The 57,671-nt window shown below is 69.5% G+C and carries 49 protein-coding genes (1 of these 49 cut by a window edge); 12 read left to right on the top strand and 37 right to left on the bottom strand.

Annotated elements, in window-relative coordinates; translation table 11 throughout:
* Nucleotides 1-442 carry the start of a bifunctional aminoglycoside phosphotransferase/ATP-binding protein gene (locus tag ACT53U_RS10215; RefSeq protein ID WP_476154718.1) on the bottom strand. 1,178 nt of this gene lie to the left of the window's left edge, so the window shows 442 of its 1,620 coding nt (coding positions 1-442); it begins with the start codon at nt 440-442; the stop codon falls past the left edge of the window.
* 137 nt (nt 443-579) lie between these two features.
* Here ACT53U_RS10215 and ACT53U_RS10210 point away from each other — a divergent pair, with 137 nt between their 5' ends.
* The 3 genes from ACT53U_RS10210 (at nt 580) to ACT53U_RS10200 (ending at nt 4,398) form a co-directional block, all read left to right on the top strand.
* Nucleotides 580-951, top strand: a complete 372-nt coding sequence (locus ACT53U_RS10210) for a hypothetical protein (protein ID WP_476154716.1) — start codon at nt 580-582, stop codon at nt 949-951.
* A 99-nt stretch (nt 952-1,050) separates the two neighbouring features.
* Nucleotides 1,051-2,727, top strand: a complete 1,677-nt coding sequence (locus tag ACT53U_RS10205; protein WP_476154714.1) for a thiamine pyrophosphate-binding protein — start codon at nt 1,051-1,053, stop codon at nt 2,725-2,727.
* A gap of 132 nt (nt 2,728-2,859) precedes the next feature.
* On the top strand, nt 2,860-4,398 hold the full coding sequence (locus tag ACT53U_RS10200; RefSeq protein WP_476154712.1) for an MDR family MFS transporter: 1,539 nt from the start codon (nt 2,860-2,862) through the stop codon (nt 4,396-4,398).
* Nucleotides 4,399-4,596: 198 nt separating this feature from the next.
* Here the strand turns inward: ACT53U_RS10200 and ACT53U_RS10195 are convergent, their stop codons facing one another.
* The 16 genes from ACT53U_RS10195 to ACT53U_RS10120 all read right to left on the bottom strand — a co-directional run bounded on the left by ACT53U_RS10195 (nt 4,597) and on the right by ACT53U_RS10120 (nt 23,468).
* Entirely contained in the window at nt 4,597-5,829 is a 1,233-nt protein-coding gene (locus ACT53U_RS10195; RefSeq protein ID WP_476154710.1) for a M20/M25/M40 family metallo-hydrolase, read from the bottom strand.
* Nucleotides 5,830-5,856: 27 nt separating this feature from the next.
* Complete coding sequence (gene guaD / locus ACT53U_RS10190) at nt 5,857-7,158, bottom strand: guanine deaminase (RefSeq protein ID WP_476154708.1); 1,302 nt, start codon at nt 7,156-7,158, stop codon at nt 5,857-5,859.
* Nucleotides 7,155-8,420, bottom strand: coding sequence for an allantoate amidohydrolase (locus ACT53U_RS10185; RefSeq protein ID WP_476154706.1), 1,266 nt, complete (start codon nt 8,418-8,420; stop codon nt 7,155-7,157). Before ACT53U_RS10185 ends, guaD begins: the two co-directional genes overlap by 4 nt.
* Complete coding sequence (uraD, locus tag ACT53U_RS10180; protein WP_476154704.1) at nt 8,417-8,929, bottom strand: 2-oxo-4-hydroxy-4-carboxy-5-ureidoimidazoline decarboxylase; 513 nt, start codon at nt 8,927-8,929, stop codon at nt 8,417-8,419. Before uraD ends, ACT53U_RS10185 begins: the two co-directional genes overlap by 4 nt.
* Before the next feature lie 9 nt (nt 8,930-8,938).
* On the bottom strand, nt 8,939-10,117 hold the full coding sequence (locus ACT53U_RS10175; RefSeq protein WP_476154702.1) for a urate hydroxylase PuuD: 1,179 nt from the start codon (nt 10,115-10,117) through the stop codon (nt 8,939-8,941).
* A 254-nt stretch (nt 10,118-10,371) separates the two neighbouring features.
* Nucleotides 10,372-11,424: a BMP family ABC transporter substrate-binding protein gene (locus ACT53U_RS10170; protein ID WP_476155055.1), complete on the bottom strand. Its 1,053-nt coding sequence runs from the start codon at nt 11,422-11,424 to the stop codon at nt 10,372-10,374.
* Between the two features lie 118 nt (nt 11,425-11,542).
* Nucleotides 11,543-12,469 carry an ABC transporter permease gene (locus ACT53U_RS10165; RefSeq protein WP_476154700.1) on the bottom strand — a complete coding sequence of 309 codons (927 nt, stop codon included), beginning with the start codon at nt 12,467-12,469 and terminating at the stop codon, nt 11,543-11,545.
* The gene (locus ACT53U_RS10160; protein WP_476154698.1) at nt 12,466-13,545 is read right to left on the bottom strand and encodes an ABC transporter permease; all 1,080 of its coding nucleotides are present in this window, start codon (nt 13,543-13,545) and stop codon (nt 12,466-12,468) included. The genes ACT53U_RS10165 and ACT53U_RS10160 overlap by 4 nt, the downstream gene beginning before the upstream one ends.
* Nucleotides 13,535-15,148 (bottom strand): ABC transporter ATP-binding protein, encoded by a 1,614-nt coding sequence (locus tag ACT53U_RS10155; RefSeq protein ID WP_476154696.1) that lies wholly within the window; start codon nt 15,146-15,148, stop codon nt 13,535-13,537. Before ACT53U_RS10155 ends, ACT53U_RS10160 begins: the two co-directional genes overlap by 11 nt.
* Nucleotides 15,145-16,137: a xanthine dehydrogenase accessory protein XdhC gene (xdhC, locus tag ACT53U_RS10150; protein WP_476154694.1), complete on the bottom strand. Its 993-nt coding sequence runs from the start codon at nt 16,135-16,137 to the stop codon at nt 15,145-15,147. Before xdhC ends, ACT53U_RS10155 begins: the two co-directional genes overlap by 4 nt.
* Entirely contained in the window at nt 16,134-18,473 is a 2,340-nt protein-coding gene (xdhB, locus tag ACT53U_RS10145; protein WP_476154692.1) for a xanthine dehydrogenase molybdopterin binding subunit, read from the bottom strand. The genes xdhC and xdhB overlap by 4 nt, the downstream gene beginning before the upstream one ends.
* Nucleotides 18,466-19,950 (bottom strand): xanthine dehydrogenase small subunit, encoded by a 1,485-nt coding sequence (gene xdhA / locus ACT53U_RS10140; protein ID WP_476154690.1) that lies wholly within the window; start codon nt 19,948-19,950, stop codon nt 18,466-18,468. The genes xdhB and xdhA overlap by 8 nt, the downstream gene beginning before the upstream one ends.
* A gap of 5 nt (nt 19,951-19,955) precedes the next feature.
* Nucleotides 19,956-20,312 (bottom strand): hydroxyisourate hydrolase, encoded by a 357-nt coding sequence (gene uraH, locus ACT53U_RS10135; RefSeq protein ID WP_476154688.1) that lies wholly within the window; start codon nt 20,310-20,312, stop codon nt 19,956-19,958.
* A gap of 171 nt (nt 20,313-20,483) precedes the next feature.
* Complete coding sequence (locus ACT53U_RS10130; protein WP_476154686.1) at nt 20,484-21,413, bottom strand: LysR family transcriptional regulator; 930 nt, start codon at nt 21,411-21,413, stop codon at nt 20,484-20,486.
* A gap of 100 nt (nt 21,414-21,513) precedes the next feature.
* Nucleotides 21,514-22,890, bottom strand: coding sequence for a murein biosynthesis integral membrane protein MurJ (gene murJ, locus ACT53U_RS10125; protein ID WP_476154684.1), 1,377 nt, complete (start codon nt 22,888-22,890; stop codon nt 21,514-21,516).
* Between the two features lie 80 nt (nt 22,891-22,970).
* Nucleotides 22,971-23,468 (bottom strand): response regulator, encoded by a 498-nt coding sequence (locus ACT53U_RS10120; RefSeq protein ID WP_476154682.1) that lies wholly within the window; start codon nt 23,466-23,468, stop codon nt 22,971-22,973.
* 318 nt (nt 23,469-23,786) lie between these two features.
* On the opposite strand from ACT53U_RS10120, the gene hemA reads away from it, so the two are divergent.
* Nucleotides 23,787-25,073, top strand: a complete 1,287-nt coding sequence (gene hemA / locus ACT53U_RS10115) for a 5-aminolevulinate synthase (protein WP_476154680.1) — start codon at nt 23,787-23,789, stop codon at nt 25,071-25,073.
* Nucleotides 25,074-25,205: 132 nt separating this feature from the next.
* Here hemA and ccoS read toward each other — a convergent pair whose 3' ends face one another.
* The 8 genes from ccoS to ccoN all read right to left on the bottom strand — a co-directional run bounded on the left by ccoS (nt 25,206) and on the right by ccoN (nt 33,370).
* A complete protein-coding gene (ccoS, locus tag ACT53U_RS10110) occupies nt 25,206-25,385 on the bottom strand; it encodes a cbb3-type cytochrome oxidase assembly protein CcoS (protein WP_476154678.1) in 180 nt (59 codons plus the stop codon).
* Nucleotides 25,386-25,405: 20 nt separating this feature from the next.
* A complete protein-coding gene (locus ACT53U_RS10105) occupies nt 25,406-27,628 on the bottom strand; it encodes a heavy metal translocating P-type ATPase (RefSeq protein ID WP_476154676.1) in 2,223 nt (740 codons plus the stop codon).
* A 52-nt stretch (nt 27,629-27,680) separates the two neighbouring features.
* Complete coding sequence (locus ACT53U_RS10100; protein WP_476154674.1) at nt 27,681-28,208, bottom strand: FixH family protein; 528 nt, start codon at nt 28,206-28,208, stop codon at nt 27,681-27,683.
* Between the two features lie 54 nt (nt 28,209-28,262).
* Nucleotides 28,263-29,705, bottom strand: a complete 1,443-nt coding sequence (ccoG, locus tag ACT53U_RS10095) for a cytochrome c oxidase accessory protein CcoG (protein ID WP_476154672.1) — start codon at nt 29,703-29,705, stop codon at nt 28,263-28,265.
* Nucleotides 29,706-29,944: 239 nt separating this feature from the next.
* Nucleotides 29,945-30,805, bottom strand: a complete 861-nt coding sequence (gene ccoP, locus ACT53U_RS10090) for a cytochrome-c oxidase, cbb3-type subunit III (protein ID WP_476154669.1) — start codon at nt 30,803-30,805, stop codon at nt 29,945-29,947.
* A gap of 3 nt (nt 30,806-30,808) precedes the next feature.
* A complete protein-coding gene (locus ACT53U_RS10085) occupies nt 30,809-30,958 on the bottom strand; it encodes a cbb3-type cytochrome c oxidase subunit 3 (RefSeq protein WP_476134973.1) in 150 nt (49 codons plus the stop codon).
* A gap of 16 nt (nt 30,959-30,974) precedes the next feature.
* Nucleotides 30,975-31,703 carry a cytochrome-c oxidase, cbb3-type subunit II gene (gene ccoO / locus ACT53U_RS10080; RefSeq protein ID WP_476154667.1) on the bottom strand — a complete coding sequence of 243 codons (729 nt, stop codon included), beginning with the start codon at nt 31,701-31,703 and terminating at the stop codon, nt 30,975-30,977.
* Between the two features lie 11 nt (nt 31,704-31,714).
* Nucleotides 31,715-33,370, bottom strand: a complete 1,656-nt coding sequence (gene ccoN, locus ACT53U_RS10075; RefSeq protein WP_476154665.1) for a cytochrome-c oxidase, cbb3-type subunit I — start codon at nt 33,368-33,370, stop codon at nt 31,715-31,717.
* A 767-nt stretch (nt 33,371-34,137) separates the two neighbouring features.
* Between ccoN and hemN the strand changes: the two genes are divergently transcribed.
* Complete coding sequence (hemN, locus tag ACT53U_RS10070) at nt 34,138-35,490, top strand: oxygen-independent coproporphyrinogen III oxidase (protein ID WP_476154663.1); 1,353 nt, start codon at nt 34,138-34,140, stop codon at nt 35,488-35,490.
* A 261-nt stretch (nt 35,491-35,751) separates the two neighbouring features.
* Here hemN and ybaK read toward each other — a convergent pair whose 3' ends face one another.
* From ybaK to mscL, 7 genes are all read right to left on the bottom strand, one after another.
* Nucleotides 35,752-36,228, bottom strand: a complete 477-nt coding sequence (gene ybaK / locus ACT53U_RS10065; protein ID WP_476154661.1) for a Cys-tRNA(Pro) deacylase — start codon at nt 36,226-36,228, stop codon at nt 35,752-35,754.
* A gap of 127 nt (nt 36,229-36,355) precedes the next feature.
* Nucleotides 36,356-37,060, bottom strand: a complete 705-nt coding sequence (locus tag ACT53U_RS10060) for a Crp/Fnr family transcriptional regulator (protein ID WP_476154659.1) — start codon at nt 37,058-37,060, stop codon at nt 36,356-36,358.
* Nucleotides 37,061-37,480: 420 nt separating this feature from the next.
* Nucleotides 37,481-37,858: a response regulator gene (locus ACT53U_RS10055; protein ID WP_476154657.1), complete on the bottom strand. Its 378-nt coding sequence runs from the start codon at nt 37,856-37,858 to the stop codon at nt 37,481-37,483.
* A 192-nt stretch (nt 37,859-38,050) separates the two neighbouring features.
* Nucleotides 38,051-38,674, bottom strand: coding sequence for a response regulator transcription factor (locus ACT53U_RS10050; RefSeq protein WP_476134962.1), 624 nt, complete (start codon nt 38,672-38,674; stop codon nt 38,051-38,053).
* Between the two features lie 63 nt (nt 38,675-38,737).
* Nucleotides 38,738-39,880 carry a two-component system sensor histidine kinase NtrB gene (locus tag ACT53U_RS10045; RefSeq protein WP_476154655.1) on the bottom strand — a complete coding sequence of 381 codons (1,143 nt, stop codon included), beginning with the start codon at nt 39,878-39,880 and terminating at the stop codon, nt 38,738-38,740.
* A 106-nt stretch (nt 39,881-39,986) separates the two neighbouring features.
* Nucleotides 39,987-41,180, bottom strand: a complete 1,194-nt coding sequence (locus tag ACT53U_RS10040) for a pyridoxal phosphate-dependent aminotransferase (protein WP_476154653.1) — start codon at nt 41,178-41,180, stop codon at nt 39,987-39,989.
* A gap of 123 nt (nt 41,181-41,303) precedes the next feature.
* Nucleotides 41,304-41,729 (bottom strand): large conductance mechanosensitive channel protein MscL, encoded by a 426-nt coding sequence (mscL, locus tag ACT53U_RS10035; protein WP_476154651.1) that lies wholly within the window; start codon nt 41,727-41,729, stop codon nt 41,304-41,306.
* 242 nt (nt 41,730-41,971) lie between these two features.
* On the opposite strand from mscL, the gene ACT53U_RS10030 reads away from it, so the two are divergent.
* Together ACT53U_RS10030 and ACT53U_RS10025 are read left to right on the top strand one after the other, a co-directional pair.
* Nucleotides 41,972-45,499, top strand: coding sequence for a hybrid sensor histidine kinase/response regulator (locus ACT53U_RS10030; protein WP_476154649.1), 3,528 nt, complete (start codon nt 41,972-41,974; stop codon nt 45,497-45,499).
* A 34-nt stretch (nt 45,500-45,533) separates the two neighbouring features.
* The gene (locus ACT53U_RS10025; protein ID WP_476154647.1) at nt 45,534-46,298 is read left to right on the top strand and encodes an SDR family oxidoreductase; all 765 of its coding nucleotides are present in this window, start codon (nt 45,534-45,536) and stop codon (nt 46,296-46,298) included.
* A 65-nt stretch (nt 46,299-46,363) separates the two neighbouring features.
* Here ACT53U_RS10025 and ACT53U_RS10020 read toward each other — a convergent pair whose 3' ends face one another.
* The gene (locus tag ACT53U_RS10020) at nt 46,364-47,032 is read right to left on the bottom strand and encodes a response regulator transcription factor (RefSeq protein WP_476134951.1); all 669 of its coding nucleotides are present in this window, start codon (nt 47,030-47,032) and stop codon (nt 46,364-46,366) included.
* 354 nt (nt 47,033-47,386) lie between these two features.
* Here ACT53U_RS10020 and pip point away from each other — a divergent pair, with 354 nt between their 5' ends.
* Nucleotides 47,387-48,355 (top strand): prolyl aminopeptidase, encoded by a 969-nt coding sequence (gene pip, locus ACT53U_RS10015; protein WP_476155053.1) that lies wholly within the window; start codon nt 47,387-47,389, stop codon nt 48,353-48,355.
* Here pip and ACT53U_RS10010 read toward each other — a convergent pair.
* Nucleotides 48,336-48,818, bottom strand: a complete 483-nt coding sequence (locus ACT53U_RS10010; RefSeq protein WP_476154645.1) for a secondary thiamine-phosphate synthase enzyme YjbQ — start codon at nt 48,816-48,818, stop codon at nt 48,336-48,338. The genes pip and ACT53U_RS10010 overlap by 20 nt on opposite strands.
* Before the next feature lie 189 nt (nt 48,819-49,007).
* Here ACT53U_RS10010 and ACT53U_RS10005 point away from each other — a divergent pair, with 189 nt between their 5' ends.
* Nucleotides 49,008-49,667: an invasion associated locus B family protein gene (locus ACT53U_RS10005; protein ID WP_476154643.1), complete on the top strand. Its 660-nt coding sequence runs from the start codon at nt 49,008-49,010 to the stop codon at nt 49,665-49,667.
* Nucleotides 49,668-49,721: 54 nt separating this feature from the next.
* On the opposite strand, the gene ACT53U_RS10000 is transcribed toward ACT53U_RS10005, so the two are convergent.
* Entirely contained in the window at nt 49,722-50,159 is a 438-nt protein-coding gene (locus ACT53U_RS10000) for a MerR family transcriptional regulator (protein WP_476154641.1), read from the bottom strand.
* 412 nt (nt 50,160-50,571) lie between these two features.
* Here ACT53U_RS10000 and ACT53U_RS09995 point away from each other — a divergent pair, with 412 nt between their 5' ends.
* A complete protein-coding gene (locus tag ACT53U_RS09995) occupies nt 50,572-54,360 on the top strand; it encodes a peptidoglycan-binding protein (RefSeq protein WP_476154639.1) in 3,789 nt (1,262 codons plus the stop codon).
* Here ACT53U_RS09995 and ACT53U_RS09990 read toward each other — a convergent pair.
* Together ACT53U_RS09990 and ACT53U_RS09985 are read right to left on the bottom strand one after the other, a co-directional pair.
* Nucleotides 54,332-55,690, bottom strand: a complete 1,359-nt coding sequence (locus tag ACT53U_RS09990) for an MATE family efflux transporter (protein ID WP_476154637.1) — start codon at nt 55,688-55,690, stop codon at nt 54,332-54,334. The genes ACT53U_RS09995 and ACT53U_RS09990 overlap by 29 nt on opposite strands.
* Nucleotides 55,687-55,965, bottom strand: a complete 279-nt coding sequence (locus tag ACT53U_RS09985) for a DUF6460 domain-containing protein (RefSeq protein ID WP_476154635.1) — start codon at nt 55,963-55,965, stop codon at nt 55,687-55,689. The genes ACT53U_RS09990 and ACT53U_RS09985 overlap by 4 nt, the downstream gene beginning before the upstream one ends.
* A 139-nt stretch (nt 55,966-56,104) precedes the next feature.
* Here ACT53U_RS09985 and ACT53U_RS09980 point away from each other — a divergent pair, with 139 nt between their 5' ends.
* Entirely contained in the window at nt 56,105-57,043 is a 939-nt protein-coding gene (locus tag ACT53U_RS09980; protein WP_476154633.1) for a methyltransferase domain-containing protein, read from the top strand.
* 138 nt (nt 57,044-57,181) lie between these two features.
* Nucleotides 57,182-57,628 (top strand): hypothetical protein, encoded by a 447-nt coding sequence (locus tag ACT53U_RS09975; RefSeq protein WP_476154631.1) that lies wholly within the window; start codon nt 57,182-57,184, stop codon nt 57,626-57,628.
* The last annotated feature ends 43 nt before the right edge of the window (nt 57,629-57,671 follow it).

Here is a 57,671-nt window from a genome sequence, read left to right as displayed (position 1 = left end):
CCTCGGCGATCTCGGCGGCGAGCGCCTCGACGAAGTCGCGTGAGAGCGGTTCGCGGCCGACGATGCGGTCGAGCGTCGCGGTCTCGTCGAAGCGGTTCATCTCGACCGCCCATTCGATCGGCTCGCCCGATCCGCCGATGGCGAGCGATCCGTCGGCCTCCCGCGTGATCGGCACGACGCGGCGGTAGATCGTCGGGGCGATCGGCCGATCGACGTCGATCTCGCGGCGGCAGGCGCGTTGCCTCAGCGCCAGGGTCGAGAAGTCGAGGAAGGGGAAGCGCGCCGGGCGCTTGATCTTGTAGGCGAGAGGGCCGGCGAGGAAGACCACCGCGGCATGGGTGTCGATGCGGGTGACCGCGTCGTCGCGCCCGTGCGTCGCGGGATCGGCGAGGAAGGCGGCGACCTTCTCCCAGGTCTCGAGCTCGGTATCGGTCGGCGCCATCGCGGTCGGTCCTTCACGGGCTCCGTCCCCGCCCTTGTCTCCCACCGACAGGGTGGCCGCGTCGTTGATGGAGGTCAATGTCGTTCGAGGGAAAGCCGAGATAGATTTCAACACGTTGCCGGGGAGGACCGCAGACGATGCCCGCGCTCAAGAAGATCCGCCTGAATCTCGCCCGCACCAAGGCCCATCCGGCTGGATCGGCACGGCACGGCTACGAGTTCGTCGCCCCCCTCGACGAGACCGGCCACATCGACGCCGAGGCCTGGAAGAAGGTGCGCGACAAGTGCCGCGTCCGCCGTTTCTGGGGCGACGAGACCGAGGATCTCGGCCATCTCGTCCATCGCCCCGGCGGCAGCTGGGCCTTCCGTTGGGACATCACCGGCGACGACGACGACGAGGCCGGCTATCGCTTCGGCGTCCATGCCTTCGGCGTCGGCGAGTACGTCTCGATCCGCGACGAGGACGGCGAGCTCAACACCTTCACCGTCGTCACCGTCCAACCGGTGTGACGCCTCCCGCACCGGCCGCATGGCGGCTCGGCGCATCCCCCCTTCAAAGGCGGGCGCGGGCGTGAGATGACCGTTTCCGAGAACAATCGGGAGCGGAACATGACGATCGAGAAGAGCGGAGCGCGGTTGCTGGTCGACACCCTCGAGGCCAACGGCGTCGAACGGGTCTTCCTCGTGCCCGGCGAGAGCTATCTCGCCGTCATCGACGCGCTGTCCGAGAGCCCGATCGTCACCGTCACCGCGCGGCAGGAATCGGGCGCCGCCTTCATGGCCGAGGCGACGGGCAAGCTCACCGGCCGCCCCGGTATCGCCATGGTGACGCGCGCGCCGGGCGCCACCAACGCCTTCGCCGGCCTCCACGTCGCCGAGCACGACTCGACGCCGATGATCCTCTTCGTCGGCCAGATCGAACGCTCCTTCCGCGAACGCGGCGCCTTCCAGGAGATGGACTTCCGCAAGGTCTTCGGCTCGGTCGCCAAGTGGGTCGCCGAGATCGACAGCGCCGATCGCATGGTCGAGATGGTCAACCGCGCCTTCGCCGTGGCGACCAACGGGCGGCCGGGGCCGGTCGTGCTCGTCCTGCCCGAGGACATGCTGGTCGAGACCGCCGCCGCGCCGGCCGAGATCCGCCCCGCCCCGATCGTCGAGACCCATCCGGGTGCGGCGCAGATGTGGGACCTGCAGAAGCGGCTGTGGGCGGCGAAGAAGCCGCTCGCCATTCTCGGCGGCTCGCGCTGGAGCGAGAAGGCGGTCCGCCAGTTCGCCCGCTTCGCCGAGAAGTTCGATCTGCCGGTCGCCTGTTCCTTCCGCCGCCAGATGCTGTTCGACCACGCCGATCCGCACTACGTCGGCGACGTCGGCTTCGGCATCAATCCGGCGCTCGACGCCCGCATCCGCGAGGCCGATCTGATCGTGATGGTCGGCGGCCGTTTCCAGGAAGTGCCGAGCCAGAGCTACGCGCTGCTCGACGTGCCCTTCCCGAAGCAGAGCCTCGTCCATGTCCATGCCAGCGCCGAGGAGCTCGGCCGGGTCTATCGGCCGGATCTGGCGATCCATGCCTCGAGCGCGGCCTTCGCCGCCGCCGCGGAAGGCCTCGAGCCGCCGCCGGCCGGCGTCGCCTGGGCCGACTGGCGCACGGCTGCACGGGCCGACTGGGAGGCCTGGACCGGCACGATCGCGCCCAATCCGGGCGCGGTGCAGCTCGCGACGGTGTGGGAGCACATGCGCGCCGTCCTGCCGGACGATGCGATCTTCACCAACGGCGCCGGCAACTACGCGATCTGGCTGCACCGCTTCTGGCGCTTCCGCAAGTTCGGCGCTCAGGCCGCGCCCTGTTCCGGCTCGATGGGCTACGGGCTTCCCGGCGGCATCGGCGCCAAGCTCGTCCACCCCGACCGGCCGGTGATCGTCTGCGCCGGCGACGGCGATTTCCAGATGACCTCTCAGGAGTTCGCCACCGCCTGCCAGTTCGGCGTCGCGGTCGTGGTGATCGTCTTCGACAACGGCATCTGGGGCACGATCCGCATGCACCAGGAGCGCGAGTTCCCCGCCCGCGTCCATGCGACCAAGCTGGTGAACCCCGACTTCGCGGCGATCGCCGAGGCGCATGGTGCCTATGGCGCGACGGTGACGACGTCGGAGGACTTCGGCCCGGCCTTCGACGCGGCACTCGCCTGTGGCGGGCCGGCGCTGATCCACGTCCATCTCGATCCGGAAGCCATCACCCCGCGCACCACGCTCGCCAAGATCCGCGCGGCGGCGCAGAAGCAGGGCTGAGGCGGCGCGCGGTCACTTGCGAGTGATCCCGGCGGGATCGATCTCGACATCGGCCGTGCGTGCCCGCAGGTTCGCCTCCGCAATGCGAAGCGTGGGCCCCACGCGCAGGCGCGCGATGCAGGAGACGTGCGGTTGGCAGACGGGACGGCGACGAACGAGCGAGACGCGGCGGACGAGACCCCGACGACGGCGACCACGCCGCGGCTGGCCTTGGTGCTGTCGGGCGCGCTCCTGACGATGATCCTGGCGGCGCTCGACCAGAACATCGTCAACACCGCCCTGCCGCGCATCGTCGGCGATCTCGGCGGCATGGCGCACCTGTCGTGGGTCGTCACCGCCTTCATGCTGACCTCGACCGCCACGACGACGCTCTACGGCAAGCTCTCCGACCTGTTCGGCCGGCGCCTGTTGATCTTCGTCGCCGTCGGGCTCTTCCTCGTGGGCTCGCTCGCCTGCGGCTCGGCGCGCTCGATGGGCGCGCTGATCGCCTTCCGGGCGCTTCAGGGGCTCGGCGCCGGTGGCCTCCTGGTGCTGGCCCAGTCGGTGATCGGCGACGTCATCTCGCCGCGCGAGCGACCGCGCTATCAGGGCCTCTTCACCGGCACCTTCGCGCTCGCCTCGGTCGCCGGGCCGGTGCTCGGCGGCGCCATCACCCAGATGTTCTCGTGGCGCTGGGTCTTCTACATCAACCTGCCGATCGGCCTCCTGGCCCTCGTCATGATCGCCGTGGCGCTGCCGCGCTCGCCGCGACGCGAGACGATGCCGATCGACTGGATCGGCGCGGGCCTGCTCACGGGGGCGACGGCGAGCTTCCTGCTGCTGCTCGCCTGGGGCGGCAACGAATTCCCTTGGGCCTCGATCGAGGCCGCGGGCCTCCTCGGCCTGACGGTGCTGCTCGCCGGCGGCTTCCTGGCGCAGGAGCGCCGTGCCGACGATCCGCTGATCCGCCTGACGCTCTTTGCCAACGTCGTCTTCCGTCGCGGCGTGACGGTCGGCGGCATGATGGTCTTCGCCATGATGGGCTCGACCGTCTTCCTGCCGCTCTATTTCCAGCTGGTGCTCGGCATGGCGCCGGCGACCGCCGGAGCGATGCTGCTGCCGCAGGTGGTCGGCATGGTCACGACCTCCTTCGTCGGCGGCACGCTGGTGTCGAAGAGCGGGCGCAATCGGCCGTTCCTGCTGACCGGCATCGGGCTCGAGGCGGTGGCGCTGGCGAGCCTCGCGGTCTTCGCCTGGATGGGGGCGCCGCCGATGGTGTTCCTGGTGTCGATGGCGCTGCTCGGCCTCGGCATGGGCATGGGCATGCCCAACATCACCGTGGCAGTGCAGAACGCCGTCGCCCACCGCGAGCTGGGGGCGGCGACCGGCGCCATGACCTTCGCCCGTTCGCTCGGCGGTGCGCTCGGGGTCGCGACCTCCGGCACGATCATGACGCAGAGCCTTTCCGGCGCCTTCGGCCACATCGGCGGCATCGACGTCGCCGATCTCACCGCCCACGGCGTCGAGGCGCTGGCGCGCTTCACCCCGGTGCAGCAGGCGATGGTGTCGGACGTCTATCGCGGCGCACTGACCGGCTGTTTCCTGCTCTCCGGCGTGGTCATGACCATCGCCTTCGTGCTGGTGTGGGGCTTGCCCGACACGCTGCTGCGCGACGCGATCTCGGAAGAGTGAGCACCGCTCGTCCGCCTCGTGCACAGCGGCAGAGAGCGGAGGTCCTTCATCCTGAGGTGCGAGCGAAGCGAGCCTCGAAGGGCGAAGGACCGATGGGCACCGCCCGTCGACGACTTCGTGTTTCGAGGCCCGGCTGCGCCGGGCACCTCAACATGAAGCCGAACAAGGGGCATGGAGCCCGCCCTATCCAATTCCCGATCACCCCAGCAGATCGGCGAGCGCCAGCGCCACCACCTTGGTCGCCTTCCTGAGATCCTCGAGCGGCAGGCGCTCGTCGGCGCGGTGGGCGTTGGCCTCGGTGATGGTGCGCGGGCCGGCGCCGTAGAGGACGATCGGCACGCCGGCATCGGAATAGTGGCGGGCGTCGGTGTAGAGCGGCACGCCCTTCACCCCGATCTCCTCGCCGAAGATCGCGGTCGCGTGCTTCGTCAGCGCCGCCGAGAGCGTCTCGGAGCCGGCGAGCGGGGTCAGCGGGCGGGCGAGCAGGATGCGGTTGACGGTCACGCGGGCGCCGGGCACCGCCGTCACGGCTTCCGCGATCAGCGCGCGCAGGCCCGCCTCGACGGTCTCGGCATTCTCTTCCGGGATCATGCGGCGATCGAGGCGGAGCTTGACCTTGTCGGGGACGACGTTGGTGTTGATGCCGCCCTCGATCAGGCCGACCGTCAGCTGCGGGCTGCCGATGCCGGGCGTCGCCGAGACGGTCTCGGCCAGCGTCTCGCGGTGGGCGTAGAGCCCGACCAGCACGCCGGTCGCGGCCTCCAGCGCATCGACGCCGGTGAAGGGCATCGCCGCATGGGCGGACTTGCCCTCGACCACGACCTCGAGATGGAGACAGCCGTTGTGGGCGTCGACGACGGCATAGGAGAAGCCGGCGGCGATCGCGTGGGTCGGTTTGGAGAGGCCCTCGTCGAGCAGCCACTTCGGGCCGATCTCGCCGCCGGCCTCCTCGTCCCAGGTGCCGTGGATCTCGAGCGTGCCGTTGAGCGCGACGCCGGCCTTCTCCAGCGCCAGAAGCGCGAAGGCATAGGTGGCGAAGTCGCACTTCGACACGGCGACGCCGCGGCCGTACATCCAGCCGTCGCGGATCTCGGCGCCGTAGGGGTCGGCGGTCCAGCCTTCGCCAGGCGGCACGACGTCGCCGTGGGCGTTGAGGGCGATCACCGGGCCGCCCTTGCCGAAGGACTTGGCGGCGATGATGTTGGTCGCCGAGATCATGCCGTTGGCCTTGACCAGCGCCTCGGGCACCGGGTGACGCGAAACCGCGAAGCCGCGGGCCTCGAGTTCCTTCGCCGTCACCTCGGCATGGGCGGCGCAGTCGCCGGGCGGGTTGTCGGAGGGGCACTTCACCAGCGCCGCCACCATGGCGACCTCGTCGTCGAAGGCCTCGTCGACGAGGGCGGAGATGCGAGCGGCAAGATCGGCGGTCATGGGTCTGTCCGGTGTTCTGGCGGGTGATCAGGGCTTGGAATGGAGCTTGCGGCCAGCGACGCGGGTCTCGCGCACGCAGCGGTCGTCGGCGAGGATGGCGAGGGCGAAGAGCCGGTCCTCGAGCGTCTCGGAAAGGTCGTCGCGGACGGCGAGGAGGTCGGTGGCGCGCGGGTCGAGCACGACGAAGTCGGCGAAGCGGCCAGGCTCGAGCGAGCCGATCTCGGCCTCGAGGCCGAGGGCGCGGGCATTGCCGAGCGTCGCCCAGTAGAAGCCTTCGGTCGCCGTCATGTCGGAGCCGCGCAGCCGCGCGATCTCGATCGCCCGGCCGATGGTCGCCGGCATCGAGAAGGACGTGCCGCCGCCGATGTCGGTGGCGAGCGCCAGACGCACCGGGCGGTCGGGGTTCGACAGCCCTGCGCGATCGAAGAGGCCGGAGCCGAGGAAGAGGTTCGAGGTCGGGCAATGGACCGCGACCGAACCGCTCTCCGACAGCCGTCGCCGCTCCGCCTCGTCGAGGTGGATGGCGTGGCCGAAGAGCGAGCGGGGGCCGAGAAGGCCGAAACGGTCGTAGACGTCGGTGTAGCTCGCGGCCTTGGGGAAGAGCGCACGGACGGTCTCGATCTCGCGCGGGCTCTCGGAGAGATGCGTCTGCATCAAGACCGTCGGGTTGGCACGGACGAGCTCGCCGGAAAGCCGCAGTTGCGTCTCCGTCGAGGTGATGGCGAAACGCGGCGTGACGACGTAGCGGGCGCGGCCACGGTCGTGCCACTTGGCGATCAGCGCGGCGCTCTCGGAAAAGCCCCGCTCGGGATCGTCGCGGACGGCTTCCGGGCAGGCGCGGTCCATCAGCGTCTTGCCGGTGGCGATCCCCATGCCGCGCGCCTCGGCCGCCGCGAAGAGCGCATCGGCGGCGACCGCATGCGACGAGGAATAGGCGACGGCGAAGGTCGTGCCGTGGGCGACGAGGCGATCGAGGAAGGCTTCGGCCGAGGCTTCCGCATGCATGCGGTCGGCATATCGCGCCTCTTCCACGAAGGTGAAGCGCTCGAGCCATTCGAGCAGATCGCGCCCCGGCGCGGCGAGCATCCGCCACTGCGGGAAATGCACGTGGGTGTCGATGAAGCCCGGCATCAGGATCGCCGCGCCGTGGTCGACGCGGGTCGAGCCCGCATGGCCGCCGGGGAGATCCGCCGCCTCGCCGATCCAGGCGATGCGGCCGTCGTCGCCGACGATCACTGCACCGCGCTCGTGGTAGCGCACGGCGGCGGGGCCGGCGACCGCCGGATCGTCGACGAAGGAGAGGACGCGGGCGAGATGGATCTCGGTCATGCCGCGCGCTCCTTCTCGGCCAGATCGAGGATGGTGCGCGTCAGCGCCTCGATGCCGAGGCCGATGTCCTCGGGGTCGGACCATTCCAGCGGATTGTGGCTGATGCCGGCCTTCGAACGGATGAAGAGCATGGCCGAGGGGATGGTGCGCGCCATCGCCATGGCGTCGTGGCCGGCGCCCGAGGGCAGACGGCGGACGTCGAGGCCGAGCGAGCCGACGGCGCGGGCGAAGGCGGCCTGCAGGTCCTCGTCCATCGGGCAGGTCGGCACGTCGACGTGACGTTCGAGCGTGAAGCCGAGGCCGCGGCGGGTGGCGATGCGCTCGGCCTCGTGGCGAATGCGATCGAGGGCGACGAGGCGCGACGTGTCGACGCCGGCGCGGACGTCGAGGCTCGCCTCGACCCGGCCGGGGACGACGTTGCCGGCGCCGGGGTGGACGTTCACCCGGCCGATGGTGGCGACGAGATCGTTGGTGCCCTGACGGCCGACGCGTTCGACCGTCAGCGCGATCTCGGCGAGGCCGGCGAAGGCGTCGCGGCGCAGGTCCATCGGCACGGTGCCGGCGTGGCCGGCCATACCTTCGAGCCGCATCACCATGCGGGTCTGGCCGGCGATCGAGGTGACGACGCCGAGCGGCAGGCCCCAGTGCTCGAGACGCGGGCCCTGTTCGATGTGGATCTCGAGGAAGCCGACGACGTCTGCCGGATCGATCCGCGCCGCCTCGATCGCGTTGGTGTCGCAGCCGAAGGCGGCGAGCGCCTCGGCGAGGCTGACGCCGTCGCGGTCCTTCACCGCGAGCCACTCGCGGCGATAGGTGCCGGTCGCCGCCGAGGACGACGACAGCGGCGAGGGAAAGCGCACGCCCTCCTCGTCGCCGAAGGCGAGGATCTCGACGTCGAAGGGAAGCGAGAGACCGCGGCGGGCGATCTCTTCCAGCGCCAGGATGCCGCCGACGACGCCGAGGCAGCCGTCGAGCTTGCCGGCGTCGACCACGGTGTCGATGTGGGAGCCGATCAGCAGCGTCCGCCCGCGTCCGGGCGCATCGGCGGTACGACGGCCGCGCAGGGTGGCGACGGCGTCGACCGAGGTCGCGAGGCCCCGCGCGCGCATCCAGCCGCCGACGAGGTCGATCGAACGGGCGTGCGACGGCGACAGATAGGTACGGGTGACGCGACCCGGCTCCTCGGTGACGAGGGCGAGCTCGTCGAGGAGGGCTTGCGCGAGGTGGCCGAGTTCGGCGGGCGAGCGGGGGACTTCGGTCACGGTTCGACGCGATCCTCGAGGCGGAAACGAACGATGCGGGCTATCTGGCGGATCGCCTCGGCGGTTTCGACGGCCGGCTCGTTCGGCAGACGGGCCTCGAAGGCATCGAGGATCGTCGCCTTGGTGGCACCCTTCACCGCGAGGATGAAGGGGAAGCCGAACTTGGCGCGCCAGGTGTCGTTGAGCCGGGTAAATCGTTCGAACTCGACCTCCGTCAAGGTGTCGAGCCCGGCGCCGGCCTGCTCGCGCTTCGATTCGTCGGCCATGGTGCCGGCGCGGGCCGCGCGCCCCGCGAGGTCGGGATGGGCGCGGATCAGCGCCAGCTGCGCGTCGAGCGAGGCCGCCGAGATCGCCGTGACGAAGGCCGAGATCATCGCCTCGCGGCTCGCATAGGGCCGCACCGCCGCGGCGGTCTCGGCGACCCACGGCGAATGCTCGGCGACGTCGCCGAAGAGGGCGACGAAGTCGGCCGGGCCGAGGGCGTTCACCGTGGCGAGCGTCGTTGCCATGGGCATTCCTCAGTGGGCGGCGAGCCAGGCGCCGAGCCGGGCGCGATCTTCGGGCGTGAAGCCGGTCTCGTTGCCGAGCGGCATGGCGTCGGTATCGACGGCCTGCGTCTTCACCAGAGGCGCGAAACGCAGGATCTCCTCGACCGAACGCAGGGTGACACCCTTCGGCGGTTCCGAGAAGGCCTCGTGGGTGGGCTTCGGCGAATGACACATGGTGCAGTGCTTCGTCGTCAGCGCGACGATCTCGGCATCGGTCACGGAGCCGCCGACGACGGTCGCGGCCTTGGGCGCGGTCAGGATCAGCGCCGCGACGAGGCCGACGGCGGCGACGCCCGGCGCCCACAGGATCTTCGCCAGCGGATCGCCCGCCTCGTGACGGACGATGAAGTGGCGGATCGGACCGCCGACCACCAGGATCAGCGCGGCAAGCAGCCAGGACTGCGGGTGGTTCGACAGGATCGGATAGTGGTTCGACACCATCATCAGCAGCACCGGCAGCGTCAGATAGGTGTTGTGGACCGAGCGCTGCTTGGCGATCGCGCCGAGGCGACCGTCGGGCGTCTCGCCGGCCATCAGCTGGCCGACCATCTTCCTCTGGTTCGGGATGATCACGCGGAAGACGTTGGCCGCCATGATCGTGCCGACGAAGGCACCGACGTGGAGGAAGGCACCGCGGCCGGAAAAGACGTGGGTGAAGACGAAGGCGGCGCCGACGATCAGGGCGAAGACCACCGCGGCGAGCGGCAGCGTGGTGCGGCCGAGGGCCGAACGGCAGATCGCGTCATAGGTGAACCAGCCGGCGGTGAGCATGCCGATCGACAGGGCGATCGCCTGCCACGGCTCCAGCGGCAGCACCTTCGGGTCGATCATGTAGGCGCGGGCGTTCAGCCAATACTGCACCGCCATCAGGACGATGCCCGAGACGAAGGTCAGGTAGGCGTCCCACTTGTACCACTTGAGATCTTCGGGCAGCCGCTCGGGCGCCACGACGTATTTGTCGACGTGGTAGAAGCCGCCGCCGTGGACCAGCCAGGCGGTGCCGTAGACGTCGGAGGGTGTCTTCGGATCCTTGCGGAACGACACGTCGAGAGCGATGAAGAAGAACGACGTTCCGATCCAGCCGATACCGACGATCAGGTGGAACCAGCGCGTCAGGATGTTCATCCAGTCGGCGGCGTAGGCGAGCATCGCATGTCCCTCGTTGGCTCGAGAACCGATCGGCGACGCCCCATCGCCGGTCCGGACACGTTAGCGCGGCGCGATATTGTATACAATCACCGGCGTGCGACTCCGGTCGCCGAAAATGCACGAATGAAAGGCACGCCTCTTCGTGAGGCGGCGCGGGCCGGCGGCGGAAGCGGCCGCCCGAGCGCCGTGCCGCCCGCAGGCGACACGGCGAAGGAGAGCCGCGCCCCGGCGACCCGGGACGCGGCGGTCGGGGATCAGCCCGGCAGCTTGTCGTCGATGCCCTTGACGTACCAGTTCATCGACAGGATGGCGCCGTCGTCGAGGTTCTCGACCACCGTGCCGTCCTGCTTGGTGATCTTGCCGCCGAAGGGCTTGATCGAGCCGTCCTTGATGCCGGCCATGGTCTTCTCGGCCATCGCCTTGACGTCGTCGGGGACGTTCATGATCGGCGGCAGGACGACCATGCCCTTGGCCATGCCGTCCCAGGTGTCGGTCGACTTCCAGGTCCCGGCGAGCACCTGCTTGACCTGGTCGACGTAGTAGCCGTCCCAGTCGTCGGTGATGGCGGTGATCTGCGCCTTGGGGGCGAACTTGGCCATGTCGGAGGACTGACCGAAGCCGAGGATGCCCTTTTCCTGCGCGACCTGGAGCGGCGCGGTGGAATCGGTGTGCTGGGTCAGGATGTCGGCGCCCTGGCCGATCAGCACCTTGGCGGCGTCGGCTTCCTTGCCCGGATCGTACCAGGAGTTCACCCACACGATCTTGACCTTGACGTTCGGGTTCACCGACTGGGCGCCGAGCATGAAGGCGTTGATGCCGGAAACCACTTCCGGAATCGGGAAGGAGACGATGTAGCCGATGGTGTTCGACTTGGTCATCTTGCCGGCGATCTGGCCGATGACGTAGCGGCCTTCGTAGAAGCGAGCCGAGAAGGTCGAGACGTTCTCGGCGCGTTTGTAGCCGGTGGCGTGGACGAACTTGATCTTCGGGAACTTCTTGGCGACCTTGATGGTCGGGTCCATGAAGCCGAACGACGTCGTGAAGATGATCTGGTTGCCGTCGCGGGCGAGGCGCTCGATGGCGCGCTCGGCGTCCGGGCCTTCCGGCACGTTCTCGACGTAGGAGGTCACGACCTTGTCGCCGAGCGCCTTCTCGACCGCCTTGCGGCCCTGGTCGTGCTGATAGGAGTAGCCGAAGTCGCCGACGGGGCCGACGTAGACCCAGGCGGCCTTCAGCTTGTCGGCGGCGCGGGCGTCGCCGGCCTTGCCGGCCACCACGGCCACCGAGCCGAGAAGGGCGGCCTTCATCGCGTCACGACGAGTGAGCGCGGACCAGTTGTTCATGGGATTTCCTCCAATCGAGGCGCGGTCGAGCGAGGTGCCGCGACGGGCTCGACCGCGAACGGGCCCGTCACGAAAGCGAGAATCAGCGGTCGGGTACGAAGGATCGCCCGAGACAGGCCGGCGCGTCACCACCACGCCGACGACGGCGCGAGATGATCACCAGCGCCGCGACCGTGACGAGATAGGGCAGCGACGACAGGAACTGCGCCGGCAGGCCGATGCCGGCCCCCTGGGCGTAGAAGCCGAGGATGGTCACCGCACCGAAGAGATAGGCGCCGATCACCAGCCTTCCCGGGAACCAGGACGAGAACACCACCAGCGCCAGCGCGATCCAGCCGCGCCCCGCCGTCATGTTCTCCACCCACTGCGGCGTATAGGCGAGCGACAGATAGCCACCGCCGAGCCCGGCGAGGGCGCCGCCGAAGAGCACCGCCCCCCAACGCACGCCGATCACCGAATAGCCGAGCGCATGAGCCGAGGCATGGTTGTCGCCGACCGCGCGCAGCACGAGGCCGAGGCGGGTGCGGAAGATCACCCAGGAGACGACGACGGCCAGCGCGATCGACAGATAGACCAGCGCGTCCTGGCCGAAGAACAGCGGGCCGACGAAGGGAATGTCGGAGAGGCCCGGTACGTGGATCTTGGTGAGGCGGACGCCCGGCTGGCCGACGAAGGCCTCGCCGATCAGGCCGGAGAGGCCGAGGCCGAGCAGCGTCAGCGCGAGGCCGGTCGCCACCTGATTGGTGACGAGGTTCAGCGTCAGGAAGCCGAAGGGCACGGCCAGCGCCGCGCCGGCCAAGGCGGCGGCGACGATGCCGAGATAGGGCGAACCGGTCGTCAGCGCGACGCCGAAGCCGGCGACGGCGCCCATCACCATCATGCCCTCGACACCGAGGTTGAGCACGCCGGCGCGTTCGGTGACGAGTTCGCCCAGCGCCGCGAGCAGCAGCGGCGTCGAGGCGGTGACGATGGTGAGGACGACGGCCTCGAGGGCGCTCGCATCGATCATCGGGCGGCCTCCGCGGTCGGGCCACGCACGAGGCGGGGCCGGTAGAGAATGAGCGTGTCGCAGGCGAGGACCCAGAACAGCAGGATGCCCTGGAAGACGCGTGCCGCCTTGTCGGAGATGCCGAGCGCCACCTGCGCCGCCTCGCCGCCGAGATAGCTCGCCGCCAGCATCAGCGCCGCGAGAATCACGCCGATCGGATCGAGACGGCCGAGGAAGGCGACGATGATGGCGGTGAAGCCGTAGCCGGGTGAGATGTTGGGCTGGAGCTGGCCGACGGTGGAAGCGACCTCGATCACCCCGGCGAGGCCGGCGAGACCGCCCGACAGCAGGAAGGCGAAGAGCACCATGCGATCGTGCGAGAAGCCGGCGAAACGGCCGGCGCGCGGCGCCTCGCCGAGGACGCGGACCTCATAGCCCTTGATCGTGCGGCGCATCAGTACGGCGAGGGCCACCGCGGCGGCGACCGCCAGAACCACGCCGAGATTGAGACGACCGTCGCCGATGGTCGGGATGGTCTGCCAGCCCTCGAAGCCGACGGACTTGGGGAAGTTGAAGCCGTGCGGATCGCGCCAGGGGCCGCGCACCAGCCAGTCGAGCAGCAGTTGCGCGACATAGACCAGCATCAGCGACACCAGGATCTCGTTGACCCCGGCCTTGATCTTCAGAAGCGCCGGTATCAGGCCCCAGATCATGCCGCCGATGGTGCCGAGCACCAGCATGGCGAGGAGCGTCGCCGGGGTGTTCCAGCCGTTCGCCAGCACCGGAACCGCGCCGCCGAGCAGGGCGCCGAAGGTCAGCTGCCCCTCCGCACCGATGTTCCAGACGTTGGCGCGATAGGCGACCGACAGGCCGACGCCGATCAGGATCAGCGGCGTCGCCTTGACCACCAGTTCCTCCAGCGACCAGAGGCTGGCGAAGGGTTCGAAGAAGAAGATCCACAGCGCCTTGAACGGCGGCTTGCCGATCAGCGCGAAGACCAGACCGCCGGTGATCATGGTGGCGACGATCGCGACGATCGGCGAGGCCCAGGCCATGACCTTCGAGCGCTCGGCGCGCTTTTCGAGTTCAATACGCATGGCCGTCGCCTTCCCTGAGCTGCCGCGCCTCGTCTATGGCGTCCGAACCGCCGTGTGCCCCGCCCATCAGCAGACCGATCTTCTCGAGGGTGAGGACATGGGCGTCGTAGCTCGGCGACAGGTGGCCGCGCGAGATCACGGCGATGCGGTCGGCGATCTCGAAGATCTCGTCGAGATCCTGACTGATCACCAGCACACCGGCACCGTCGGCGGCGAGATCGACCAACGCCTGACGGATCAGCGCCGCCGCACCGGCGTCGACGCCCCAGGTCGGCTGATTGACGACGAGCAGGGTCGGCTTGCGGTCGAGCTCGCGGCCGACGACGAACTTCTGCAGGTTGCCGCCCGACAGCGAGCGCGCCTCCGGATCGGGCCGGCCCTTGCGCACGTCGTAGGCCTGCGACACGCGCGAGGCGGTCGAGCCGGCGTTGTCGAAGTCGACGAAGCCGGCGAAGCGGCGCAGCGCGTCGGGGAAGACCGTGTCGCGGGTGAGGATGACGTTCTCGGAGAGCGAGAAGGCCGGCACGGCTCCGTGGCCGAGACGTTCTTCGGGCACGAAAGCGGCGCCGAGAGCGCGGCGGGCGGCGATGCCGAGCTGGCCGGCGATGGTGCCGTCGACCACCACCGCGCCGGGGCGGGCGTTGCGCCGCTCGCCGGAGACGGCGTCGAAGAGCTCGGACTGGCCGTTGCCGGCGACACCGGCGATGGCGAGGATCTCGCCGGCGCGGACCTCCAGCGACACGGCTTCCAGCGCCACCGCGAAGGGACCGTCGGCGGCCTGATCGAGGGCGTCGAGATAGAGCCGGGTGGCGCCGCCGGAGCGCGCCTTCTTAGGCCGGATGGCGTGGACGTCGGCGCCGACCATCAGGCGGGCGAGGCTCGCCGCCGTCTCCTTGCGCGGGTCGACGCGGTCGACGACCTTGCCGTGGCGCAGGATGGTGGCGGCGTGGCAGAGGCGCTTCACCTCCTCGAGGCGATGCGAGATGTAGAGGACGGCGCAGCCTTCGGACGCCAGCCGCTCCAGCGTCAGGAAGAGCTGGTCGGCCTCCTGCGGCGTCAGGACGGCGGTCGGCTCGTCCATGATCAGGAGCTTGGGCTCCTGGATCAGGCAGCGGACGATCTCGATGCGCTGGCGCTCGCCGACCGAGAGATCGACGACGGTGGCGCGCGGCTCGAGCGGCAGGCCGTAGTCGCGGGAGAGATCGCGGATGCGCTTCGACAGGGCGTCGAGATCGAATCGGCCGGGCAGCGCCAGGGCGATGTTCTCGGCGACCGTCAGCGCCTCGAACAGCGAGAAGTGCTGGAACACCATGCCGATGCCGAGATGGCGGGCGGCGGCGGGGTCGGTGACGACGATCGGTTCGCCCTTCCAGCGGAAGTGGCCCTCGGTCGGCTGCAGCGAGCCGTAGATCATCTTGACCAGGGTCGACTTGCCGGCGCCGTTCTCGCCGAGCAGCGCATGGATCTCGCCGGGACGGATCGCGAGGTCGACGTGATCGTTGGCGGTGAAGGTTCCGAACCGTTTGACGATGCCGCAGGCTTCGACGAGATACTCGCCGCCTGCCGCCGTCGCACCATTCGCCGCCGCGGCGCTGTCGTTCATGCCCCCACTCCACTCGACCAGGACGACACGGTGGATGCAAGACCCGCGCCGTTCCGTACTTGCTCGTCGGCGACCAGCAGTTCCACCGCGACCGAGGCCGCGATCGCCGCGGGATGCCTGGACTTGGGCCCCCCGGCCCCGACCGGCATGACCATACGACGGATCGTGTCGTCCGCGCGTCCCATTTCGCGAAGTTTGCCCAAGAATCGAGCACGCTTGGTCGCCGACCCGATGACCCCGAGCCAGGGCAGGTCGGGCCGATCGAGCGTCGCGGCGGCGATCGCCAGGTCCTGCGCGTGGTCGTGCGTCATGGCGAGAACGAAGGCCCCGGCCGGCGCGGCGACGACCGCGGCGGTCGGATCGGCGAGGCGGCGACAGGTGGTGTTGGCCGGCGTCGCGGCGGGGAAGGCGTCGGCGCGGGTGTCGATCCAGTCGACGCGGAAGGGCAGCGGGGCCAGCGCCAGAACCAGCGCGCGACCGACGTGACCGGCGCCGAAGAGGAGGAGCGGCCGGCGATCGTCGCCGAATCGCTCGACGAGGCGACCGTCGCGGGCGAGGCCGAGCCGGCCCGCCCCGTCCGGAACGATCGACCGGGCGAGGCGCCCCTCGCCGGTCTGCGCCTCGGTCGTGAAGGCACCGCGCCGTTCCGCCTCGGCGAGGGCGCGGACGGCGGGGAGATCGTCGCGATCGAAGGCCTCGATGCCGAGGGTGACGCGGCCGCCGCAGCACTGGCCGAGTTCCGGGCCGAGGGCGACGTCGCGGGTCGAGAAGCCGGCTCGGTCGTCGCAGAGCGCGGCGTCGGCGAGCTTCAGTCCGTGCCATTCGAGCGCGCCGCCGCCGATCGAACCGCGGAAGCCGAGATCACGGCGCACCACCATCGCGGCACCGACCTCGCGCGGGGCGGAGCCGCGGACGCCTGCGACGAAGACCCGAGCGACCCGGCCCTCGATCTCCAACGCTTCGAGGATGCGGGCCCAGTGATCGATCACGCCTGCCCCCCGTTCGCCGGATGGCGCAGAGCACGGGCGGCACGGGCGACGGCTTCCGGCGTCGCCGGCAGGTCGAGCGGCGGCAGGCGGCCGGGCGCGAGGCTCTCGAGCGCCCTGAGGATCGCCGAATGGACCGACAGCGCCAGCATGAAGGGCGGTTCGCCGACCGCCTTGGAGCGGTGGATGGTGTCGGTGTCGCCGGCGCTCTCCCACAGGCGGACGCGGAAGTCGGCCGGCACGTCGAAGGCGGTCGGGATCTTGTAGGTCGAGGGCGCGTGGGTGCGCAGGCGGCCCTGGGCGTCGTGCACCAGCTCTTCCGCCGTGACCCAGCCCATGCCCTGCACGAAGGCGCCCTCGATCTGGCCGATGTCGAGCGCCGGATTGAGCGAACGGCCGACGTCGTGGAGGATGTCGACGCGGGCGACGCGGGTCTCGCCGGTCAGCGTGTCGACCACCACCTCCGAACAGGCGGCCCCCTGCGCGAAGTAGAAGAACGGCCGTCCGTGGGCCGCGGCGCGGTCCCAGACGAGGTTCGGCGTGGCGTAGAAGCCGGTCGCCGAGAGCTGGACGCGGGCGAGATGGGCAGCCTTGGCGATCTCGGCGAAGCTCTTCGACGCCTCGCCGCCGGCGTGCACCCGACCGCCCTCGAAGCGCACCGCCTCGGGCACGGCACCGAGGAGGACGGCGGCGACCGGCAGCAGTCGATCGCGGATCGTCTCGGCGGCGGCGCGCGCCGCCATGCCGTTGAGGTCGGAGCCGGACGAGGCCGCGGTCGGCGCGGTGTTCGGCACCTTGGCGGTCGAGGTCGCGGCGATGCGGACGCGGCCGAGCGGCAGGCCGAAGGTGGTCGCCACCACCTGCAGGATCTTGGTGTGGAGCCCCTGCCCCATCTCGGTGCCGCCGTGGTTCACCGCCACCGAGCCGTCGGCATAGACGTGGACCAGCGCGCCGGCCTGATTGAGGTGGGTCAGCGTGAAGGAGATGCCGAACTTGACCGGCGTCAGGGCGATGCCGCGGCGCAGGAACGGGCTTCCCATGTTGAAGGCGGCGATCTCGGCGACGCGGGCGCGATAGTCCGAGGTGCGTTCCAGCTCGCCGACCAGCGACTGGAGGATGCCGCCGTCGACCTCCTGGCCATAGGGCGTCACGCCATGAGCGGGGGACGCCGCGTCGGGGTAGAGATTGGCGAGCCGGACGTCGAGCGGGTCGATGCCGAGGCGGAAGGCGACGGCATCCATCATCCGCTCGGCGAAGGCGACGCCCTTCGGCCCGCCGAAGCCGCGGAAAGCGGTGTTGGAGACCGTGTCGGTCAGCAGCCGTCGCGAGCGGATCGCCGCGGCCGGGTAGTCGTAGGCGTTGTCGGCATGGAACATCGTGCGGTCGACGACGCCCTGCGACAGGTCGGCGGAATGGCCGCAGCGGGCCATGAAGTCGACGTCGACCGCCAGCACCCGGCCGCCGGCGTCGAAGCCGGCCCGCCAGTCGACGCGCATGTCGTGGCGCTTGCCGGTCATGATCATGTCGTCGTCGCGGTCGAGCCGGAGCTTGGCGGTACGGCCGGTGACGCGGGCGGCCAGCGCGGCGATCACCGCCCATTGCGTCGCCTGAGATTCCTTGCCGCCGAAACCGCCGCCCATGCGGCGGCAGCGGCATTCGATCATCGCTTCCGGCAGGCCCAGCACGCGGGCGGCGACATGGGCGATCTCGGTCGGATGCTGGGTCGAGGCGTGGATCAGGATCTCGCCGCCCTCGAGCGGTTCGGCCATGGCCGTCTGTGTCTCGAGGTAGAAATGCTCCTGGCCACCGACGAAGAAACTGTCGGAGACCGCGTGCGGCGCCTCGTCGAGCAGAGCGTCCGGGTCGCCCTTGTGGAAGGCGTAGGCGGGCAGCACGTCGGTGTCGCGGGATAGCGCATCGGCGACGGTGACGGCGGGCTTCTCGGTCTCGACGGTGAAACGGACGAGCCGGGCGGCGGCGCGCGCCGCGGCGCGGGTCTCGGCGACGACGGCAAAGACGACCTGACCGTGGAACTTGATCTCGCCGGTGGCGAAGACCGGATCGCCGCCGATCGAGGGCGAGCAGTCGTTGACCGCCGGCACGTCGGCGGCGGTCAGGACCGTCACCACGCCGGGGTAGGCGGCGACGGCGGCGAGATCGACGCCGACCAACCGCCCCTTGGCCGCCTCGCGGCACCAGCCGGGAGCGATGTGCAGCGTGCCCTTGGGCTCGGGCAGATCGTCGATGTAGGGCGCGGTTCCGGTGACGTGGCGGACGGCGGCTTCGTGCGGCAGGGCGCGGCCGACGGCGGCGGTCGGGCGGGGCGTAGCGTCAACCATGGGCGGCCTCCTCGCGACGGGCGAAGACGCGGGTCTTGGTGGTCGCCGTGCCGGCGATCTCGGCCAGCGCCTTGCCGAGCAGTGCCACCGCCGTCTCGGTGCGATAGTCGGCGCTCGCCCGCATGTCGGAGAGCGGGGTGAAGTCCTCGCGCAGCGCGTCGAGGGCGGGGCGCCAGCTCGCGGCCTCGGCGAGCGAGGCGCCGACCAGCGCCGCCTCGGCGCCGCTCGCCCGGCGCGGCGTTCCCGCCATGCCGCCGAAGGCGATGCGCGCCTCCACGACCTGCCCGCCGGCGACGGTCAGACGGAGTGCCGCGAGCAGCGCCGAGATGTCCTGATCGTGGCGCTTGGAGATCTTGAAGGCGCGGAAATGCTGACCGGCCCCGAGGCGCGGCACGTGGATGCTGGTCAGGATCTCGCCGGCCGCGCGGTCCTGGCGGCCGTAGTCGATGAAGAAGTCCTCGAGCTCGATCGTCCGGGTGGCGTCGCCCCTGGCGAGCGTGATGGTGGCGCCGAGCGCGATCAGCATCGGCGGCGTGTCGCCGATCGGCGAGCCGTTGGCGATGTTGCCGCCGATCGTGCCCGAGGCCCGCACCTGGGCCCCGGCGATGCGAGAAAAGACCGCGGCTACGTCCGGATCGATGCGGCCGAGCACCTTGCCGGCACGCTCCAGCGAAACGGCGGCGCCGAGCGTCACCGACCCCGCCTCCTCGACGACGGCGTCGAGCCCCTCGATGCGGGAGAGATGGATGATGCGCGGCAGATCGCGGCCGGCCTTGGTCACCCAGAGGCCGACGTCGGTCGCGCCGGCGAGGAACGTCGCGTCGGGGAAGGCCTCGGCCAACGTCAGCGCGGTGTCGAGCCGACGCGGCGCGGCGAAGAAGCGGGTCTCGTCGCCGAGGAAGAGGTCGGTGCCGTCGTCGAGGGCGGCGAGCGCCTCGGCGGTCGAGGCCATGCGGTCGACGAAGGCGATCGGCGGGCGGGCATCCGCGCGGGCGTCGCAGGCCTCGAGCGCGGCGTCGACGATCGGGCGATAGCCGGTGCAGCGGCAGAGGTTGCCGGCGAGCCGGTCGAGCACCGCGGCGCGGTCGACCTCGCCCTCGGACGCCCACAGGGTGAAGAGGCTCATGACGATGCCGGGGGTGCAGAAGCCGCACTGCGAACCGTGGTGGCGCACCAGCGCCTCCTGGATCGGGTGCAGGCGGCCGTCGGCGGCGAGGTCTTCGACGGTGACGATCTCGCAGCCGTCGACGCTCGCGGTCGGGCGGATGCAGGCACAGATCGGCTCGTAGACCAGACGGCCGCCTTCGAGACGGCCGATCGCCACGGTGCAGGCACCGCAGTCACCCTCGCCGCAGCCTTCCTTGGTGCCGGTCAGACCGCGGGTGAGGCGGAGATGATCGAGCAGCATGTCGGTGGGGGCGACGTCGGCGACTTCGACCACCCGTCCGCGGGAGAGATACTTCACCGTCCCGCGCATGCCGATCAACTCCCTCGATAGGTCGAATATCCGAAGGGCGAGACGAGCAGCGGCACGTGGATGTGGCCGCTCGCGTCGCCGACCCCGAAGCGAAGCGGGATCTCGTCCAAGAATGCCGGATCGGTGAGGTCCAGGCCAAGCCCCCAGAAATAGGCACCGACGTGAAAAATGATCTCGTAGATGCCGACACGGAAGGCCTCGCCCTCGAGGAGCCCGCCGTCGACCCGCCCGTCGGCGTTGGTGCGAACCTCGCGCAGGAGCTCACGGCTGCCGTCGGGTTCGAGCCACCACAGGGCGATCGACAGATCGGCGGCCGGAAGGCCCGTCGAAGTGTCGAGAACATGCGTCGTCAATCGGCCCATCGGTCCTCTCCGTACGGCGCCCCGCCCGGCGCCGGCGACGATCGTTGCGGTTGTCGTTTGTGTGACAATGCGCGAACCGCGTTATAGGAAACAGCGCAGAATTTCGAGCACTCCGTTCGCATTTGGGCATCAATTCGAAACCGCGACCGCGCGTTGTGCAGGTTTCCGGCGCTATTGCCCGGTTTTCGGGCCGTCCGAACCCCAGGCCTCCTCGACCAGATCGACGAAGGCGGCGACCGCGAGGCTCGGAACGGCACCCGCCCGTGCCACGACCATCAGTCGATCGAGCGCCAGATCGCCGTCGGCGAGGGGGATCCAGACCAGTTCACCCGACCGCAACTCGCCTTCGATGCCGACGCGGGTCAGGAAGGCGACCGAATCGGAACGGCGGACGAGCGCCGACATCAGCCGCAGCGAGTTGAGTTCGGCGCGCACCTTGAGCATCCGCCGGCGCGGTGCGATCAGCGGTTCCAGCGCCGCCCGCAGCGACAGGCCGCGGGCCGGCAGGACGAGGTTCTCCTCGACCAGATCGTCGAAACGCAGCGTCTCGCGGCCGGCGAGGCGATGGTCCGCGGCCATCAGCGCGCCGATCGGGTGGGGCTCCTCGTGGAGCAGGCGGAAACCGTCGAGGTCGTGGGTGGAGAAGGCGAAGCCGACGTCGGCCTGCCCTTCGTCGACCAGCCGCGTCACGGTGTGGGCGCCGGCGACGGTGAGGACCACCTCGATGCCGGAGTGCCGCCGCCAGAATTCGGCGAGCAGGTCCGGCAGGCGTTCGATCGAGATGCTCTCGACCGTGACGATGCGGATGCGGCCGCGGCGCAGGCCGCGCAGCGTGTCGAGCTCGGTGACGACGTCGTCGTAGCGATCGAGCGTCTCGCGCACCTGCCGAACCAGGATCTGCCCCGCCTCAGACAGGCGCAGACCGCGACCGACGCGGTCGAACAGGCGGATGCCCATGCCCTCCTCGAGCAGGAGGATCTGCCGGTTGACGGCGGAGGAGACGATGTTGAGTTCGCGCGCGGCCGCCCGGATCGAGCCGGCGTCGGCGACCGCCATGAAGTAACGGAAGGCGGTCGAGAGAATCGCCGTTTCGTTGCGCAAGCCCTGTCCCCCGTCGCGTCGCCTCCCCGGAGCGACGGGGACGACTGTCACCCCCCGCGGGGTCGACGGCAATGGGACCTAAGGCGCACCGGTCCTGCGATCACCGCGGATCGGCGGGAGGGGCGGGCGGCGCGAGGGCGCGGCGACGGTCGACGACGACGAGGGCGAGAAGGTTCACCCAGGCACCGACCGAGGTGGCGAAGGCGAGACCGGCGACGTCGAACCGGTCGGAGAGCACGAACTTCAGCGCCACGTTGACGCCGATGCCGAGGAAGGCGATCCACATCGGCGTGCGGGTGTCGCCGCGGGCATGGAAGCCCGGCACCACCGAGCGCAACAGCACGATCGCCAGAAGGCCGACGCCGTAGGCGCGCAGCGTCGCCGCCGAGCGCAGCGCCGCCGCCTCGTCGAAGGCGCCGCGGGCGAAGACCAGTTTCACCAGGATCTCGGGAAAGGCGACGAAGGCGACGACGAAGGGCGCCGTCAGCACCGTCGACCAGAAGATCGCTCGCTTCTGGGCACGCCGGGCGCCCGGCTCGTCGTCGGCGGCGAGGCGCCGCGACAGCTCGGGCAGCAGCACCGTGCCGATGGCGATGGCGATGACGCCGATCGGCAACTGGTAGAGGCGATCGGCATAGTACATCGCCGAGACCGCACCGAGCGGCAGGGCGGCGGCGAGGATCGTGTCGACGAACATGGCGATCTGCGCCGCGCCCGAACCGATCGTCGCCGGACCCAGTCGCTTGAGGAAGGTGACGACCTCGGCATCGAGCACCGGCCGCGCCGGTGCGAGCGAGAGACCGGCGGGCCGCATCGCCCAGAGGAGCAGCGCCAGTTCGGCGAAGCCGGCGACCGCGACGCCGATCGCCGCACCGTGGACCGGGCCGTTCGGCCAGGTGGCGGTGAAGGGGGCGAGGCCGAGCACGCCGACGACGATCGCGATGTTGAAGAGGATCGGCGCGCCCGCCGCCGCCGCATAGCGGTGATGAGCGTTGAGGACGGCGCCGTAGACCGTCACCAGCGTGACGCAGGCGAGATAGGGAAAGGTGATGCGGGTGAGCCGCAGGGTGAGTTCGCCGAGCGCGCTCGCGCCGGCGAAGCCGGGGGTGAGCAGGCGCAGCAGCGGCTCGGTCCAGATCTCGGCGGCGGCGAGCAGCACCAGTTGCACGACGAGCAGCGCCCCGAGCACCCGGGCGGCGAAGACCAGCGCCCGCTCGGCGCCGTCGCGTTCGAGGCAGCCGGCATAGGTCGGCACGAAGGCGGCGTTGAAGGCGCCCTCGGCGAAGAGGGCGCGGAAATGGTTGGGGATGCGCAGCGCGATGAAGAAGGCGTCGGCGATCGGGCCGGCGCCGATCAACCAGGCGAGCACCACGTCGCGGACGAAGCCGGTGAGGCGCGAGGCCATGGTGAAGCCGGAGACGGTGCCCACGCGGGCGAGGAACTTTCCGGCGGGGCCGGACAGGGCGAAGCGCGGCATCTCTTCCTCGGTGGGATCGGCGACGGCACTGCCTTATGCGGGAACCGCGGCCACGACAAGCTCGACCGCCGCGCGGCCGCTCACGCCGCTTCGTTGGGCGCGCCGGGGCGGGTCTGCCAGATCTTCTGGCGATTGCGCACGGCGCGCGGCGCCGGACCGAAATAGGTCGGCGTCTTCACGAATTCGCGCGGATGCAGGATCACCGAGGCGATGCGCTGATAGAGCGCCTTGGCGGAGATGGGCTTGCACAACAATTCGTGAATGCCGAGCTTGCGCGCCTCCAGGATGCGCGAGCGCTCGGTGTGGGCGGTGACCATGATCACCGGCACGTAGGCGAAGGGGTTCTGCGGGTTGCGGATCATCCGCACCATGTCGGCGCCGTCGAGGATCGGCATCACCCAGTCGAGGATCAGGATGTCCGGATTGGCGCGATCCATCGCCTCGAGGCCGGAAGCACCGTCTTCCGCCTCGACGATACGACGCGCGCCGAACCCCTGCAGCATGGTGCGCAGGATGGTCCGCATGTAGGCGCTGTCCTCGACGACGAGGAAGGTCAACGACGAAAGGTCGAGGTTCACGAGGCTCTCCTTGGAGCCTCAGAATCTCCCAGAAAGGTGAACGAGCGGTTTCTCGCCCCCCACTGCGACGACGGACCACGCTCCGTAAATCCCCTCAGGGTCAAATGTCACGCGGTTGATCGTGGTCAAAGTGCTTCGAATTCCTGTAAGTCTATATGCGGTGGACGAGAGCTCGCGACGGTCGCCGTCCGTCTCGACCGATCGTCGGTGAAAAAATCGCGCGCCCCGTGTCGCGGAGGGGACGCCGCCGAGCCCTTGGGGCCGGCGACGGTCGGATGCGGGACGCCTCGGTGAACGAGTCACAGTTCGAGGACGGACATGAACTATCAGTCGCTTTTCGAGGGCGCGATCGACCAGCTGAAGGCCGAGAAGCGCTACCGGGTCTTTGCCGACCTCGAACGCATCGTCGGTCGCTTCCCGCATGCGATCTGGCGCAAGGGCGATCAGACCCGTGAGGTCGTGATCTGGTGCTCCAACGACTATCTCGGCATGGGCCAGCACCAGTCGGTGCTCGGCGCCATGGTCGACACCGCGCTCGGCATGGGCACCGGCGCCGGCGGTACCCGCAACATCTCGGGCAACAACCATCCCCTCGTCGAGCTCGAGGCCGAACTCGCCGACCTGCACGGCAAGGAGGCGGGGCTCGTCTTCACCTCCGGCTTCGTGTCGAACGAGGCGGCGATCTCGACCATCGCGCGCCTCCTGCCCGACTGCCTGATCCTCTCCGACGAGCTGAACCATGCCTCGATGATCGAGGGCATCCGTCGCTCGGGCTGCGAGAAGAAGCTGTGGCGTCACAACGACGTCGAACATCTCGAGGAGCTGCTCGCCGCCGCCGAGCCCGGCCGCGCCAAGCTGATCGTCTTCGAGAGCGTCTATTCGATGGACGGCGATGTCTCGCCGATCGCCGCGATCTGCGATCTCGCCGAGAAGTACGGCGCGCTGACCTACATCGACGAAGTGCACGCCGTCGGCATGTACGGCCCGCGTGGCGGCGGTATCGCCGATCGCGAAGGCCAGATGCACCGCATCGACGTGATCGAGGGCACGCTCGCCAAGGCCTTCGGCACGCTCGGCGGCTACATCACCGGTACCAGGGCGATCTGCGACGCGGTGCGTTCCTATGCGCCGGGCTTCATCTTCACGACCGCCCTGCCCCCGGCGATCGCCGCGGCCGCCGCCGCCTCGATCCGCCATCTCAAGCGCTCCTCGGCGGAGCGCGACATGCAGCAGCGTCAAGCGCAGCGCGCCAAGGACGTGCTCGGCGGCGCCGGTCTGCCGGTGATGCCGTCGGAGACCCACATCGTGCCGATCTGGGTGGGCGACGCCGACCTGTGCAAGCGGGCCTCGGACCTGCTGCTCGAGGAGTACGGCATCTACATCCAGCCGATCAACTACCCGACCGTGCCGCGCGGCACCGAGCGGCTGCGCATCACGCCGACGCCGTTCCACGACGACGATCTGGTCGAGAAGCTGCGCGTCGCGCTCACCGACGTGTGGGGCCGCATCGGCCTGCCGCTCTCCGGTCCGGTCGATCTCTCGGAGATCGCCCGCCTGCAGGAGAAGCCGGTCGCCCGCGTCGCGGTCCCGCGCTCCGGCGGCTGAGAGCGATCGACGCCGTAGACATGAAGAGAGCCCCGACGGCGACGTCGGGGCTCTCTTCGTTCGGGGGTCTCGGACAAGGGACGGCACGTCTCGCGCCGCGCCGAAACGCCGATCGAGGCGCGTTCGTTCGGATCAGGCCTTGTCGCCGCCCGGTCCGCCCTTGCCCTCGGGCAGGTCGTCGTCGTCGAGAATGCGCCAGGCGGCGCCTTCGAGGTCCTCGTATTGACCCGACTTCAGCGTCCACATGAAGGCGAAGAGGCCGAGCAGGCCGAGGCCGATGGCGATCGGAATGAGGAAGATCAGGACGTCCATCGTCGGTTCCTACTCTCGGATCAGGGTTCGGCGAAGAGGCGCAGGCGCAGCGCGTTGAGCGTCACCAGCACCGACGAGCCGGACATGGCCAGCGCCGCGATCAGCGGCGTCACGAAGCCCGCCACCGCCACCGGCACGGCGACGAAGTTGTAGATCACCGACAGCCACAGGTTCTGCACCATCGCCCGCTTGGCCGAGCGCGACACCTCGATCGCCACCGCCACGGGCGCGAGGCGGTCGCCGAGGAAGACGGCATCGGCGGCGGCCTGCGACAGGTGGACGGCGGTGACCGGCGACAACGACACGTTGGCGGCGGCGAGCGCCGGGGCGTCGTTGAGACCGTCGCCGACCATCAGCACGTTGTGGCCGGCGGCCTTCAGTTCCTCGATGCGGGCGATCTTGTCGGCCGGCTTGACGCCCGACCGCCACGAGGCGACGCCGCATTCGGCCGCCACCGCGGCGACGGCGGCCTCGCGGTCGCCCGACAGGATCTCCACCGCGACGCCGTCGGCGGCGAGGCGGCGCATGACCTCGGCGGCGTCTTCACGCAGCCCCTGGCGCAGGGCGCAGACGACGACGTCGCCGCTCGCGTCGCGATGGGCGACGAGCGAGGCGCCGGGATAGGCCTCGTGCAGCGCCGCGACCATGGCCGGATCGGCATCGCAGAACTCGGGACTGCCGAGGCGTTCGATCGACCCGTCCGTCGTCGTCTCGATGCCGCGGCCGGGGATCTCGCGCACGTCGACGGGGGCCGCGACGGCGCGCGTCGCCTCGGCGAGTGCGACGCCGAGCGGGTGGCGGCTGGCGCGCGCCATGCGGCCGGCCATCATGAGGCGCTCGACCGAGAACTCCTCGGCGTTGAGGAGGCGCGCCTCCGGCAGGGTCAGCGTGCCGGTCTTGTCGAAGACCACGGTGTCGACCACGGCGAGGCGCTCGATGGCGTCGCCGGCATGGACCAGCACGCCGGCGCGGAAGAGGATGCCGGAGGTCACGACCTGCACCGCCGGAATGGCGAGCGCCAGGGCGCAGGGGCAGGTGATGATCAGCACCGACACGGCGATGATGCCGGAATCGGCGATGCCGCGCCCGCCGATCAGCCACCAGCCGAGGAAGGTCAGCGCGGCCGAGGTATGGACGACCGGCGCATAGAGCGAGGCGGCACGGTCGGCGAGGCGCATGTAGCGCGACTTGGCCTGGGCCGCCGCCTCGAGCAGGCGATTGACCTCGTCGAGCAGGGTGCCGGCCACCGCCGCCGTGACGCGGATCTCGAGCGAACCGGAACTCGACAGGGTGCCGGCATAGACGCGGTCGCCGACGCCGACGCCGACGAGATCGGTCTCGCCGGTGATCAGGCTCTGGTCGATGTCGGAGGCTCCGCGTTCGACGACGCCGTCGACCGACACCCGCTCGCCCGCCCTCACCAGCACCAGCGCGCCGGGCTCGACCTTGGAGAGCGGCACGTCGCGGACGCTGCCGTCGGGGAGCACCAGCGAGGCCGCCTCGACCCGGAGCGCGGCGACGTTCTCGGCGACCGAACGGGTGCGGCGGCGCATGTTCTGGTCGAGATAGCGGCCGACCAACAGGAAGAACAGCAGCATCGTCACCGAATCGAAGAAGGCGTGATGCGCCGAGCGCAACGTCTCGAAGATCGACAGGGCGAGGGTCAGCACGACGCCGATCGAGATCGGCACGTCCATGTTGGTGCGCAGCACCCTGAGCGCCCGCCAGGCGGAGCGGAAGAACGGCCGGGCCGAATAGGCGACGACCGGAATGGCGATCAGGGCGGAGACCCAATGGAAGAGATCGCGCGTCAGATCGTCGATGTCGGTGACGTTGCCGGCCCACACCGAGACCGACAGCAGCATGATGTTCATCGTGCCGAAACCGGCGACGCCCATGCAGCGCAGGAGTTCCTTCGCCTCGGCGTTCTCCTCGGCGCTGCGGCGGCCGGGATCGAAGGGATGGGCGCGATAGCCCAGCCGCTCCAGCCGGCGGACGATGGCGCTCGGCTCGACCTTGGCGGGATTCCAGTCGACGGCGAGGCGGCGCGACGTCAGGTTGACGCGGGCCAGATCGACGCCGTCGAGCCCCTTGAGACCCCGTTCGATGGTCGACATGCAGGCGGCGCAGGTGATGCCCTCCACCGCCAGATCCAAGTGCAGACGGCCGTCCGGCGCCTCCGTGGCGAAGGCGGACCAGTCGTTCTCGCGCGGGGCGTCGAGCGGCGTCGCGGTGGCGTTCATGGGCCCTCGGCTCCGGTGACGGTCGGCGACGGACGGGCCGTCGCCGCCGGTCTCACTTGAAGAAGAGCGTGTTGTGCGACTGGAACAGCCGACCGGCGTCGCCGTCGCCTTCGATCGCCATACCCCACTTGCCGGGCGTCACGCCCTTGGCCTCGCCGGTCCAACGGTCGGAGGAGCCGGCGACCGGATGCAGCTCGACCACGTGGTCGAGGATGCGCTGGGCGGGGTGCTCGAGGCGCATCTTGAAGGTCACGCCGGTGAGCGCCGCGCCGTCCTTGCCGCGGGCGTCGAGCACCACCTTGACCGTGCCGTCGTCGGCGCGGGTGGCGTTGGCCTCGACGGTCCAGCCGCGCTCGGTCTGGGCGGCGGCGGCGGCGAGCTCGGCGTTGAAGCGCTGGCTGTCGCGGAACGAGCTCTCGGTCACCAACCCCGGATGCGAGCCGATGGCCTTGTAGATCATGAAGCCGTTCACCGCGAAGACGACGCCGAAGATGCTGATCAGGATGATCAGCACCCGGCGGCCGTTGAGGCGAAAGCCCTCTTCCTGCGGTTCCTTCGAAGTCTCGAGCGTGGTCGGCATGTCTCTCTCCGATGGCTTGCGGTCGATGCGCCCCGCGGTGAGCGGGGCGTCCGATCAGGGCGACTTGAAGAAGTCCTTCGTGGCGACGGTCTCGCCGTCGGACGAGTGCAGCACGAAGGTGAGGTCCTGCGAGGCCGGCAGGGTGGCGCCCGCCGGGGTGGTGACGAGGACGCGCACCTCGCGCGTCTGATCGGAATCGACGGGCAGCAGCAGCGCGCCGCCTTCCGTCTTCGCCGGCGAGGAGGTCTCGAGCCGCGTACCGGCCGGCAGGCCGGTGATCGCGAGGGCGAGTTCGCGGCGCTCCGCCTTCTTGTTGAGGAGGCGGACGGTGAAACCGTTGCGCACCGAGCCGTCGGAGTTCTGCACATATTGCGGGTTGCGGTCGTGCAGGATGTTGAGGCCGATCGTCGCGCGGGTGCCGAGGCGCCACGCCATCACCGAGGCGACCACGGCGATCAGCACCACGTAGACCATGGTGCGGGCGCGGAAGAACTTGAAGACCGGGGCCTCGCCGCGCTCGCGGCGCTCGATGTTGATGTCGGTGTCGTAGCCGATCAGGCGGATGTCCTGGCCGGTCTTGCGCATCACCGCGTCGCAGGCGTCGATGCACAGGCCGCACTGGATGCAGCCCATCTGCAGGCCGTCGCGGATGTCGATGCCGGTCGGGCAGGCGGCGACGCACTGGCCGCAGTCGACGCAGTCGCCGGCCTTCTCGCCCGCCGCGCGCAGCTTCTTGTTGGCCTTGAGCGAGCCGCGCGGCTCGCCGCGGTCGACGCGGTAGGAGACGTTGAGCGCCCATTCGTCGGTCAGCGCCGCCTGGATGCGCGGCCAGGGGCACATGTAGAGGCAGACCTGCTCGCGGGTGAAGCCGGCCAGCAGATAGGTGGTCGAGGTCAGGATCGCCACCCAGACATAGGCGGTCATGTCCGCCTGCAGCGTGAAGAGCTCGACCAGCAGGGTGGGCGCGTCGGCGAAGTAGAGCACGAAGGCACCGCCGGTCAGCATGGCGATGACGATCCACGTCAGATGCGTCGCCGCCTTGCGCCAGATCTTGTCGAAGGTCCAGGGGCCGCGATCGCGCTTCATCTGCGCGCGGCGCTCGCCCTGGAAGATGCGCTCGACCGCGAAGTAGAGGTCGGTCCACACCGTCTGCGGACAGAGGTAGCCGCACCAGATGCGGCCGGCCAGCGCGTTCATCAGGAACAGCACGAAGGCGGCGATGATCATCAGGCCGGTGACGTAATAGACTTCCTGCGGCCAGATCTCGACGAAGAAGAAGTAGAAGCGCCGGCCGGGCAGATCGAGCAGGATCGCCTGGTCGGGCTGGCCGGGCGCGCGGGTCCAGCGCAGGAACGGCAGGAGATAGTAGATCGCCATGCCGGCGACGAGGATCGCCCACTTCAGTCGGCGGAATGTTCCGGAGACCGTCGCGGGATAGATCTTCTTCTGGTCCTCGTAGAGGCTGGCACCGGCATCGGCGCCACTTTCGACACTCATCGCATTCCGTCCTTGCGTCGAGGCCCCGCGACAGATCCGGCGGATCGAACGGTCGACCGCGCACGTCCTAGGTCCGTGCGGGCTTCGGAGCAAGCCCGATCCGGCTGCCCGGGATCAAATGGAAGAGAGATCGGTCGCTGCAATCCCCTCAGAATGCGGGCGACCCATCCGGACGTTCACACGCCCAAAAAAGAAAGGGAGGCGGTTGCCCGCCTCCCTTCCGAGAGATCCTCATCGGATCACTTGCCGCCGCCCAGCGAGTGGACGTAGACGGCCAGGGACTTGATGGTGATCGGGTCGAGACGACCTTCCCACGCCGGCATGACGCCGTGCTTGGGTTCGGTGATCTGCGCCACGACCTTGTCGACACCGGCGCCGTAGAGCCAGATCTTGTCGGTCAGGTTCGGAGCGCCCATCTCCTGGTTGCCCTTGGCGTTGTCGCCATGGCACGAGGCACAGTTGTCGGCGAAGAGCTTCTTGCCGCTGTCGGTGCCCTTCACGGACGAGTCGGAGAGAGAGACGACGTAGGAAGCCACGTCGGCGATCTCTTCCTTCTTCAGGATGCCGTCCTTGCCGAAGGAAGGCATGACCTGGTCACGCGCCTTGGCATGGCCCGAACGGATGCCGAACTGGATCGTCTGGTAGATGTCGGCGAGCTTGCCGCCCCACAGCCAGTCGTCGTCCTGCAGGTTCGGGTAGCCCGGGCCGCCCGTCGCACCCGAGCCGTGGCACGGGGCGCAGTTGTCACCGAAGGCCGCCTTGCCGTTCGCCATGGCGAACTCGAGGTAGGCCGGCGTCGACTTGATCTTCTCGAGCGGCGCGTCGGCGAGACCGACCGCGTCGGCGACGCGCTTGGTCTTGCCGGCTTCGTAGTCGGCGATCGCGGTCGAACGCATCTGGGCACCGAAGATGCCCTTCGTGTAGTCGGAGACCAGCGGCCAGGAGGGGTAGACCACCCAGTAGCCGATCGACCACACGATCGTCGCGTAGAACACCCAGAGCCACCACTTCGGCAGCGGAGTGTTCAGTTCCTTCAGACCGTCCCATTCGTGACCAGTCGTCGACTGGCCCGACAGTTGGTCGAGTTCCTGTTTTGCCATGGATCAATCCTCCCGCAGGGGGATGTGCGAGGCGTCGTCGAAGGACCGCTTGTTGGACGGCCACAGAGCGTAGACGAGCGCCCCCGCGAAGATGACGAAGAAGTAGACCAGACCCCAAGTCTGAGCGAACTTGGCCAGAGATTCGTATGTCATCAGACAAACGCCTCCATCAGCGCAGGTTCGCCTTGTCGTCGTACTTGGAGAAGTCCACCAGGGTGCCGAGCATCTGGAGATAGGCCACCATCGCGTCCATCTCCGTGACCTTGGCGGGGTTGCCGTCGAAGTCACGCGACTTGGCAGAGGCGCCGTACCGCTTCGCCACCGTCGTGTCGTCCGGGGTCGCCTGAGCAACCACGTCCTTGGCGACGTTGGCGATCTGGTCCTCGGTGTAGGGCACGCCCACGAGAGCATGCGTCTTCACCATGTCCACCAGGTGCTTGGTATCCAGTTCGGTCTTCGCGAGGTGGGGATAGCCGGGCATGATGCTGTCCGGAACCACCGCACGCGGGTTGATCAGGTGCTCGACGTGCCACTTGTCGGAATACTTGTTTCCGACGCGCGCCAGATCGGGACCATTGCGCTTGGAACCCCACTGGAAGGGGTGGTCGTACATGGACTCGGCCGCGAGGCTGAAGTGGCCATAGCGTTCGATCTCGTCGCGCATCGGACGGATCATCTGGCTGTGGCAGTTGTAGCAGCCTTCACGAACGTAGATGTTGCGTCCGGCCAGTTCGAGCGGGGTGTAGGGACGCATGCCCTCCACCTTCTCGATCGTGCTCTTCAGATAGAAGAGGGGCACGATTTCGACCAGACCACCGATCGCCACGGCGATCAGGATGCCGACGAGCAGAACGATCGAGTTCTTCTCGAAAATGGCGTGCTTTTCGATCAAGGACATGGATCGTCTCCTCACTCGGCCGGAGTAGCGACCGGGGTGGCGGCAGTGGCGCCTTCGGCGTCCTCACCGGCAACGACCGTCATCCACAGGTTGTAGACCATGATCAGAGCGCCGACGACGAACAGCAGACCGCCGAGAGCACGGATCGCGTAGTAGGGGTGCATCGCAGCCACGGTCTCGATGAACGAGTACTCGAGGAAGCCGAGCTTGTCGTAGGCACGCCACATCAGACCCTGCATGATGCCGGACACCCACATGGCGCAGATGTAGAGCACGATGCCGATCGTCGCGGTCCAGAAGTGCCACGAGACGAGCTTGAGAGAATACACACCCTTCTTGTTCCACAGCCACGGGAAGAGGCAGTAGAGCGCGCCGAAGGACACGAAGCCGACCCAGCCGAGAGCGCCGGAGTGGACGTGACCGACGGTCCAGTCGGTGTAGTGCGACAGACCGTTGACGGCCTTCACCGACATGAGCGGACCTTCGAAGGTCGACATGCCGTAGAAGGCGACCGACACGACGAGCATGCGGAGCACCGGGTCGGTGCGCAGCTTGTCCCAGGCGCCGGAGAGCGTCATCAGACCGTTGATCATGCCACCCCACGACGGCATCCACAGGATGACCGAGAAGGTCATGCCGAGGGTCGAGGCCCATTCGGGCAGCGCCGTGTAGTGAAGGTGATGCGGGCCGGCCCAGATGTACGTGAAGATCAGCGCCCAGAAGTGGACGATCGAGAGCCGGTACGAATAGACCGGACGCTCGGCGCGCTTCGGGACGAAGTAGTACATGATGGCGAGGAACGCGGCGGTCAGGAAGAAGCCGACCGCGTTGTGGCCGTACCACCACTGGACCATGGCGTTCTGGACGCCCGAGAAGGCCTGCACCGACTTCCAGGAGAAGGGCGAGACCGGAACGCGGACGTTGTTGCCGAGGTGCAGCATGGCCACGGTGACGATGAACGACAGCGTGAACCAGTTCGCCACGTAGATGTGGGGCTCCTTACGCTTCCACAGGGTGATGAGGAAGGTGAAGAGATAGACGACCCACACCACGGTCAGCCACAGGTCGGCGTACCATTCGGGTTCGGCATATTCCTGGCCCTGGGTGATGCCCAGCAGGTAGCCCGTGCCGGCGATCACGATGAAGGCGTTGTAGCCCAGCACCACGAACCACGGCGTGACGATACCCGGCAGACGCGCCTGGCAGGTGCGCTGCACGACGTAGAACGACGTCGCCAACAGCACGTTGCCACCGAAGGCGAAGATCACCGCCGAGGTGTGCAGCGGGCGCAGCCGGCCGAAGGCGATCCACTGGAGATCCATGTTGATCACCGGGAACGCCAGCTCGGAGGCGACGATGACGCCGACCAGGAAGCCGGCGACGCCCCAGAACATGGCCGCGATCGAAGCGAACTTGACCGGGCCGTAGTTGTAGTTGGGCTTGCCGTCGATCTCCTGCGTCGGGTTGCCGACGCGGGACTGGTAGCCCTTGATGATGAGGAACACTCCGAGCGCCGCGAAGATCGCGCCGACGATCGCGTGGAACGCGAATTCCGGTTCCCAAGCCTTGCCTGCGAGAATCACGCAGACGACGGCGAGAAGCGCGAGGACGATCGAATAAGCGATCTCCTCGAGCGTGAATGCCTTTGTCTCGACTGGTCGAGCCATCGTTCGCCCCGTTTCTTTAAGTCGATACGCCCCCGGACGGCTCGCCTCGCCTCTCCTGCTCGCGAAGCCCTTCGCCTGCAGGAACCGCGAGACGCCCGTCCGCCTCTTTCCTCGTCGATCCGACGACGTCCGCCGAGTTTCCCCCCCGGCGAGCGGCGTCGGAGCGCCGATCGGGTATCGGTCCGACCCTAAGGCCGAGCGTCTCCCGCCACTTTGATTCAGGTCAACGGACCCGAACCGGTTCGGTAGACGTTCGACCCTGCTGGAGCGGACGCCGGGCGGAGAATAGCCGCGCAAGCGCCCCATCAGCAGCCGGTCGAAATACCTACAACCGAATGTCCAACTCCTTAGACCCCCATGGGAACAGGGGCAATCGGCAATGCGTTGGATCAAGCGCGACACCCTGCCGCCGGGATCTGGAATCCTACGGTTTTCAAAGTGTTCCGGGCAGCGTAGAGTGTCGCCTTCGATCGCCGGGCGAAACCCGTGACGGCCCGTGACGTGCAAGGCGCTCTGCCTCTTGCTCGAACGTGGTGGGTTTGTCGTCGAGAAGGCGAGAATCGGAGGGGTGAGGCGCAAGGGCCGTGTCCACGGCGTGCGCATTGGTCGCGCCGACCGGGAATCGCGCCGCGTGCCCGACCCCGGCGCGGGATCTCTCCCCTCCAGACGACACGGCCGCCCGCGGCGTCGGGGGTGGTCGGCTCGCACGGTCGCCCGTTTGATCGGGGTCAAGGCCGACGAGGAGGGTCGACGCCATGGTGAGCCGCATGTCCCAGACCATCGAACTCAAATACGCCACGCGCAGCGTGCCCCGCTACACGAGCTATCCGACCGCGCCGCACTTCGGCGACGGTGTCGACGGGGCCACGCTCGCCTCCTGGCTCACCGCCCTGCCGGACGATCGACCGGTGTCGATCTATCTGCACGTGCCCTACTGCCGGGCGATCTGCCACTACTGCGGCTGTCACACCAAGGCGGCGCTGCGCGACGATCCGGTGATCGACTATGCGCAGGGCCTGGTCCAGGAGATCGGCCTCGTCGCGGCGGCGATCGGTCGGCGCCTGCCGGTCGGCCACATCCACTGGGGCGGCGGCACGCCGAGCCTGCTGCCGGTCGCGTCGTTCCGCGCCGTTGTGGCGAAGCTCAACGAGTCGTTCGAGATCCTGCCGACCGCCGAGCACGCGATGGAGCTCGACCCGCGCACCGTCACCGTCGAACTGGCCGAGGCGCTGGCCGAGGCCGGCATCACCCGCGCCAGCCTCGGCGTGCAGGACTTCGACGCCACGGTGCAGAAGGCGATCGGCCGCATCCAGCCGATCGAGACCGTCACCGCGGCGGTCGAGGCGCTGCGCGGCGCCGGCATCGCGGCGATCAACTTCGACCTGATGTACGGCCTGCCCTACCAGAGCGCCGAGACGATCCGCAACACGGTCGCCCTCGCCCACGGCTTCGGCCCGTCGCGCATCGCGCTCTTCGGCTATGCCCACGTGCCGTGGTTCAAGAAGCATCAGCGCCTCATCGACGAGGCGGCGCTGCCGGGCGCGACCGAGCGCATCGCGCTCGAGCGCACCGCGCGGGCGATCCTCGCCGAATACGGCTACGAGGCGATCGGTCTCGACCACTTCGCCCTGCCCGACGACGAGATGGCGGTGGCGGCGAAGAGCGGCGATCTCCATCGCAACTTCCAGGGCTACACCACCGACGCCTGCGACACGCTGATCGGCATCGGCACCTCGTCGATCGGTCAGAGCCGGGGCGGCTTCGCCCAGAACGATCCCGACATCGGCCGCTGGCGCAAGGCGGTCGAGGCGGGACGGCTGCCGGTCTCCAAGGGCAAGGCGCTCGACGACGACGACCGGCTGCGCGCCGCGATCATCGAGCGGGTGATGTGCGACTATGCCGTCGACCTCGATGCGGTCTGCGCCGCCCACGGCGTCACGGTCGATGCGGTCGGCGATGCCTTCGAACGGCTCGCCGAGCCGATCGCCGACGGGCTCGCGACGCTGGAAGGCCACCGCCTGACGGTGACCGAGCTCGGTCGGCCGCTGGTGCGCATCGTCGCCGCGGCCTTCGACGTCTATCTCGCCCGCGCCGCTGCCCGCCATTCCGTGGCGGTGTGAACGAGCGACGCGAGACGCGATTTCCGGCCGGCCCGTCCTCGACGCGGCCGGCCGTTTTCGTTTTTGCCCATGCCCAAGCGACGACGCTCCTCGGCGTCGCAGAGGCCCTTCATGCTGAGGTGCGAGCGCCAGCGAGCCTCGAAGCGCGAAGGGCCGATGGGCACGGCCCGTCGACGGCTTCGCCCTTCGAGGCCCGGCTTTGCCGGGCACCTCAGGGTGAAGCCGAACGGGAGGCAGAGAGCGAATCTCGGTTGTGCGACCTCAATCCACCGCGATCGCCGCCACCGTGGCGCCGAGGACGGCGACCAGATCGGCGGGCGCGATGCGGATCTCGAGGCCGCGGCGTCCGCCGGAGACGTGGACGAGACCCGGCAGCAGCAGCGCCTCGTCGACCACCACCGGCAGTGGCCGCTTGGTGCCGAAGGGCGAGATGCCGCCGAGCACGTAGCCGGTGAGGCGCTGGGCGTCGGCCTTGTCGCCCATCTCGGCGCGCTTCCAGCCCAGAGCCTTCGCCGCCAGCGGCAGGCCGAGCTTGCGGGCGACCGGCACCAGGGCGAGGGCATGAGCCTTGGCGCCGTCGCTCGTCACCAGCGTCTTGAAGACCGAATCCGGATCGAGCCCGAGCTTCTCCGCCGCCTCGAGGCCATAGGCTTCGGCGCGCGGGTCGTGGGCGTATTCGAGGAGGTCGAAGGCGATCTTCTTCGTCTTCAGGAAGGTGGTGGCGGGGGTGGCGGCCACGGTCGGGCTCCGGATCTACGATCGATCGCGGCACCCTATCGCCTTGCGGCGACATGAAAAAGGCCCGCCGTCACCGGCGGGCCCAGTCGTGTCTCGGGAGAGACCCTCATGAAGAGGATGATCGACGTCAGTGCGTGCCGGTCAGATGGCAGATGCCGCAGACGTCGGTGATGCGGATGCGATCCTGCTTCTCGATGGCGACGAGGCCGCGGCGCTTGAGATCCGAGATCACCCGGCTGACCGTCTCGATGGTCAGGCCGAGATAGTCGGCGATCTCCTGGCGGGTCATCGTCAGCTCGATCAGCTGTTCGTCCTTGTCGCCCTGCGGCCCGAGGCAGCCGGCCTGGCCGCGCGAGGGGACGAAGCGCATCAGGAAGGTCGCCACCCGCTCGAAGGCCGACTTGCGGCCGAGCAGGACGGCGTGATCGTGCAGCCGCTCGATCTGGCGACGCAGGCATTCGGCGACGTGGCCTTGGAACTTGTCGGAGGCCTCGAGGTCGCGGCGGTCGAGGATGCGCACCACCGAGGGCGTCAGCGTCTCGGCGTTGCAGTCGTAGAGCTTGCCGCCGACGACGCCGAACAGCGCCTCCGGAGCGATCACCTCCACCACCTGACGGCGACCGTCGGGCAGCAGCTTGAACAGCATCACCGCGCCTTCGATCAGCTCGTAGACGCGATCGGCCGGGTCGCCCTCGTAGAAGATGGCGTCGTGTTCCGCGACGCGCTGGGTCTTCACGCGCTGCGAGCGCGCGAATTCCGACCAGTCTGCGTCGGCTCCCACCGCTCTCGGCGGCGCGCCGGCGATTCCGATGCCGCGATCCGAATAGGCCATGTCTCGTCCCTCCTCGCCGATCGTCCCCCACCCGTCACGGAATCCGTGACGGTCGTCCGTGGAAAGGCCGACCGGGTTCGCCGGGCAGAAGTCGCTCCGACGATCCGTGCTGTCGACGAATGCCATCTCTCCGCTCCACCAGTTTCCGGTGCCGGCCCGTCTCCGGCAACCGAAAGGACGCGGAAAGATCGCGATCCTCGACGACGAAAAGCTAAAAAGAAGCACCGGGCACCACAATCCCGGTCCGCTACGTACATCGAAAGGTCCAGGCCGCCCCCCGGGCGGCCGGACCGCGTCATGCGGCATCCGGCTGCGCGCAACGCATCGCCGAATCCCGTTCGTCGAGAAAGCCCTTGTCCGGACACGACGTTTTCGCCGAACGCCATGCGAGACCCCCGCTCCGGCGATCGGAGCAGCGTATCACAGGACGGAGACCAGCGTGTCGCCCGACAGCGGCTTGCGCAGGACCGGCACGTCGTCGAGGTCGCGCAGCTCGTCTTCGATGGTCTTCTGGGCCTGGCCGGAGATGGCGATGATCCGCGGCGTCGGCATCAAGCGGTGCAGCCAGCGGATGACATGGGCGCCGCGAATGCCCGGCAGGCCGAGGTCGACGATGATCACGTCGCGTGCGCCGGGCGGGGCGCATTCGAAGAAGCTCTCGGCGTCGGGATGCGACACGACGTCGTGGCCGAGCGCCTGCAGCAGGAAGCGCAGGCTGTCGGACACGCCGGGATCGTCCTCGACGATGTGGATGGTTCCGCCGTAGCCGGGCACGCCCGGGGATCTGGATGCGTTCATTCTGGTCACTCGGCCGTGTGGATTTTTCACTGTGCCGAAAACCGATGGAGGTCACATCCGTATTGTCCCGAGCGCAGCGCTCGAGAAAACGTCATCGCCGGCGATGGCGCGTATTTGTTCGCATTCGTCCCGTTGCCGCGACAAACCGCGGCAACGCATCGATTCGATCGGCCCGACCGGCGACGGACGGCCTCAGCCGTGCTCGCCGGTCAGGACGATGCGCACCAGATCGGCGGCGTTGCGGGCGCCGAGCTTCTCCATGATGCGGGCGCGGTGCACCTCGATGGTGCGCGGCGAGATGCCGAGATGGCGGCCCGCCTCCTTGTTGGAGGCGCCGGCGGTGATCTGGCCCAGCACCTCGATCTCGCGCGGGGTGAGGAGCTCGCGACCGGGGAAGTCGGCGATGGCGCCGTGACCGTCGGCGCGGCGGGCCTGGGCGGCCAGCGTCTCGCGGACGCGGTCGACGATCTGGCCGGCGTCGAACGGCTTCTCGATGAAGTCGAAGGCGCCGTACTTGATGGCGGTGACCGCCATCGGAATGTCGCCCTGGCCGGAGATGATGAAGATCGGCGCCGGCCAGTGGTCGGCGTTGAGGGTCTTCAGGATGTCGAGGCCGGAGCGGCCGGGCATGTGGACGTCGAGGAAGACGCAGGACGGCGTCTGTGTCCGCGCCGCCTCGAGGAATGCATCGCCCGATTCGTAGCCCGTGACCGAAAAGCCTTCCATCTCGAAGACCACGGACAGGGCATCGCGAACGGCGGGCTCGTCGTCGACGACCCAGATCGTCTGTTCGGTCTTCTGTGTGCGGCCAATCATGTCGTCACCTCGATATGTCTCATCCGCGCCTGCCCGTGGGCCGACACGAACGCGGGTCGAAACTCATTCGGCTCGCGCCAGCGGCGTCGCCTCGAGCGGCAGGGTGAGAACGAAGGTGGCGCCGCGACCGGCCCCACCGGGTTCCACCAACAGGTCTCCACCGTGGTTCTGAGCGATCGAGCGGGAAATCGCAAGGCCCAGACCCAGACCCGACTTCTTCGAGGTCGCGAAGGCCTTGAAGAGATCGCGGACGGTGTTCTTCGGAATGCCGGGACCGCTGTCCTCGATTTCGATCAGCAGGCGGCCGTCGTCGACATGGGCGGCGATGCGAATCCAGCGATCCTCGCGCTCGCGCACCGCCTCGATGCCGTTGCGGATGAGGTTGATCAGCACCTGCTGGATCTGCACCGGATCGACGTCGAGGGCCGGCAGGTCGGCGGCGATGTCGCGCACCACCTCGATGCCGGCGCCGTCGTGGCCGAGCATGGTCAGTTCCAGCGCCTCGTCGACCAGCTTGGCGACCTCGACCGGCTGGCGATCGGGTTCGCGCTTCTCGACGAAATGGCGCATGCGCTGAATGATGGCGCCGGCGCGCTCGGCCTCGCGGCGGGTCTTGGCGACGATCTCGACGGTCGCGGCCTCGACCGAGCCGTCCTCGACGCCGGCCTCGAGCTTGCGACCGAGCGCCTGGAGATAGAGCATCACCGCGGTCAGCGGCTGGTTGAGTTCGTGGGCGATCGCCGCGCCCATCTCGTCCATGGCGTTGACGCGGGCCATCTGGACGAGCTGCGCCTGGAGCTGGTTGAGCCGCTGCTCGACCGCCTTGCGCGAACGCAGGTCGCGGATGATGCCGATGAACTGGCGACCCTCGGGGGTGCGGCACTCGCCGACCGACAGTTCGATCGGGATGATGGTGCCGTCGGCGTGGCGGCCGCGCACCTCGCGGCCGATGCCGATGATCTTCTTGACGCCGGTCGCCATGTACTGGTTGACCCAGAAGTCATGGCCGTGGGCGAACTCGGGCGGCATCAGCACCGAGATGCCCTGCCCCGCCACTTCCGCCGCGGTCAGACCGAAGAGATCCTCGCACGCCTTGTTGAAGATCAGGATGCGACTCTTCTCGTCGATCACGACGATGCCGTCGACGGCCGTATCGAGCACACTGAGGAGACGCGCCTCGGAAACGGTCGGCGGCTGGGTGGACACGTGTGGCGGCTCCCGACGAACAGAGTCTGATTTGCGGTATTTACATACCTTTGCTGCTCCGGTCTGCCCGGAGCAACTTCCATATCAGACAAAATCCGTATGATTCTCAAGCCCCGCGGGGACGATGGAGCCATTCGGCGAGACGCCCGGCCGCTTCCGTGATGCTCGCCGGGCCGCGGGCGAAGCACAGACGGAGGAACCCCTCGCCCGCCGGACCGAAGGCGGTGCCGGGCGCGAGGCCGACGTTGGCCTCGTCGACGAGGGTGAGACCGAGCCGTCCGGTCTCGTTCCAGCCCTCGACGCCGAAGAACAGATAGAAGGCACCGACCGGCGGCGAGAGCCGCACCCGGCCGGTGGCGGCGAGCGTGTCGACGAGGATGCGGCGGCTGTCGCGGATGCGCCCGATCTGGAAGGCGAGGAAGTCCTCGCCCTGTTCGAGGGCGGCGACGGCGGCGCGCTGGACGAAGACGGCGACGCCGGAGGTCGAGTACTGGATCAGGTTCTCGAGCACGTCGCCGAGCGCAGGCGGCGCCTCGATCCAACCGACGCGCCAGCCGGTCATCGCCCAGTTCTTCGAGAAGGTGTTGACGAAGACCACCCGGTCGTCGGGGCCGGCGACGTCGTGGAAGGAGGGCGCCCGCGCCGAGCCGTCCCAGACGAAGCGGCCGTAGACCTCGTCGGCGACGATCCACAGGCCGTGACGGCGGGCGAGATCGAGGATCGCGGCGAGTTCGTCGCGGGTCGCGGTCCAGCCGGTCGGATTGCACGGCGAATTGAGGAAGATCACCTTGGTCGCCGGCGTCACCGCGGCGGCGAGTTGCTCGACGTCGAGCACCCAGCCGGCGTTGCCGAAGGTCATGGCGACCTCGACGACCTTCGCGCCGCGCAGGCCCGCGGCGGCGGCGAAGTTGGGCCAGGCCGGGGTCGGCACGATCACCTCGTCGCCCTGGCCGGCGAGCGCGGTCAGCGCGATCTGGATCGCCTGCATGCCGGACGCCGTGACGAAGAAGCGCTCGGGCGAGAAGGTCCCGCCGTAGAGCCGGCCGTGATAGGCGGCGAGCGCGGCGCGCAGTTCGGGGATGCCGCGCTGCCAGGTGTAGAAGGTCTCGCCGGCGGCGAGCGAACGGGCGGCGGCGGCACAGACGAAGTCCGGCGTCGGCAGATCGCCCTCGCCCGCCCACAGCGGGATCATCCCCTCACGCGTGCGGCCGTAGTTCATCACCTCGACGATGCCGGAGGGCGGCGCCGCGAGGGCTTCGGGCCGGAGGGAGACGAGGAGATCGGCGGGCGACGTGGTCATGAAGAGACGGCTCCGAGGATGCGAAGCGGTCAGTCTAGCCGCTTCGCGTCCGTCGGGGCATGAAAAGCCGTGACACGATCGATCGACGATTCTGATGGATCGCGCGCGATCGTCGCTGCCGCGTCACTTCTTCAGGAGATCGCGGATCTCTTCCAGGAGCAGCTCCGAGCGGGTCGGCTCGGGGGCCGGCACCGGGGCTTCCTCTTCCTTCTTCTTCAGCGTGTTCATCGCCTTGACGACGAGGAACAGGACGAAGGCGACGATCAGGAAGTTGAGCGTCACGGTGACGAACTGGCCCCAGCCGAGCGTCGCGCCGACCGCCTTGGCGGCAGCATAGGTGGCGGGCGCCTCGGCCGAGCCGGTCAGCGCCTTGAACAGCACGAACTTGTTGGAGAAGTCGAGCCCGCCGGTCACCGCGCCGACCACCGGCATGATGACGTCGGCGACGAGACTGTCGACGATCTTGGAGAAGGCGGCGCCGATCACCACGCCGATCGCCAGATCGACGACGTTGCCGCGCAGGGCGAACTTCTTGAATTCCTCGAGCATGGGCCGTCTCCTCGTCGGCCGCCGTCGCGCGACGGCGGCATGGGCTTCTCTCTATCGCGACACCGCCTCTTCCGCTACGTCATCCAAGCGAATCGCGTCGGGCTCATCCGGATGGACCCGGATGTGGGTGGATGGAGGGTGCGCGCATGCTCGCCATGGTGGACATACGCCTTTCGTCGGGGCTATGAAGTCATGTCCGTTCGCGAAGGCCCGCGCGACATCGAGAAGAAGGCCGCCGAACCATGATCCACGGATGGCTCGTCCTCGTCGTCGCCATCGCCTACATCGGAGCGCTGTTCGGCATCGCCCACTGGGGTGACCGCCGCCTCGGACGCGTGTCGCCGACGATCGGCCGGCCGACGATCTACGCGCTGTCGCTCGGCGTCTACTGCACCTCGTGGACCTTCTTCGGATCGGTCGGTCAGGCCGCGCTCAAAGGCCTCGACTTCCTGACCATCTACATCGGGCCGATCCTGCTCTACCTGTTCGGCTACGGCATCCTCGAGCGGATGATCCGGCTGGCCAAGGCCGAACGCATCACCTCGATCGCCGACTTCATCGCCGCCCGCTACGGCAAGAACCAGAGGCTCGCCGCCGTCGTCACGGTGATCGCACTGGTCGGTATCGTCCCCTACATCGCGCTGCAGCTGAAGGCGGTGTCGACCTCGGTGACGACGCTCGTCCACCACATCGATTTCGGCCTCGCACCGTCGCAGTTCCGACCCGACGTGCCGCTCGGCGTCGCCGCCGCTATGGCCGCCTTCGCCTGTCTGTTCGGTACCCGCCACATCGACGCCACGGAGCATCAGCAGGGGCTGATGCTGGCGATCGCGGCGGAATCGGTGGTCAAGCTCTTCGCCCTGTCGCTGGTCGGCATCTACGTCACCTTCGTGCTGTTCGACGGGCCGAGCGACCTGATGGCCTCGATCGTCGACAATCCGGTCGGGGCGCACGTGCTGTCGGGCAATCTGTCGGGCGGCAACTGGATCGTCATGACGACGCTGTCGTTCTTCGCGATCCTGATGCTGCCGCGGATGTTCCATGTCGCCGTGGTCGAGAACCACACGCCGGCCGAACTCAAGCGCGCCCGCTGGCTGTTCCCGCTCTATCTCGTCGCCATCAACGTCTTCGTCGTGCCGATCGCGCTGGGCGGCCTCTCCCGCTACGGCACCGCCATCGACGCCGACACCTTCGTGCTGCGCCTGCCGCTCGACGCCGGGGCCGACTGGGTGACGCTCTTCGCCTTCGTCGGCGGCCTGTCGTCCGCCACCGCCATGGTGATCGTCGCCTCGGTGGCGCTGTCGATCATGATCTGCAACGAGCTCGTGGCGCCGGTGCTGGTCAAATGGGCCGGCCGCGACGGCCGCGACCAGCCCGACATGATGCGGACGCTGCTGATCGTGCGGCGCATCGCCATCGTCGTGGTGCTGGCGCTCGCCTATCTCTATCTGCGGCTGGTCGCCGACGCGTCGGCGCTGGCGGAGATCGGTCTCCTCGCCTTCGCGGCGATCGCCCAGTTCGCCCCCGCCTTCTTCGGCGCGCTGTTCTGGCGGCGCGGCACGGCGCGCGGCGCCATTGCCGGCATCGTCGTCGGCTTCGTCGTGTGGATCTACACGCTGGCGCTGCCGACCTTCGTCGAGGCCGGCTACGGCACGACGTCGTTCCTGCTCAACGGGCCGTTCGGCTTCTGGTTCCTGAGGCCGCAGGCGCTGTTCACCCTCGCCTTCGACCCGCTCTCGCACGGCGTGTTCTGGAGCCTCGCCTTCAACACCGCCGCCTTCGTGTCGATCTCGATGATGCGGCCGCCGGAGCCGATCGAGCGCCTCCAGGCCAACGTCTTCGTGCCGTCCGACTTCGCCCCCGCCCCGGCGCTGCGGCGCTGGCGCACCGCCGTCACGGTCGACGACCTGATCTCCACCGTCGCCCGCTATCTCGGCGAGGAGCGCACCCGGCGCGCCTTCGGCGAGTTCGGGCGGTCGCATTCGATGCTGCTGACCGGCGATCGGCCGGCCGACCTGCATCTGCTGCGCTTCGCCGAGCAGCTGCTCGCCTCGGCGATCGGCGCGGCCTCGTCGCGGCTGGTGCTCTCCCTGCTGGTCAAGCGGCGCGACCCGTCGACCAAGGCGGCGATGAAGCTGCTCGACGACGCCTCCGCCGCCATCCAGTACAACCGCGACCTCCTCCAGATCGCGCTCGATCAGGTCGGCCAGGGCATCTCGGTGTTCGATCGCGAGCTCGGCCTCATCTGCTGGAACCGTCAGTTCCGCCAGATCCTCGACCTGCCGCCGGGCTTCGCCCAGGTCGGCGTGTCGCTGCAGGCGATCATCCGCGACCGCTCCGAGCACGGCGAGTTCGGCCCCGGCAATCCCGAGCGGATCATCAAGGACCGCATGGATCGCCTCGTCCGGCGGATGGAGACCTATCACGAGCGCCTCGCCTCGACCGACGCGGTGATCGAGGTTCGCACCTCGCCGATGCCGGACGGCGGCATCGTGACGACCTGGACCGACATCACCGAACGCGTCTCCTCGGCCGAGGCACTGGCGCGGGCCAACGAGACGCTGGAGCGGCGCGTGCGCGAGCGCACCGAGGAGCTGACCCGCCTCAACGGCGAACTGTCGCGCGCCAAGGCGGAGGCCGACGAGGCCAACATCGGCAAGACACGCTTCCTCGCCGCCGCCGGTCACGACATTCTCCAGCCGCTCAACGCGGCGCGGCTCTATGCGACGTCGCTGGTGGAGAAGACCGAGCATTCGCCGCTCGCCACCCACGCGGTCAACATCGACCAGTCGCTCGACGCGGTCGAAGAGATCCTCGGCGCGCTGCTCGACATCTCGCGGCTCGACGCCGGCGCGCTCAAGCCCGAGTTCACCGTCTTCCGCATCGACGAGATCCTGAAGCCGCTGACCATCGAGTTCGAGCCGATCGCCCGCGACCGCGGCCTGCGCTTCCACGTGCTGCCGTGTTCGCTGTGGGTGCGTTCGGACCGGCGGCTGCTGCGACGCCTGATCCAGAACCTGATCTCCAACGCCATCAAGTACACGCCGCGCGGCAGCGTGCTGGTCGGTGTGCGGCGGCGGCGCGGGCGACTGGCGGTGGAAGTGCTCGACACCGGCCTCGGCATCTCGCCCGATCAGCAGAAGGTGATCTTCCAGGAGTTCCAGCGGCTCGATCAGGGCGCCAAGATCGCCCGCGGCCTCGGCCTCGGCCTGTCGATCGTCGAGCGCATCTCGCGGGTGCTGGCGCATCCGATCGGGCTGACCTCGGAGCCCGGCAAGGGCTCGCGCTTCCACGTCGAGGTGCCGACGGCGGCCGCCATGCCCAACGTCGCGCCGACCGACGGCACGCCGCGGCCGACCGCCGCCAAGTTCGACGGCATGACCGTGCTCTGCCTCGACAACGAGGAGACCATCCTCGACGGCATGGAGGCGCTGCTGGTCGGCTGGGGCGTCAAGGTCGTCAAGGCGCGCGACCAGAAGGACGCCTCCGAGCAGCTGGCCAATCTGGTCAAGGAGACCGGCCAGGGGCCGGACATCCTCTTCGTCGACTATCACCTCGACGACGGCAACGGGATCGACGCCGTGGTGCAGCTGCGCTGGCGCTTCGGCTCCGACCTGCCGGCGGCGCTGATCACCGCCGATCGCGGCCCGCAGGTGCGCGAGGAGGCGACCGAGAAGTCGATCACCGTGCTGAACAAGCCGGTGAAGCCGGCGGCGCTGCGCGCCGTCCTCACCCAGTGGCGCAGCGCCAAGTCCGCCGCTGCGGAGTGACGAGACCACCGACCCGACGATCCGGAGATCCCCGATGACAGACGCCCCCGCCTCCCGCATCGCGCTCGTCACCGGGGCCGGCAGCGGCATCGGGCGGGCGTCGGCGCTCGCGCTCGCCGCCGACGGCTGGACGCTCGTGCTGACCGGGCGCCGCGTCGAACCGCTCGAGGAGACGGCGAGGCTGATCGAGGCGGCGGGCGGCCGGGCGCTGGCGGTGCCGGCGGACGTCGGCAATTCCGCCGCGGTCGAGGCACTGTTCGCGACGATCGAGGCGCGCTTCGGGCGGATCGACTTCGTCTTCAACAACGCCGGGCGCGGCACCGGCGCCATCCCGATCGACGAACTGAGCGACGCCGACTGGGCGGCGACGGTGGCGGTCAACCTGACCGGCGTCTTCAACGTGACGCGCGCCGCCTTCCGGCTGATGAAGCGTCAGGTGCCGCAGGGCGGGCGGATCGTCAACAACGGTTCGATCTCGGCCCATGCGCCGCGACCGAACTCTGTGCCCTATACCGCGACCAAACACGCCGTCACCGGCCTCACCCGCTCGATCGCGCTCGACGGGCGGCCCTTCGACATCGCCTGCGGCCAGATCGACATCGGCAACGCGGCGACCGAGATGACGGACCGGATGACCCTCGGCGTGCCGCAGGCCGACGGGTCGGTCAGGGCCGAACCGCGGATGGAGGTCGCCGACGTCGGCCGCGCCGTCGTCCACATGGCGAGCCTGCCGCCGGGCTCCAACATCCTGTTCATGACGGTGATGGCGACCAAGATGCCCTTCGTCGGGCGGGGGTGAGGCCAAGAAAAAGGCGACGCCACCGGCGTCGCCTCGTGTCTCGTCGGCTTCGACCGCGGCGGGGTTCACACCCCGACGGAACTCCACTGACCGGCTTCGATCTTGGAGGCCGCGATGACCGCCTGGGTGCGGCTCTCGACGCCGAGCTTCTGCAGGATCGCCGAGACGTGCGCCTTGACGGTCGCCTCGGAGACGCCGAGCTCGTAGGCGATCTGCTTGTTGAGCAGGCCTTCCGACAGCATCATCAGCACACGCACCTGCTGCGGCGTCAGCGTCGACAGGCGCTGCACCAGCTTGGCGGTGTCGTCGACGGGAACCGCCGAGAGATCGATGTCGGCGGGGGTCCAGACGTCGCCGTTCATCACGGTCGACAGCGCCTCGCGGATCGAATCGGTACCGAGCGACTTCGGCACGAAGCCGGCGGCACCGAATTCCATGCAGCGCCGGATCGTCCCCGGATCTTCGTTGGCGGAGACCACCACCACCGGAACCGCCGGGAACTGGGCACGCAGATACATCAGGCCGGAGAAGCCGCGCACGCCGGGCATGTTCAGATCGAGCAATACGAGATCGACTTCCTCGCCCTCCTCGAGAATCTTGGAGACGGCCTCGAGCGATCCCGCCTCGGCGATCACGACGCCCTCGAAGAGGCTCTCGAGCGTCTGACGCAATGCACCGCGAAAGAGCGGATGATCATCCGCGATCACGAACCGATAACCCGGATTGGTGGCCAATCCCCTTCTCCTTTAGGTTCGTCCGGCGCGCCCCGAGCGGACTCGCGGATTTTCGTGCGGCGACGGGTCGGCGACGATCCCCCAATCGCGCCGGTCGCGGTCGGCTGGACGCCGACGAGTGAATTATCGATCCCGCAACGCAACTTCGCAAGCGTCATCCGAAAGGATGAGGCCGAATAAGCTTCATTACTAGGGCAAAATTGGCGAATTCCGTCGATTTCTTGCAAATTGGAATTTTCTTGCCCCGCATCGAGCGCCGAGCCGCCTTGCGATGACGGGCTGGTCAGCGGGCGTACCTGCGATACTCTCGCAGCTTTCGCCCACCCGTCCGCATCGGAGCCCACCGTGAACGACATCGCGTCACCCCGCCGCCACGCCCTCTTTCCCGACATCGCGCCGCATCGCAGCGGCCGCCTGAAGGTCTCCGACCTGCACGAGATCTATTGGGAAGAAAGCGGAAATCCGGCCGGAAAGCCGGTGATCTGCCTGCACGGCGGCCCCGGTGGCGGCATCACGCCGACCATGCGCCGGCTGCACGATCCGGCCGTCTATCGCATCGTCGCCTTCGACCAGCGCGGCTGCGGACAGTCGACGCCGCATGCCGAACTCGCCGAGAACACCACCTGGGACCTCGTCGCCGACATCGAGCGCATCCGCGAGCATCTCGGCATCGAGCGCTGGCAGGTCTACGGCGGTTCGTGGGGCTCGACGCTGGCGCTCGCCTATGCCGAGACCCACCCGGAGCGGGTCAGCGAGATCATCCTGCGCGGCATCTTCATGCTGCGGCGCAAGGAACTCCTGTGGTTCTACCAGGAGGGCGCGAGCCTGATCTTCCCCGACCTCTTCGAGCCCTTCCGTGATCTGATCCCGCGGCACGAGCAGCACGACCTGATCGCCGCCTATCACCGCCGCCTGACCGGGCCGGGCGAGGCGCTGCGGCTCGAGGCGGCGCGGCGCTGGGCGACCTGGGAGGGCTCGACCCTGTCGCTCCTGCCCGATCCCGAGCGTGCGGCGGCCTTCGGCGGCGACAGCTTCGCCCTCGCCTTCGCGCGAATCGAGTGCCACTTCTTCATGAACGGCGGCTTCTTCGAGGTCGAGGACCAGCTGCTGCGCGACGTCCACCGCATCCGCCACATCCCGGCGGTGATCGTCCACGGCCGCTACGACATGTGTACGCCGATGTTCAACGCCTGGGACCTCAAGAAGGCCTGGCCGGAGGTGGACCTCCGGATCATCGACGACGGCGGCCACGCCGTCACCGAACCGGGGCTGGTCGCCGAGATGGTCGCAGCCTCGGAGGCCTTCAAGCACCGCCCGGCGTGAGTGCCCGCGTGCCGAGAAAATGGAGCGCCGCCTCGCGGGTCGAACCGCGGTCGCGGTGCTCCATCACATAGATCGTCTGCCAGGTGCCGAGCTCCATCCGCCCGACGCGGACGGGAACGGCGAGCGACACGCCGGTCAGCGTCGTCTTGACGTGGGCCGGCATGTCGTCGTCGCCCTCGAGGGCATGGCGCCAGTGGTGGCCGCGCGGGGCGAGGCGGTCGAGGGCGACGACGAGATCGGGCAGGACCTCGGGCGAGGCGTTCTCCTGGACGGTCAGCGACGCCGAAGTGTGGCGCAGAAAGATCGTCAGCAGTCCGTCGTCGGCGCCGATGGCGTCGAGCCAGCCGGCGAGGTCGTCGCCGACGTCGGTGAGCGACCGACCGCGGGTCGCCACCGACAGCCGCGCCGTCGCCTGGAACAGCGCCGCGCCGGTCGCCTCGGTGCCGTGCCGAATGGTCGCCATCGTCTCTTCTCCCCGTCCGCGTCGAAGGTCGTGTCGATCGGGTCACCGTCTCGCCGCAATGAAGCGGCACGACCGTTTCCCGCGAAGACGCGCGATCCGCCCTCTCTCCCATTGAACCGGGCCCGAGGGAAGGCTATGACGTCGTCACGCTCCACGCTTCCGAATTACCTTCAAGAAACGGGAATGACGATGTCCGCCATTGTCGCGAATTTCGCAGCGAACGCCGTTCGCGCCCCGCTTTCCGGCGTCGCGACGCTCGCCGCGGTCGCCTTGGCGACGGTCCTCGGCGCCTCGTCGGCCCAGGCACAGGCCGCCAAGGCCTCCGCCGCCGACAGCTGGATCAAGGTCTGCCGCAACGACGACAAGGCCAAGCGCGAGTTCTGCAAGACCGCCTACGACCTGCGCACCAGCGGCGGCCAGTTCCTGGCCTCGGTCGCGGTCGTCGAAGTCGGCGGCGAGGCTCGCAAGGTGGTCGAGATGATCCTGCCGACCGGCCTGCTGCTGCAGCCGGGCCTCAAGGTCCAGGTCGACCAGAACAAGGCGGAAGACGCCAAGTACGGCATGTGTGCGCCCGACGGCTGCGTCGCGCAGATGGTGTCGAACGAGGCCTTCGTGACCACGCTCAAGTCCGGCTCGACCATCACCATCACGGCGCAGGGTCAGGCCTCCAACCCGGTGGTCTTCACCTTCCCGCTCGCCACCTTCAAGGCGGCGAACGAGGGCAAGCCGCTGGACGAGGCGGCTCTGAAGAAGCGCGAAGAGGCGATCAACGCCGAGATCCAGGACAAGCAGAAGTCGATCGAGGAGCAGCTGCGCGAGCAGCAGCGCAAGGCGTCCCAGGGCAAGTGAGCCCTCAGCCGATCGACACGAACCGGACGGGCTTCCTCGGAAGCCCGTCTTTTTTCATGCCCCGGCGACCCCGCCGCCGGACGACGCGCGGTCGAGCGCGGCGAGTTCCAGCGCGATCCGCTCGAGCGTCCGCTCGGTCTCGGCGCGTGCCTCCAGCGTCTCGCGCTGCCTGAGAGCGAGACGTCTGCCGAGGTCGGCGAGCCGGGCGTCGAGGGGCGCGCGCCGTCGCAGGTCGAGCATGGCGTGGATCTCGGCGAGACCGAAGCCGATCCGCTTGGCGGCGACGACGATCTGCAGCCGACGCACGTCCTCGGCGCGATAGCGCCGCGTCTGGCGTTCGCGCACCGGCTCGAGCAGGCCCTTGGCCTCGTAGAAGCGCAGCGCGCGCAGGGTCACGTCGCAACGGTGGGCGAGATCGCCGATCGACCAGAGGCGATCGGTACCGTCGGGGGTGTCGGCGAGCAGCGAGGCGAGATCGTCGGCAACGTCCATCGTGCAGCGGGTCCATCCGGGGGCATGTGGTGGGTTCGCGTCGCCGGGCGCGGGCCGGCGCGGACCCGCGTCGACCACGGGCCAGACCAGTCAACCGACGGCACGTGAACGTCGGCTTGCCGCGACGACGGCAATCTTAGCGATCGACTCTTCACGGTCGGGACGGAGAAAGACCACGTCGCCGTCAGCCGAGGTGCCGCGAACCCGCAACATCAAGGAAACATCGACGAAGATTACGATTCTCTCACTTCCCGAGCCCTGCCTTAACGACTTGTTTACCCTGTTCGAAAAATCTGTCGTCGAAGCTCCGGTCGGATGATCGTCCGAGTCGGCGGACCGCGTGGACGGTTCCTCGACCCCTCGATTTCCGGGAATTGCCGACCGGACGAGCTTCTGCCGGCGGAGGTAGGACATGTCTCGCAGCGGACGCGGGTTCGAAGACGAAGCCCGACAGCGCGTCTTGGATGCGGCTCGGCGATCGGGTCTCTCGGTCGGTGAGCTCGTGCAGGCGCTGCAGGACGGCCCGCGTCGCGGACGCACCGCCGAACCCACCGGAGCGGGCCTCGGCGCGCTCGACCGCCGTCTCGATGCGCTCGGCGACCGCATGCGCCGCCCGACCGCCGATCGTACCGCTTCCCGTCTCGACCGCACCGCCTCCGCCGAAGCCCAGCTCGACGAGATCGCCGCCACCGTCGACCGCCTGTCGGGCGCGTCGCGGTCGCGCGGGACCCGCCGCGAAGGCGACGCCGGCCACATCCTCGACACGCTGGAAGCCATCGACCGCCGCGTCCGCGACCTCTCCGACGACCGTCCGCGCGGCCGTGCCGCGGCTCTGCTCGACGATGATCTCGACGACCTGCGCGCCGCTCCCCGCGGCCGTGCCGCCCTCGACCCGGCGCCGCGACCGCGTCGCGACGAATCCGCCCTCGTCGTCTCCGAGATCCGCGCGCTGCGCGCCTTCCTCGAGAGCCGCGCCGGCGAAGGCGCCGACGTCTCCGGCGAGATCCGCCGGCTCGCCGCCAAGATCGACCGTCTGGCCGAGGCACGGCCGGACGGCGAGGAGATCGAATCGCTGGCGACCGAACTCGGGCGGCTGCGCGACGTGGTGCTGCAGTCCAACGTCGAGGGTTCGCTGAAGAGCCTCGAGGCGGGCTACGGGCAGATCGTCGACCGGCTCGACGGGCTCGAGCGCGGCCTCGGCACGCCGCGCGACGGCGCCGACATTTCCGAGATCCGCAGCCTGCTCTCGGCGGTGCCGCAGGCCGACCACATGACGGCGCTCGAGCGCAATCTCGACCGGCTGACCGACAAGTTCGAACGCCTCGCCGCCCGCGACGAGAACCCCTACGCCCAGCAGATCGAGCGCCGCCTCTCCGATCTCCGCACCCAGATCGAGAGCTTCGATCCGGGCAAGGTGGTCGTCTCGCTCGACCAGCGCCTGAAGGCGGTGACCGACAAGCTCGATGCGCTCGAGCGCTCGACCAAGGTGCCGGCGTCGGGCGACCGCGTCGTCAAGATGCTCGAGGAGCTGCGCACGCTGGCGGCCGGCAACCGTGCCGCCGACGAGCTGCGCACCATCGAGGCCCGCATCGCCGACATCGGCGAGCGCATCGCCGAATTCGAGAAGCGCCGGCCGTCCTTCGAGGACACCGACCGCATCCACGACCGCATCGCCGAGCTCTCCGGCCGGCTGGAGCGCATTCCCGATCCCGACGAGGGCCGCCGCACGGTGCGTGCGCTCGAGGCCGCGGTGGCGCGGCTCGACGCGGCGATCGCCGATGCCGCCCGTCCGGCCGAGAACGAGAAGCTCGACGCGCGGCTCGACCAGATCATCGACCGGCTCGACCGGCGCCCGCCGGCCGCCGCCGACGCCACCGCCGAGGTGGAGAATCTGACCCGCGAGATCGCCGCCATGCGCCGCGAACTCGCCACGCCGCGTCAGACCGACGACCTCGAGGCGCAGATGCGCCTGCTCGCCGAGCGGCTCGACCGTTCGACCACGCACGAAGGCGACGACGAGACGCTGTCGCAGATCGAGGAGCAGCTCGGCCAGATCTCGCGCCAGATCGAGGCGACCCAGAGCCGCGTGCCGGATCTGTCGTCGATCGAGAACCACATCGTCGCGCTAGCCGACCGGATCGAGACGACCCACGTCGATTCCGTCGTCGCCGCCCGCGAAGCGGCGCGCGAGATGGTGCGCGAACTCGCCGACACCCGCGGCGACGGCGTGCCGGCCGCCGCCCTCGACGCACTCAAGGGCGACCTGCGCGCCCTCAAGGACGCCGCCCGCGAGACCGAGGACCGCACCAACGGTACGCTCGTCTCGCTGCACGACGCGCTGACCGGCATCGTCGGCCGCCTCGCCGCCATCGAGAAGATCGCGCAAGGGTCGGCCCGCAACGCCGCCGCCCAGCGCGGCGGTTCTCCCGCGCCGGAGGCCACCCCGCGTGGCACCGCTCCGGAGGCCGCGCCGCAGCCGGCCGTCCAGGCGCCGCCGCGCGCCGCCCATCAGGCCGCCCCCGCGCCGGCCCAGCCTGTGCGCATGCCGACAGCGGCGCCCCTCGCCGAACCGGCGATCACCGAAGAGGACGTCCGCCCGGCCGCCGCGCGTCCGGCCTCCAATCCGATCGCCCGGGCCCGCGAGATGCTCGCCGCCGGCGCCGGGGCGGACGACAACCGTCCGCTCGAGCCGGGGTCCGGCAAGCCGACGCCGCGGCCGCTGATGCCGTCGGAGGCGCGCGCCCAGGCCAATCCGGACGAGCCCAATCCGGCGACGGCGCGCAAGGCCGAGTTCATCGCCGCCGCCCGCCGTGCCGCGCAGGTCGCCGCCTCGACGGCCGCCGCCGCACCGACCGTGACGCCCGACGACCGCACGCCGACCCCGGCGACGGCCGACGAGGGCGGCGCGCTGTCGCGGATCGGCCGGGTGCTCAAGACCCGTCGCCGGCCGCTGGTGCTCGCCACCGCGGCGCTGGTGCTCACCATCCTGACGCTGCAGGTGATGCCCGGCCGCAAGCCGGCGCCCGAGCAGACCGCCGACGCCGGCAGCCGGATCGAGCAGACCGCGCCCGAGGCCCATTCGACCGTCGCCCAGCGCGACGTGCCCCCGGTCGACGGTTCGCTGCTGTCGAAGGCGCCGACCGCCGAGGCGGCCCCGGGCTTCTCGATGCCGCTGGCGACCGACGGGTCGGCCAGGACGCCGGCCGAGGCCGACAAGGGCTCGGTGCCGCAACGCACCAGCGCGGTCCAGGGCGTGCCGCTGGCCGGCGAGCCGGTCACCACCGGATCGATCCCGTCGTCGGCCGCCACCTCGGCGGCGCCGACCGAAGAACCGTCGCATCCGGCCATCGTCGATGCCGCCCTGCCCGAGCAGATCGGACCGGAGACGCTGCGCCGTGCCGCGACGAGCGGCGATGCCCGTGCAGCCCTCGAGGTCGCGCTGCGCTTCGCCGAAGGCAAGACGGTTCCCGCCGACCTGGCCAAGGCCGTCACGTGGTACACCGTCGCCGCCGAGAAGGGTCTGGCGCCGGCGCAGTATCGGCTCGCGGTGGCCTACGAGAAGGGCCTCGGCGTCACCCGCGACGCGGAGAAGGCGCGAGCCTGGTACACCGCCGCCGCCGAGCAGGGCAACGTCCGCTCGATGCACAATCTCGGCGTGCTCTACGCCAACACCCGCGACATGGCGAAGGCCGTGCCGTGGTTCCAGAAGGCGGCCGACTACGGCCTGCGCGACAGCCAGTTCAACCTCGGCATCATCCATGCCCTGGGTTCGGGCGTGAAGCAGGACCTCGCCGTCTCCTACAAGTGGTTCGCGCTCGCCGCCCGTCAGGGCGACGCGGAGGCCGAGAAGAAGCAGAACGAGGTCGCCGCCCATCTCGACAAGGTCAATCTCGCCGCCGGCCGCATGGCGGTGCAGACCTGGGTGCAGCGGACGATCGACCGCGCCGCCAACGAGGAGACGCGCGGCTGGGCGGATCCCGCCTCGGCGGCGGCGCCTTCGAGCCCCGCGACGCAGGCCGACATGGTCCGTCAGGCGCAGCTTCTTCTGAAGACGCTCGGCTTCTACAACGGCGCGATCGACGGCGACGCCGGCCCCGGCACCAAGACGGCGATCCGCACCTATCAGAAGAAGGCCGGCCTGCCGCAGACCGGCGAAGCGGACGCGGCGCTGCTCAAGGCGCTGTCGGGCCGCCAGCTCTGACGCGCCCCGCGCCGCCCAGTGCGGCGCGGACCCGGTGCCGCACCACTGCGGCGAGCGTCAGCCCGCGCACCGACAGGAAGGCGACGAAGGCCGCCCACAGGCCGTGATTGCCGTAGGCGGGGAAGAGCACCGCCCACAGCGCGAAGAAGACGACCAGCGAGGCGACCATCATCGCCGCCATGTCGCGCGTCCAGCCGGCGCCGATGAAGACCCCGTCCATCTCGAAGGCGAGCACACCGGCGAGCGGCGTCACCGCCGCCCAGACGAGGTACTGGCGCGCCGTCGCGGCGACCTGAACGTCGGCACTCATCAGATCGATCGCCGCGGAACCCGCCAGGAACACGACGAGAGCGGCGACGATCGCCAGCGCCGCACCGCCGGCCGAGGTCAGCCACAGGGCGCGGTCGAAGCCCACCCGGTCGCGCGCACCGACCGCCCGGCCGACGAAGGTCTCGGCGGCGGCAGCGAAGCCGTCGAGGAAATAGGCGGTCGTCAGGAAGAACTTCTCCAGCACCGCGTTGGCCGCCAGCACCACCGCTCCCTGCGCCGCGCTCTGGCGCGAGAAGAAGGTGAAGGCGGCGATGAGCACGAAGGTGCGGATCATGATGTCGCGATTGACCGCGACGAGGCCTGAGAAGGCGGCGCGATCGAAGATCCGGGCGCGGTCGGGACGGACCCCGCGGCGCCATTCGCCGGTGACCAGCGCCGCCCCGAGCAGGCTCGCGACGATCTCGGCGACGACGCCGGCGATCGCCGCCCCCTGCGGCCCCATGTCGAAGCGGCCGACGAGGATCAGGGCGAGGGCGATGTTGGTGGCGTTGAGGACGGTCTGCAGCAGGAGGCCGATGCCGGCACGGCCGCGGCCGAGGTACCAGCCGAAGACCGCCTGACCGAAGAGGATCGCCGGCGCCGACCACAGGCGGACGCCGGCATAGGCCCGCGTCGCCTCGCGCACCGCCGGCTCGCCGCCGACGATCGCCATGCCGAGATCGACGATCGTGCCCGAGAGCAGTGCGATGGCGGTGCCGAAGACCAACGCCACGGCGAGCGCGCGCACCAGCACGGCGCGCAACTCGGCGACGTCGCCGGCGCCGGTGGCGCGGGCGGCGAGGCCGGTCGTGCCGGCGCGCAGGAAGTAGAACAGCGAGAAGACGAGATCGCAGACGATCGCGCCGAGCGCCACGCCGCCGACGGCGGCGGCATCGCCGGTGCGCCCGACGACGCCGATCGCCACCACGCCGACGAGCGGCGTGGAGAGATGGCCGAGCGTCATCGGCACGGCGATCGAGAGGACGTCGGAGAAGGAGAGCGGCCGGCGCGCCGCGCTCACTTCGTCCGCCCGGTCAGGCGCAGGATCAGCCAGACCGGCACCACCAGCACGGCGCCCCAGACGAGATAGCGCAGCATGCGCATGATCGTCTCGGTGCCCATGTGCAGCACCCAGTCGAAGAAGCGGTCGATGTTGCCGATCAGCCGGCCGACGAAGGTCACCGGATCGAGGCCGATGGTCTCCAGCACGAAGCCGACGACGATCGACAGAAACACCAGCCAGAGGACCGTGCGCAGCGGCGAGCCGGTGGTAAAGCGGGTCAGATCGGTGGCCATCGAGATCCTCGCGGGCGGGAAGCGGACGTCCCTCGGCTCTAGCACGCGATGGGGGCGCGGTCGAGGCGAAGCGGCGAAAGGGCTTGATCGCGAGGCCGGTTTGCCCCCATCACCAAGGCCCCGACGCCGGACCCTCGCGATGACCGAACCGACCTTCGCCTCCCGCTCCGCCTCTCTCCTCTCGGGCGACGACGTCGCCGACCGGCGGCTCGACCATGCCCGCGGCTATGCCGCCGCCGGCGAGCCGCAGGCCGCGGCCGAACTGATGGAACAGGCGCTGGAGCGGGTGCCCGGCTGGGCGGTCGGCTGGTTCGTGCTCGGCGAGTTCCGCGAGGCGGCCGGCGACCGCGACGGGGCGATCGGCGCGTGGGAACGGGCGACGGCGCTCGATCCCGAGGACCGCTGCGGCGCCGTGCTGCGCCTCGCCCGGCTCGGCGCCCGCCCCGCCCCCGACGCACCGCCCGCCGCCCATGTCCGCGATCTCTTCGACGGCTATGCGCCGCGTTTCGAGGCGAGCCTCGTCGGCAGGCTCGGCTACAGGACGCCGGAACGGCTGGCGGCGGCGATCGCGGCAGCCGCGCCCGGCCGGGTCTTCGCCGAGGGGCTCGATCTCGGCTGCGGCACCGGGTTGATGGCGCGGGCGCTCGGGGCCCGCGTCGCCGCGCTCGACGGTGTCGATCTCTCGCCGGCGATGATCGAGGTGGCGCGGGCGAGCGGGCTCTACCGAAGCCTCGTCGTCGACGGGCTCGACGCCGAACTCGGCCGCCGGGCGGCCGGCTCCGTCGACCTCGTCACCGCCGCCGACGTCTTCTGCTACCTCGGCGATCTCGGCGCCGTCTTCGCGGCCGTCGCCCGGGTTCTCGTCCCCGGCGGGCTCTTCGCCTTCTCGGTCGAGAAGGCCGGCGAGGGCACGGAGGTGGTGCTGCGCGACAGCCTGCGCTACGGCCATGGCCGCCGGCATGTCGAAGACACCGCGACGAGGGTCGGATTGACGGCCCTCACGCTCGAAGAGACAGTGCTGAGGCGCGACCGCGATGCCGAGGTGGCGGGTCTTCTGGGTGTGTTCACGAAGTCGTGATCACCTGGGCGGCGAGATGAACGGCGGCTGAACGACGCACTCAGCCTCCATGCATCTCGTCCGATGCATGATCCGGCCAACGTCGATCGAGACGGGCGCGAAGCGCGACCCCGACGACGAGAAGGAACGGATCGACCGATGAAACCGCTGTCCATCGCCCTGGTGCTCGCCTCTTCGCTCTCGGCGCTGGGTTTGGCCGGCTGCCAGACGACCGAAGACGACGGCACCTACTACGAGTCCGGCTATCGCGAAACCTACGTGAGATCGCCGCGTTACGTCTACGAAGACACCTACGTCGTGCGCAACCCGCCGCGTCAGTACGGTTGGGCTCCGCCGCCGCCGCGTTACGCCCCGCCGCCGCCCCCGCCGCGCTACGGCTACAACCCGCCGCCGCGTTGGCAGCACACGGCGCCCCCGCCGCCGCCTCCGCCGCAGGCAGGTCCGCCGCCGCCGCCGCGTCACGCACCGCCCCCGCCCCCGCCGCAGCAGTCGGGCGGACCGCCGCAGGGTCAGCCGGCCTTCGTGCCGTCGAGCCGCCCCCCGGCGTCCTCGTCGTCCGGCAACCGACCGCTGTGGCAGCAGTGAGATCCCCCGCTCCTCCGACGCGACGACGCGTCGCCAGGGGCGG

It is taken from the genome of Pinisolibacter sp. DMC19, from assembly GCF_056313985.1.
This window is presented reverse-complemented; position numbering and strand designations above follow the sequence as displayed.

Bases quoted from the DNA above. Each gene is read 5' to 3' on its own strand.
- ACT53U_RS10210 (WP_476154716.1), top strand. From the start codon at position 580: ATGCCCGCGCTCAAGAAGATCCGCCTGAATCTCGCCCGCACCAAGGCC.
- ACT53U_RS10175 (WP_476154702.1), bottom strand. From the start codon at position 10,117: ATGCTCGCCTACGCCGCCGACTGGATGAACATCCTGACGCGCTGGTTC.
- ACT53U_RS10030 (WP_476154649.1), top strand. From the start codon at position 41,972: ATGATCCACGGATGGCTCGTCCTCGTCGTCGCCATCGCCTACATCGGA.
- ACT53U_RS10050 (WP_476134962.1), bottom strand. From the start codon at position 38,674: ATGATTGGCCGCACACAGAAGACCGAACAGACGATCTGGGTCGTCGAC.
- ACT53U_RS10040 (WP_476154653.1), bottom strand. From the start codon at position 41,180: ATGACCACGTCGCCCGCCGATCTCCTCGTCTCCCTCCGGCCCGAAGCC.
- ACT53U_RS10000 (WP_476154641.1), bottom strand. From the start codon at position 50,159: ATGGACGTTGCCGACGATCTCGCCTCGCTGCTCGCCGACACCCCCGAC.
- ACT53U_RS09985 (WP_476154635.1), bottom strand. From the start codon at position 55,965: ATGGCCACCGATCTGACCCGCTTTACCACCGGCTCGCCGCTGCGCACG.
- uraD (WP_476154704.1), bottom strand. From the start codon at position 8,929: ATGGCAACGACGCTCGCCACGGTGAACGCCCTCGGCCCGGCCGACTTC.
- ACT53U_RS10195 (WP_476154710.1), bottom strand. From the start codon at position 5,829: ATGACCGCCGATCTTGCCGCTCGCATCTCCGCCCTCGTCGACGAGGCC.
- ACT53U_RS10010 (WP_476154645.1), bottom strand. From the start codon at position 48,818: ATGGCGACCATTCGGCACGGCACCGAGGCGACCGGCGCGGCGCTGTTC.
- ACT53U_RS09980 (WP_476154633.1), top strand. From the start codon at position 56,105: ATGACCGAACCGACCTTCGCCTCCCGCTCCGCCTCTCTCCTCTCGGGC.
- ACT53U_RS10170 (WP_476155055.1), bottom strand. From the start codon at position 11,424: ATGAAGGCCGCCCTTCTCGGCTCGGTGGCCGTGGTGGCCGGCAAGGCC.
- ACT53U_RS10055 (WP_476154657.1), bottom strand. From the start codon at position 37,858: ATGAACGCATCCAGATCCCCGGGCGTGCCCGGCTACGGCGGAACCATC.
- ACT53U_RS10025 (WP_476154647.1), top strand. From the start codon at position 45,534: ATGACAGACGCCCCCGCCTCCCGCATCGCGCTCGTCACCGGGGCCGGC.
- mscL (WP_476154651.1), bottom strand. From the start codon at position 41,729: ATGCTCGAGGAATTCAAGAAGTTCGCCCTGCGCGGCAACGTCGTCGAT.
- ACT53U_RS10165 (WP_476154700.1), bottom strand. From the start codon at position 12,469: ATGATCGATGCGAGCGCCCTCGAGGCCGTCGTCCTCACCATCGTCACC.
- ccoS (WP_476154678.1), bottom strand. From the start codon at position 25,385: ATGGACGTCCTGATCTTCCTCATTCCGATCGCCATCGGCCTCGGCCTG.
- xdhA (WP_476154690.1), bottom strand. From the start codon at position 19,950: ATGCGCGGGACGGTGAAGTATCTCTCCCGCGGACGGGTGGTCGAAGTC.
- ACT53U_RS09995 (WP_476154639.1), top strand. From the start codon at position 50,572: ATGTCTCGCAGCGGACGCGGGTTCGAAGACGAAGCCCGACAGCGCGTC.
- guaD (WP_476154708.1), bottom strand. From the start codon at position 7,158: ATGACCGAGATCCATCTCGCCCGCGTCCTCTCCTTCGTCGACGATCCG.
- uraH (WP_476154688.1), bottom strand. From the start codon at position 20,312: ATGGGCCGATTGACGACGCATGTTCTCGACACTTCGACGGGCCTTCCG.
- ACT53U_RS10005 (WP_476154643.1), top strand. From the start codon at position 49,008: ATGTCCGCCATTGTCGCGAATTTCGCAGCGAACGCCGTTCGCGCCCCG.
- xdhB (WP_476154692.1), bottom strand. From the start codon at position 18,473: ATGGTTGACGCTACGCCCCGCCCGACCGCCGCCGTCGGCCGCGCCCTG.
- ACT53U_RS10060 (WP_476154659.1), bottom strand. From the start codon at position 37,060: ATGGCCTATTCGGATCGCGGCATCGGAATCGCCGGCGCGCCGCCGAGA.
- murJ (WP_476154684.1), bottom strand. From the start codon at position 22,890: ATGCCGCGCTTCGCCCTGTCCGGCCCCGCCGGAAAGTTCCTCGCCCGC.
- ACT53U_RS10205 (WP_476154714.1), top strand. From the start codon at position 1,051: ATGACGATCGAGAAGAGCGGAGCGCGGTTGCTGGTCGACACCCTCGAG.
- ACT53U_RS09975 (WP_476154631.1), top strand. From the start codon at position 57,182: ATGAAACCGCTGTCCATCGCCCTGGTGCTCGCCTCTTCGCTCTCGGCG.
- ccoN (WP_476154665.1), bottom strand. From the start codon at position 33,370: ATGGCTCGACCAGTCGAGACAAAGGCATTCACGCTCGAGGAGATCGCT.
- hemA (WP_476154680.1), top strand. From the start codon at position 23,787: ATGAACTATCAGTCGCTTTTCGAGGGCGCGATCGACCAGCTGAAGGCC.
- ccoP (WP_476154669.1), bottom strand. From the start codon at position 30,805: ATGGCAAAACAGGAACTCGACCAACTGTCGGGCCAGTCGACGACTGGT.
- ACT53U_RS10100 (WP_476154674.1), bottom strand. From the start codon at position 28,208: ATGCCGACCACGCTCGAGACTTCGAAGGAACCGCAGGAAGAGGGCTTT.
- ACT53U_RS10105 (WP_476154676.1), bottom strand. From the start codon at position 27,628: ATGAACGCCACCGCGACGCCGCTCGACGCCCCGCGCGAGAACGACTGG.
- ccoG (WP_476154672.1), bottom strand. From the start codon at position 29,705: ATGAGTGTCGAAAGTGGCGCCGATGCCGGTGCCAGCCTCTACGAGGAC.
- hemN (WP_476154663.1), top strand. From the start codon at position 34,138: ATGTCCCAGACCATCGAACTCAAATACGCCACGCGCAGCGTGCCCCGC.
- ACT53U_RS10155 (WP_476154696.1), bottom strand. From the start codon at position 15,148: ATGAACGACAGCGCCGCGGCGGCGAATGGTGCGACGGCGGCAGGCGGC.
- ACT53U_RS10160 (WP_476154698.1), bottom strand. From the start codon at position 13,545: ATGCGTATTGAACTCGAAAAGCGCGCCGAGCGCTCGAAGGTCATGGCC.
- ccoO (WP_476154667.1), bottom strand. From the start codon at position 31,703: ATGTCCTTGATCGAAAAGCACGCCATTTTCGAGAAGAACTCGATCGTT.
- ACT53U_RS10085 (WP_476134973.1), bottom strand. From the start codon at position 30,958: ATGACATACGAATCTCTGGCCAAGTTCGCTCAGACTTGGGGTCTGGTC.